The organism is Streptomyces sp. NPDC090108, assembly GCF_044747185.1.
In the GTDB taxonomy this organism is placed as follows: domain Bacteria; phylum Actinomycetota; class Actinomycetes; order Streptomycetales; family Streptomycetaceae; genus Streptomyces.
Genome location: NZ_JBIVDQ010000004.1, coordinates 666,894 through 723,467, shown reverse-complemented (window position 1 = coordinate 723,467; position 56,574 = coordinate 666,894). Strand labels below are relative to the sequence as shown.

Here is a 56,574-nt window from a genome sequence, read left to right as displayed (position 1 = left end):
TAGGGGCGCGGGGCGTGTTCGGCGGCCTTCTCGATCAGGGCGAGCGAGCGGTCGAGGCGCCGCAGCACCTTCGCGGCGTCCGTGCTGTGCGGTCCCGAGTGGTGGGCGACCTCGTCGTAGGCGACCAGGTCGGCGTAGACGGCGGTGCGGCCGGCGAGCAGGTCGCCCATCACCGCGGCGACGACGACGTCCCGTTCGACGACGGTGGCGAAGGCGCGCACGAGGGGGTAGAGCCCGCCGCGGCTCACCCGGGGGCGCTGCTTCCCGGCCCGGGCGCGGAGCGACTGGCCGAGCTCGCGGCCCACCTCGGCGACGAAGGACAGGGCGGTGCGGACGGCGTTGGCGGGGTCGGAGAAGTAGGCGAAGTAGCCGGCGCGGGACCGGTTCTCCCGGCCGCGGCGGCGGGCCGCGATGGACAGGACGAGGGCCTGTTCGCCGGCGCCGCCGCTGAACAGGTTGCCGCGGCTGGCGCCGTCCACGGTGAGCAGTCCGCCGTCACCGGTGTGCGCGGTGGCCCGGCGCTGCAGTTCGGCCGCGCTGGTCGGCCGGTTGCAGACCATCACCTCGCCCCGGTCCTTCTCGTACCAGCGGAAGGCCGGCACGTCGAAGGTGCTGCCGTGCAGGATGCCGAGCTGGCTGGCGCCGGTCTGGCTGGACCAGTCGGTGCGCCAGGGGGTGAGGCGGTGGCTGGGCAGGCCGCCGCCGGCGGTCCCGAGCAGGCGGGCGACGGTCGGCATGAGTCCCTCGCGGACGGCGGCGGTGAGCACGTCGTGCCCGACGCCGTCGAGCTGGATGCAGACCAGGCCGGGGGTGGCCGGGCAGGGCGGGGTGGACCTGCGGCGGCGGTCGGCGAGGCGGAGCAGACGCCGTCGGTAGGCGTCGTCGTCGCGGACGGCGAGGGCGGCGCCGGTGGCCGAGGCGACGGCGGACATCGCGGCGGCGACGATGACGGCGGTCTCCGGGGCCGCCTCGCCGCGGCCCGAGGGGTTCAGGCGCAGGGCGAGCAGCAGCAGGGAGCCGTTGAGGAAGAAGACCAGCAGGCCGAGGACGAGCGCCGGGACGAGCAGCAGCAGCCGGACCAGCAGCGGCCACACCACGGCGGACAGGAGGCCGAAGGCGCCGGCGCCCAGCGCGGCGGTGACGCCGATGCGGGTCGCGCTGTCGCCGTCGGCGGACTGGAGCCGGAAGTCGGGCAGCAGACCGGCGAGCACGAGCATGGTGAGCGTGGACACGGCCCACACCGTGACGCTCCGTCCGATCTGACCGGCCACCCGCCGCCACCGCAACGCTTCTCCACCTCGCGTTCCGGCCCGCACCCGCGGGCCCCGCTCCACCTTGTCATACCGGACCGCGGAGTCTTCCGGTCCGGTATGTCCGGCCACCGGTCAGGGGTGTCGGGGCGGCACGGGAAGGGAGACCGGGGCGTCGGGGCGGGACGGGAAGAGGGTTCGGGGCCGGACCGACAAGGGGCCGGGGCCGGACGGGCAGGGGATCCGGAACGGGACGGACAGGGGGTCGGAGCGAGAGGGTAGGGGGCCGGGGGCCGGGGCGCGAGAAGGCAGGGGGCCGGGGCCGGTTGTCGCGGGGCGGCGGCAGCGGGGCGTGCGTCCGTGCGCCGGTGTGCGCCCGGAACCGGGTCAGCGGCCGTCGTACCCGGCGGTCGGCATCGACAGCCTGCGATGCACCTGGGCCTTCATCTGCGCGTCGTACGACGGTTCGGCGCGCCCCACCGTCTCGACCCGCACCCCGCGCCGCGCGCACTCGGCGGTGAACTCCTCCACCGAGGACAGGGCGCGCTCCAGCACGCGGCGGCTGGGGGCGACGAACACGTCGACGCCGGGGCGGACGCCGTCCCACAGGGCGCTGTGATCGAAGCGCAGGCCGCCGACGAGGAGTTCACGGGCCACGACGTAGCCCCGCTCGGCCGCCCAGTGGGCGCACATGGCGTGCTGGCTGCGGGAGTCCACCAGGAAGGGGTCGGACTCCAGCTCCTCCAGGGGGGTCAGGCTCGCGATGGCGGTGACCCGCACCGGCACGCGTCCGCCGAAGGCACCGCGTCGCTTTCCCATGGCGTCCCCCCATCACCTCCGGGTTTCGCCGCCGACCCTACTCCTGCCCGTACCCTTCGGGGGAGTCGCACGAAGGAGGCACGGAAGGTGCCGGTGGAGATCACCTGGTGGGGTCACGCCACCTGTACGATCGTCGATTCGGACATGCGCGTGCTCACCGACCCGCTGTTCGCGCTCAGGCTGGCGCATCTGCGGCGGCGCCGGGGCGCCCTGCCGCCCGCCGGGGCCCGCCGCGCGGATCTGGCGCTCGTCTCGCACCTGCACGCCGACCATCTGCATCTGCCCTCGCTGGCCGCCCTCGCCCCGGGCACACGCCTGCTCGTGCCCCGGGGCGCACCCCGGGCGGTACCGGGGCTGCGCCGGCTGGCGGCCCTGCGCCGGCTGCGGGTGACCGAGGTGGCGCCGGGGGACGAGGTGCGCGTCGGGGAACTGCGGGTGCGCGCGGTGTCCGCGCGGCACGACGGACGGCGGCTGCCGCTGGGACCGCGCCGCTCCCCCGCGCTCGGGTACGTCGTCGAGGGCGAGGCGCGGACCTACTTCGCCGGGGACACCGGCCTGTTCGAGTCGATGGCGCGGGAGGTCGGGCCGGTGGAGGTGGCGCTGCTGCCGGTGGGGGGCTGGGGGCCGTACCTCGGCGAGGGGCATCTGGACGCGGGGCGGGCGGCGCGTGCCCTGGCCCGGCTGGCGCCGCGCGGCGCGGTCCCGGTGCACTACGGGACGTACTGGCCGATCGGCATGGACGCGGTGCGCCCGCACGAGTTCCACGCCCCGGGCGACGAGTTCGCCCGCCTGGCCGCCGTCGCCGCTCCGCAGGTGGCGGTGCACCGGCTGGGGCACGGGGAGAGCGTACGGCTGGAGGGCGCGCGGTGAGATGGCTGCCGGGTGCCGTGACGCTCGCCGCGGCGTCGGCGCGGAGTGTTCCGCCGGAGTCGACGCAGCAGGCGCTGGGTTATCCCTCGCTGTTCCTGCTGGTGCTGATCGGGGCGCTGGTGCCGGTGGTGCCGACCGGGGCGCTGGTGAGTTCGGCGGCCGTGGTGGCGTTCCATCAGACGGCGCCGTTCTCCATGGCCCTGGTGCTCGTGACCGCGTCCCTGGCCGCCTTCCTGGGCGACGCCGCGCTGTACTGGCTGGGGTGGCGCGGGATGCGGTCGCGGGGCGGATCGCGCTGGCTGGAGGCGATACGGTCACGGGCTCCCGAGGAGCGGCTCGCGGCGGCGCAGGAGCGGCTGGCCGGGCACGGGGTGGCGGTGCTGGTGCTGTCCCGGCTCATACCCGCGGGGCGTGTCCCGGTGATGCTGGCGTGCCTGATGGCCGGCTGGCCGCTCGGCCGCTTCGCCCGCGGCAACCTTCCCGCGTGCCTGGCGTGGGCGGTGACGTACCAGTTGATAGGGATCCTGGGCGGGTCGCTGTTCCGTGAGCCGTGGGAGGGGGTGGCGGCGGCCGTCGCGCTGACCGTGCTGGCCGGCGCGATACCGGGTGCCGTACGACGGCTGCGGGGCGCTGCGCGGTAGCGGGGGCCGTGCGGGGGCGGGCCCACGCGGGGCGGGCGCCGGGCAAGGGCGGCGCCGCGCGGGAGCGAGCGCCGGGCAAAGGTGGGCGCCGCGCGGAAGCAGGCGCTGTGCCGGGGCGGGCGCAGTGCTGGGGCAGGCGCCGTGCCGGGGCGGGCGCTGTGGCCGCGCGTCTCCTCCGCCGCAGCGCGCACCTGGCCGCCGGCGCCGCCGCTACACGCGTTCCTCCTCGCGCCGCAGGACGCGCGAGCCGCCGACCGGCAGGTCCCACAGGTCCTCCGGGGCGAGCCCCGCCTTCTCCCAGGCCGCCCGCACCCGGGTGAGCGGCTCCAGGACCGGCTCGGCCGACAGGACGAAGGTGCCCCAGTGCATGGGGGCCATCCGCCGCGCCCCCACGTCCCGCGCGGCCCGTACGGCCTCCTCCGGGTCGCAGTGGACGTCTCTGAGCCACCAGCGGGGGTCGTAGGCGCCGATGGGCATGAGGGCCAGGTCGATGCCGGGGTAGCGGCGGCCGATGCGGGAGAACCAGTGGCCGTAGCCGGTGTCCCCGGCGAAATAGAGGCGCTGTCCGCCGGACGCCGTCAGCACCCAGCCGCCCCACAGGCTGCGGCAGGTGTCGATGAGGGTGCGCTTGGACCAGTGGTGGGCGGGCACGAAGTCGAAGCGGACGCCGGAGAGTTCGGCCGCCTCCCACCAGTCGAGCTCGGTGACGCAGGTGAACCGGCGCCGCCGGAACCAGCGTCCGAGGCCGGCCGGGACGAACACCGGTGTGGCGCGCGGCAGCCGCCGCAGGGTGGGGGCGTCGAGGTGGTCGTAGTGGTTGTGGCTGATGACGACCGCGTCGACCGGCGGCAGACAGTCCCAGGCGACCCCGACGGGCGTGATGCGGGCCGGGGTTCCGAGGATGCGGCGGGACCAGACGGGGTCGGTGAGCACGGTCAGGCCGCCGATCCGGACCACCCAGCTGGCGTGTCCCGCCCACGTGACGGCGAGGTTGCCGGGGTCCGTGCAGGGCAGCGGGCCCGGTTCGTAGGGGAGTTGGGGGATGTCGGCCGCGCTGTCGGGTCCGGGGCGCACGGCTCCCTCGCGGGCGAAGCGAGCGAGGGCCTTGAGACCGGGCAGGGGTGCGGTGAGCCGGTCGTGGAACGGCCGTGCCCACACCCGGCGTTCACCGAGCGCACGGGGCTCCGCCAGCGGCGGGAAGGGCGGCGCGGGGGCGGCCGGGACGGGGGTCGTGGCCGGGACGGGGGTCGTGGCCTGGGTGACGGTCGCGGCCGGGGTGGCGGGAAGGTCGGGGACGGTCGAAGTGGCCCGGAAGGGCGGCGCGTTCGGGGCGGGAGAGGTGTCCGGCACGGTCGGTGCGGTCGGCGGGGCCGTTCGGGCCGGTGTGCTCGCGCCGCCCGTGAGGGCCGGGGCGGACGCGGCGGAGGTCGGGGCGGACGTGGCGGTGGATCCTGGCTCATGCGTCTGCTGCGTCATCGAGGCGGCTCCCATCGCTGAGCGTCGTCGCGGAGATCACCGAAGACCGATCTCAAGGAGGTCAACGCACGGTGCACGTGTGGCAGTTCCAACGGTTCCGGTGAGCCGAGGCATTCCGCGCGCTCCTCGTCGGTGCCGTCCAGCAGCGGCCCGGTGCCGAGCCGTACGCGCAGCGCGCCCAGGTGGTCGCCGAAGCGGTGACCGCCCGGTGCGGGCATGCCGAGCCGGGCGGTGAGGAAGTCCTCCAGTTCCTGGGCGTCCGTGACGCCGTGCTCGCCGAGCGCCTCGCGCAGCGGGCCCAGATCGGCGTAGACGTGGCGGCCGGCCCGCGGGGGACGGGCGAGCGCGCCGGAGCCGACGACCGCGGAGTGGACGGCGGCGGCCAGAGCCGCGTGCAGGCGTACGGCGGCCTCGCGGCGGGCGGTGACGGGCGCGGGTTCGTCGAGCGCGTACCGGGCCGCCGCGGCGACCGGCGTGGCGAGGCGTGCGCCGAGCGCGGTGAGGACGTCGAGCACGCGCGCGTGGACGCGCCCGCCCGCCTCGCCCGGGGGGAAGCGGGCCACGGCCGCGGGCCAGCCCGCCGGGAGCAGGGCACCGGCGAGGTCGGTGACGACGGTGACCCGGTCGGGCAGCATCTCGGCCGGGCTGAGCAGCACGCCCCGGCGGGGGTCGTGGACGGTGTCGCGCCAGGTCTCGTCGCTGATCAGGTGCAGGCCCTCGGCGGTCGCGGCCTCCACGGTCTCGTGCAGCAGTTCCGGGGACGCGACGCCCGCGGTCGGATCGTCCGCGACGGAGAGCACCAGCACGCGGGGGTCGCCGCCCTCGGCACGGACCCGGCGCACGGTCTCCAGCAGCGCGTACGGATCGGGGACGCCCCCGCTCTCCGCCGGGGTGGCCACATGGAAGACGGGTCTGCCCAGCAGTCGGGCACAGGGCTCCCACCAGGGGGCGCACGGACGGGGCACGAGCACGTCGCCGCCGTCCCCGGCGAGGGCCGCGGCCAGGGCGAGCAGCAGGGGCGGGCTGCCCGGGGCGGCGGTGACCCGGTCCGGGACGCAGGAGAGGCCGCGCCGGGTCCAGTAGCCGCAGGCCGCCTCCAGCAGGGCGGGTGCCCCGCCGACGGGCTGGGCGTCGGCACGGCTCGCGGCGGCGGCGACGAGCGCGGCGAGTTCCGGGAGGACGGGCAGCCCGTCGGACGGCAGGGGCGGTCCGTAGCGGACGGGGCCGTGGTCCCCCGGGTCCGTCCGCCGCATGTCCGCCTCCAGGCAGTCCGTGTGCCGTGTGCCGTTCCGTCCGGGCCGCCGACGGGTCGGCGGGGCCGTGCGCCCGTCCTGCCGACGGTTCCGCGGGGCCGCGCTCCCGTCCCGCCGATGGCGTCGCGGGGTCGTTCTCCCTTCCCGCCGGTGGGTTCGCGCGGCCGTTCTCCCGTCCCGCCGGTGGTCGTGGTCCGCGGCCCGTACGGTCACGGTCACGGACCCGCGCTTCAGGCGCCCGCCGGGCGCCTGCGGCCGTAGAGCCGGTACGCCGCGCCTCCGCCCGCGACGGCGATCAGCAGCCCTCCTGCGGCCAGCGCGGGAACCGAGTCGCTGAACGTGCCGCCCGCCCCGGCCTCCACCCCGTGCTGGACGCCGGCGGGTACGCAGTCGGAGTCCTCACTCTGCTCGCGGCAGCCGTCCTCGGCGGCGCAGGAGGCGTCCTTGGACTTCGCGCAGCCGGGTTCGTCGCCCTGGCCCGCGCCCTGCCCTCGGCCCTCACCTTGCTCCTGGCCCTGACCTTGACCCTGACCTTGGCCCTGGCCCTGTTGGCGGCCGGGCTGACGGCCTTCCCCCTGGCCCTGCCCCTGGCCGTCCTCGGTCCCCTGCTCCTGCCCCGGCTTCACGCCCTGACCCTGTTTCTCGCCCTGGCCCGGCTTCTGGCCCTGCCCCGTCGACAGCCCGTCGCCCGGCAGCAGGCCCTGGTCCGGCAGCAGGCCCTGGTCCGGCGCCTGACCCTCGCCCGGCACCTGCCCGTCGCCCGGCACCTGGCCCAGGCCCGGCACCCCGTCCTGGTCCGGCACGCAGCCGGCCACGTCCGCACAGGAGCCGTCGGTGTCCGCGCCCGGAACCCCGGACGCCGTGCTCCGGCCGTCGGTCCGCGTGCCCGCGCCTGTGCCCATGCCCATGCCAGTGCCGGAGCCGCAGGCGCCTCCGCCCGGCGAGGTACCGGTCGCGCCGTCCGCCGCCGGAACACGCGGCGCGTCGGCACCGGAGCGCTCGGCCGGGTCCGCGCGGACGCGGGCGGAAGCCCTTGAGACGCCGTCGTCCACGCCGGGTGCCGGAACCGCGGCTCCGGCCGGCTCGTCGCAGGCCGCGGGGGCAGCGGAGGCGGCGGGTGTGGGCCGGAGGGAGCCACGGGCGGCGCCGGTGTCGCGGCTCGCGGACACGGCGGGTCCCGACAGGACGAGCGCGGCCGCACCGGCCAGGGCGGTCACGGACAGAGCACGGGCGGTGCGGCGCATGGAACGGGCTCCTCGGCAGGACGGCGGTCGGTGACGGGCACCGGCCACGGCCCTCGGTCGAGGAACAGCGGTCGGCTGCCGGCCATCGCGCGGCGGTCGCCGGCGGACGCGCGGTCGGCCGGCGGTGGTCGGTACACCTCGGGACACGGATCTCGTGTCCTCTCCGCCATCAGAGCCCGCCGGGGGCCGTGACGCTCGCGGCCGGACCCCATTCGCGGGACACGGACGCCCTGACGGGTGACCCCGGCCCGGCACTCGCCCGCCCCCCTCCCCTACCCAGCACCCAGCACCCAGCACCCAGCACCCAGCACCCGCCGCAACGCACCCCCGTGCCCCCTGCACCCGACGCCCCGTGCTCCGCACCCCAGCCTCGCCCGCCGGTCCGGACCGCGACGCACGCCGCCCCGCGCACGCGTCGCACGAGCACACATTGCACGGCCGCCCCGTGCCACGCGTGGCACGGCCTTCTCGCGCACGCGTCGCACGGCCGCCGCAGGCCCGTGGGGGCGTGCGGCGGCCGTGCTCGCGTCAGGCGGGTACCTCTCGGGTCACCGTGGATCGGGGCTCCGTGGATCGGGGCTCCGTGGCCCGGGTCTCCGTGGCCCGGGTCTCCGTGGCCCGGGTCTCCGTGGCTCGCGGCCCGTGGCCCGGACCGGGCTCGGGCCACGGGCCGCGAGCCCGCGAGGATCGGAGGGACAGCCCCTGGGCCTCCCGGAGGCCGCCTCAGGCGGAGGCGCCGTCCGGGGTCGCCGCCTCGCCGCAGCCGCGTTCCCGGGCGCCCTCGCGGGTGCGGCCCGCGCTGACCAGGCGGCGCGGGTTGCGGCGCAGGTATTCGCCCTCCAGCTGGGCCATGCGCTCGTTGTGGGCACGGAGCGCGTCGTTCGAGCCGTACAGGAGGGTGTCGTGGCGCGTACGGTGGATCGTCTCCAGCTCCCGCATGAGCTGCTGGTCGTCCAGTCGGTCGGGATCGACTCCGGTCATGGTGGTGCCCCGCTCGTCGAGTGCGTTCCTGCCTCCACTGTACGAAGATCCCGCTCCCCGGGCCTCCGCGCGGCGACAGGGCCGCTGAGCTGCGGATCTAGCGAGCCCGCTGCACCCGGCGTTCGTCCCAGACGGGCTCCGGGGTCTCCCGCAGGCGGCCGTCGGTGCCGAAGACCAGGAAGCGGTCGAAGGAGCGGGCGAACCAGCGGTCGTGGGTGACCGCGAGCACCGTTCCCTCGAAGGCCTCCAGCCCCTCCTGGAGGGCTTCCGCGGACTCCAGGTCGAGGTTGTCGGTCGGCTCGTCGAGCAGCAGAGCGGTGGCTCCGGCCAGTTCGAGCAGCAGGATCTGGAAACGGGCCTGCTGTCCGCCGGAGAGCCGGTCGAAGGACTGCTCGGCCTGGCCGGTGAGTTCGTAGCGGCGCAGCCGGGACATGGCCGCGCCCCGGTCCTGGGCGTGCTCCTTCCAGAGGATGTCGAGCAGGCTGCGGCCGCGCAGTTCGGGGTGGGCGTGGGTCTGCGCGAAGTGGCCCGGCACGACCCGCGCGCCGAGCTTGAACTCACCCGTGTGCGCGACGTCCTCGCCGGCGAGCAGGCGGAGGAAGTGGGACTTGCCGGAGCCGTTGGAGCCGAGGACGGCGACCCGTTCGCCGTAGAAGACCTCCAGGTCGAAGGGCTTCATCAGGCCGGTCAGTTCGAGTCCCGCGCAGGTGACGGCCCGTACGCCGGTACGGCCGCCCTTCAGGCGCATCGTGATGTCCTGCTCGCGCGGCGGCTCGGGCGGCGGCCCGGCCTCCTCGAACTTGCGCAGCCGGGTCTGGGCGGCCGAGTACCGCGAGGCCATCTCGTGGCTGACGGCGGCGGCCTGACGGAGCGTCAGCACGAGCTTCTTGAGCTGGGCGTGCTTCTCGTCCCAGCGGCGGCGCAACTCCTCGAAACGGGCGAAGCGTTCGCGGCGCGCCTCGTGATAGGTGTCGAAGCCGCCGCCGTGCACCCAGGCGTCGGCGCCCGCGGGGCCGGGCTCGACGGAGACGAGCTTCTCTGCCGCGCGGGCGAGGAGTTCACGGTCGTGGGAGACGAACAGGACCGTCTTGCGGGTCTCCTTGAGCTGCTCCTCGAGCCAGCGCTTGCCGGGCACGTCGAGGTAGTTGTCCGGCTCGTCGAGCAGGAGCACCTCGTCGGTGCCGCGCAGCAGCGCCTCCAGCACGAGCCGTTTCTGCTCGCCGCCGGAGAGGGTGCTCGCCTGCCGCCACTGGGCCTGCTCGTAGGGCACGCCGAGGGCGGCGGTGGTGCACATGTCCCACAGGGTCTCGGACTCCCAGCCGCGCACCTCGGCCCAGTCGGAGAGGGCCTGGGCGTAGGCGAGCTGGGCGGCCTCGTCGTCGACGGTCATGATGGCGTGCTCGGCGGCGTCGACCGCCTCGGCGGCCTTGCGGATGTGGGGCGGGGCGACGGAGACCAGCAGGTCGCGCACGGTCGACCCGTCCCGGACGGAGCCCACGAACTGGCGCATGACGCCGAGGCCGCCGCCGACGGTGACCGTGCCGCCGTGCGGCTTCAGCTCGCCGGAGATCAGCCGCAGCAGGGTCGTCTTGCCCGCGCCGTTCGGGCCGACCAGCGCCACGACGGCGCCTTCGCCGACCCGGAAGGACACGTCGCCGAGCAGCGTCCTGCCGTCGGGGAGGTGGTACTCGAGATGCGCGGCTTCCAGGTGTCCCATGAGGACGCATTCTGTGCGGCGTGCCCGACCTGGGGCAAACCGTTATGGAACCGGGCCCGCTGCCGCGCCCTCGCCCGCCCTGCCCTGGACGGGCGCTCTCACGGCCGGTCGGCCGCCCGCACCGGCTCCCCGGCGGGCCCGCCCTCCCCCGCCGGTACGACGGTGGCGCCCGCCCAGGTCAGGACCTGGAAGCCGGTGGCCGGGGAGCCCTCCAGGACCACCACGCCGGTGTTCTCCAGCGGGTGGGCGGCGACGTGGGCCACGTCGATGTTGCGGGCGCGGGCGGCGGTCCAGACGCGGATCGCGGCACCGTGGCTGATCATCGCGACGGTGCCGGCGCCGCTCGCGGCGGCCTCGGCGATCACGGCGTCGTACCGGGCCAGGGCCTCCTCCCCGCTCTCCCCGCCGGGGACGCGCTTCCCGGTCTCCCCGGCCGCCCAGGCGAAGACGGTGCGCAGGTAGCGCTCGCCGTCCGGGGTGTCGCCGCGCCGCATCTCCAGGTCGCCCGCGGAGAGCTCGCGGAGGCCGTCCCGGACCAGGACGTCGAGACCGCGCGCGGCGGCCAGCGGGGCGGCGGTGAGGCGGGCGCGCAGGAGGGGTGAGGCGTAGAGGGCGTGGATGTCCTCGTGGGCGAGGGCCGCTGGCAGGGCATCGGCCTGCCGCCGGCCGAGCGGGGTGAGGCCGGGGCCGGGCACCGCGGTGTCCAGCAGCCCGTCCACGTTGGACGGCGTCTGGCCGTGGCGTACGAGCAGCAGGCGCATCGGGCTCCTCCCGCGTCGGTCGGGCCGCCGGCGCCCCCGGGGCCGTGGAGGACCGGCGATTCAGCGTAACCGCACCCGCCCGGACGGGGCCTTTGGGCGGCGTCGGGGCCGCTCCGCCTCCGCGCCCTGCGGTCGTGACCCCGCGCACGCATCATCTGACTCTCCATCAGTCCACATGGCAGAACGGCGGTCTCGCGATACGACACGAGGGCGTAGCGTCGGCCGTACCGCCGGACGCGGCCCTCATCGGCCGGGCGTCCGGCACGCCGACGAGGTGCGAAGGGGCACAGCCATGTCGAAAGCGCGGGAGACGGCCGTCTACACGCACGGGCACCACGAGTCGGTGCTGCGTTCGCACACCTGGCGGACCGCGGCCAACTCCGCCGCCTATCTGCTCGGTTCGCTGAGGCCCCACATGAAGATCCTGGACATCGGGTGCGGTCCGGGCACGATCACCGCCGACCTCGCGGAACTGGTGCCCGAGGGCCACGTCACCGGCGTCGATCACGCCCCGGGCATTCTGGAGCGGGCCCGGGAGACCGCCGCCGCACGCGGGCTGGCCAACGTCGGCTTCGAGGTCGCGGACGTCCACGCGCTGGACTTCCCGGACGACACGTTCTGCGTGGTCCACGCCCACCAGGTGCTCCAGCACGTAGGCGACCCCGTGCAGGCCCTGCGCGAGATGCGCCGGGTGACGAAGCCCGGCGGCTACGTCGCGGTGCGCGACGCGGACTACGGGGCGATGACCTGGTATCCGGCGGTGCCGGGCCTGGACGACTGGCTGGCGCTGTACGAGCGGGTCGCCCGCGCCAACGGCGGCGAGCCGGACGCGGGGCGCCGGCTGAAGGCGTGGGCCCTGGAGGCCGGCCTGACGGACGTGACCGCCGGCTCGGGCACCTGGACGTTCTCCACCGCCGGGGAGCGGGACTGGTGGAGCGGGCTGTGGGCGGACCGTACCCTCGCCTCCGCGTACGCCGACCGCGCCATGGAGTCGGGGCACGCCACGCCCGACGGCCTGCGCGCGGTGTCCGAGGCATGGCGGGAGTGGGGGCGCCACGAGGACGGCTGGTTCACGGTCCTGCACGGGGAGATCCTGTGCCGCAAGGATTCCTGACCGGGGGCGGGGGCGTGCGCCCGGTCGCGGCGCTCCCGCGAGCCGAGGCCCTGTGCGTGGGGGCCCTCAGCGCGACGGTCCGGCGCGCGGCGGTCGTCTGCGCGACGGTCGGGCGCGCGGCGGTCGTCTGCGCGACGGTCGGGCGCGCGGCGGTCAGGCGCGGCGGTCACGGGACACGTGCCCGGGGCCTCCTCGCTCACGCCCAGGGCTCGCCGCCCGTGAACGAGTAGGCGGCCCGGGGGCCGACGAGTTCGATCCGGACCCCTGGCCCCTCGGCCCGCGCCCGCTCGATCATCTCCACGAACTCCTCGGAGCGCGCCCGGGGCACCAGGTACGCGGCGTCTAGGACGCCGCGTTCCGCCGTCTCCGCCGGGGCGGGGCTCCGCGGAGCCCACAGCCGGGAGTCCTCGGCGAGCCAGGCGAGCGCCTGGTGCAGGGTCCGCGCGAACGCCTCGGCCGCCTCGCCGGCCTCGTCCCCCTCCGCCCCGCCACGGTCGCTGTCGCCGGCTCCGGCTCCGGATCCGTCGCCGTCGCCGTCGCCGTCGTCGTCGTCGTCGGAAGCCGCGTACAGGCGTACGCCCCACTCCACCCGCCCGTGCAGCCGGTGCAGGCGGAGCCGGAAGTCGTCCTCCCGGGCTTCGAGCATGGCGCGCACCGCGCTGTCGTCCCGGTAGAGGGTCGCGGGCGGCAGCGGGAGCGGGGTGGTGACGGTGCTGAGCGCGTCGACGACGCCCCGGTGGGCGCGGACCGTGGCGGCCAGCCAGTCGGGCAGCGCCTCGGGGCTGGGGTCGGCCTCGGGGACCGCGCTGACGACCACGACGAGGCCGTGGTGGTGCAGCAGCGCCGGCGGGGCGCCGCCGACACCCGTCAGCTGGACCTGGAGGGGTGCGTCCAGGGGGCGGCAGACGGCGTAGACGTACCGTGGACCGGTCACGGGCGCCTCCTTCGACGTGTCGGCGATGTCGGGGATGTCAGGGATGTCGGCGGTGTCGGGGATGCCAGGGTCGCGGACGCCGGGTGCGTCCGGCGCGCCCGGGGTACGGGGCACGGCCGGGGCGCCGGGGCCCTTCGGCCGGCGGGGCCGGCGGCCGTCGTCGCCGCCGGTACGGCTCACTCCTTCCCGGTCCCTCCGCTCCTCCCGGCCCCTCCGGGTACCCCGGCTCCGCCCTCGGATTCCCCGGCTTGTCCGGCTTCCCCTGCTTCCCCTGCTTCCCGTGCCTCCTGGACCAGCCGCCGTACCGTGGCCGCGATGCTCAGGGCGTCGATGCCCGCCGCGTGCAGCTGCTCGTCGGGCTCGGCCGAGCCCGGCATCGTGCGCACGGCGAGCCGGACCAGGCGCGGCACGGGGCGCCCGTCGGTGAAGGCCTCCGCGACGGCGTCGCCGAGGCCGCCCTCCTCGTGGTGGTCCTCGACGGTCACGAGGCAGCCGGTCTCCTCGCCGGCCGCGCGCAGGGTGGCGACGTCGACGGGCTTGACGGAGTACAGGTCGACGACCCGGATCGGGATGCCCTCCTGGGCGAGCCGGTCGGCGGCGGCCAGCGCCTCGTGCACGGTCACCCCGGCCGCGACCACCGTCAGCAGGTCGTCCTCGCCCGCGCGCAGCACCTTGCTGCCGCCGGCGTGGAACTCCTCGTGGGGGCCGTAGATCACGGGGGTCCCGCCGCGCGAGGTGCGCAGGTAGCGGATGCCGTCGAGGCCGGCCATCACGGCGACGAGCCGTGCCGTCTGGTTGGCGTCGCACGGGTACAGCACGGTGGAGCCGTACACGCTCCGGAACATCGCCAGGTCCTCCAGGCCCATCTGCGAGGGGCCGTCCTGCCCGATCGCGACACCGGCGTGCGAGCCCACCAGGTTGATCCCGGAGCCGCTGATGGAGGCCATGCGCACGAAGTCGAAGGCGCGGGTCAGGAAGGCCGCGAACGTGGAGGCGTACGGCAGCCAGCCGCGCGCCGCCATGCCGACCGCCGAGGCCACCATCTGCTGTTCGGCGATGTAGCACTCGAAGAAGCGCTCGGGGTGTTCCTTGGCGAACTGCTCGGTGCGCGTGGAGTCGCCCACCTCCCCGTCCAGGGCCACGATGTCGGCGCGGGCCGAACCGAGCGCGGCGAGGGCCGCGCCGAAGGCGTCCCGGGTGGCGACCTCGTCCCCCTCGTCGTAGCGCGGGAGCCGGACGACCTCGCCCCTGACCGGGCGCTGCGCGGCCGCGGCGGGCGGCTCGCTCACCCGCACCCGCACGTCGCGCTGTCCGCCGAGTTCGGCGATGGCCTCCTCCGGATCCGGCAGGGGTTTGCCGTGCAGGCCCTCCCGGTCCTCCACCGAGGCGACACCCCTGCCCTTGAGGGTGCGGGCGAGGATCGCGGTCGGCACGCCGTTGGTCGCCAGCGCCTCCGTGTACGCCCGGTCGATCGCCTCCACGTCATGGCCGTCGACCTCGACGGTGTGCCAGCCGAAGGCCTGGAAGCGGCGGGCGTAGGCGTCCAGGTCGTGGCCGTGCCGGGTGGGGCCGCGCTGGCCGAGCCGGTTGACGTCGACGATCGCGATGAGGTTGTCCAGGTTCTCGTGGGACGCCGCCTCGGCCGCCTCCCACACCGAGCCCTCGGCCATCTCGCTGTCACCGCAGAGCACCCACACCCGGTGGTCGTCGTGCTCCAGGCGTTTTCCGGCGAGGGCGATGCCGACGGCGACGGGCAGGCCCTGGCCGAGCGATCCGGTGGCCGTCTCCACCCAGGGCAGCCTGCGCGGGGTCGGGTGCCCCTCCAGGCGGCTGCCGAGCCTGCGGAAGGTGAGCAGCTCGCCGTCGTCGAGGACACCGGCCGCCTTGTACGACGCGTACAGCAGGGGCGAGGCGTGGCCCTTGGAGAGGACGAAGCGGTCGTTCGCGGGATGCTCGGGGCGCTCGAAGTCGTACCGCAGGTGGTGCGCCAGCAGGACGGCGACCAGGTCGGCGGCGGACATCGAGGAGGTGGGGTGCCCGGACCCCGCGGCGGCGGCCGCCCGCACGCTGTCCACTCGCAACTGCTGTCCCAGTTCGGTGAGTTCATCGGTGTTCATGAATCTCCTTGTGCGTGGTCTCCGCGCGGTGCGAGGGCCGGACGCTCCCCGGCGCCGACTCGTCCGAGACTTTCCGCGTAACCGGCCCCGGGGCACCCAAACGCCGGGCACGTCACCCGGACGCCGGTCGCCCGCGCGTTCCGGCCACGGGGGCAGGGGTGTACCGGAGTGGGCCCGGAGCAGAAGCGCCCACGGGGCCCGCGCGGCTCATCGCCACCGCCGCGGCCACGGCCTGTTGCGGTCCGGGACACCCCAACTAGGCTCCCCCGCATGGAGATTCTGGGCGCCACACTGCGCATCTGCGTCGACGACCTCGACACCGCGGTCCCGTTCTACGAGAGCCTGGCGGGCGGCACGGCGCTGCGCTTCGAGCGCGGGGGCGTGCGGGTCGCCGCGGTCGGCTCCTTCCTGCTGATGAGCGGGCCCGAGGCCGAGCTGGAGGTGCTGCGCAAGGTGACGGCGACGATCGCCGTGAAGGACGTCACCGAGGCCCACCGCCTGCTCACGGACCTGGGTGCCCACGTCATCGCCGGGCCGGTGCCGACCCCGGCGGGCCGGAACCTGATCGCGATGCACCCGGACGGTTCGATCTTCGAGTACGTCGACCAGACCGGCTGACCCGACCCCCGCACCCGGCCGGCCGAGCCCCGCGTGCGGGGACCGGTCACCGGAGCGGGGGCGGCGGTCCGTTCAGGCGAGGTCGGGCCGCATCCGGAAGTCGTGGCGGGGCGGCAGCGGCTCGTCGGTGAGGCGGGACCAGAGCCGGTCGACGGCGTCCGCGCCCTCGCGCAGGTCGGCCACCTCGAAACCCTCGTCGAAGACGGCGCGCGCGTCCGCGCGCCGCCCCTCGGCGAGCAGCAGCTCGGCCTCCAGCAGCCGGAACCGGCCGCGCCGGCGCACGGCGGGCAGCAGCCGTTCCCACACCGCGCGGGCGTCGGCCGTGCGTCGCACGCGCAGCAGGGCCGGGAGGGCCTCGCCGGCCAGCGCGGCCTGGGCGGCGGTCCATGCCTCGCCGTCGTCCCGACGCTCGCGGCACAGGTCGTCGAAGGCGTCGGTGTAGCGGTCGGCGGCGCGCTCGTGGTGCCCGCTCTCCTGGTCGGCGACGGCCAGACAGCGCAGCGGCGGCCACAGCGACGGGGCGAGCGGGAGGGCCCGTTCCCAGCTGCGGACGGCCTGGGCGCGGTCCCCGGCGTGCCACTGGGCGACACCGAGGTGGTACTCGGTGTGCGGGGTGGCGGGCGCGGTCTCCAGCATGTCCCGCCAGTGCGGGGCGACGAGGGTCCCGTCGGGCGGCCGTACCCGGCGCGGCCGGGGCAGCGAGCCCGTGCGCAGCAGTTCCCGCCAGGGTGCCTGTGCCTCGCCGAGCGTGGACTCGGGGAACGGCGTGCCGGGCAGCTTGAGGCCGGCGCGCAGCACCTCCAGGGCGCCCCAGCCGGAACCGGTGGCCAGTCGCTCGCCGGGTTCGGTGTCGGCGCAGGCCCGCCAGGCCGCGTACGCCTCGTCGACGCGGGCGCGCGGCAGCGCCGTCTCCAGGCGGGCCTCCGCCTCGCGCAGGACGTCCGGCCACGCGCCGTCGCGGGGGGCCGTGAGCGGGCCGTACGCCTCCAGCCACGAGAGCTCGCTCTCCGGTTCCATCCGGACGTGCTCCAGCTGGGTGCGGGCGAGTCCGGCCTGGATCTCGCAGTAGCCGCCGGTGCCGGGTTCGGTGAGCCAGTCCTGCCAGCGCCGGCCGCCGGGTCCGCTGCCCCACACGAACAGCTTGCGGCCGCGCAGCACGTCGGTGGAGGTCTGTGCCAGTCCGGCGCCGTCCGCGTCCAGGGCGGCGATCCAGCGGCGCCGGCCGTCGGCGATCTCGTAGAAGTAGTCGGCCGCGTAAGGGCTGTTGAGAGGGTGGGTGCGGTCGATGCCGTCGTACGACGGGACGGGCACCCGGGTCAGGCGGCGCTCATAGCCGAACTGCCACGCCTCCTCGGCCGGGGCGAGGACGCGGCAGTCCTCGGGCACGGCGATGTTGGACCACCAGTAGACGGGCGCCGGCCGCTCGTGCGGGTTGCGGACACGGACGCCGACATGGAGGAAGTCGGAGCCGTCGGGGAGCCACAGGTCGACCTGGAAGGGGAGGTCCCGCAGCCGCTCCCACTCCCACAGGCGCAGCATGTCGCCGCCGTCGGGGGCGGGGACGAGGGCCGCGTGCACGGGTGCGCAGGACAGGGTGGTGTGGCCGGTGGCGCCGATGTTCCACTCGATGCCGCCGGAGTACCAGGCGCCGTTGAGGGCGAAGTTGGCGGGCTGGAACACCGGGTTGCGGTAGAGGAGTTCGCGTCCGGTGGGGAGGTGGAGCAGGGAGACGATCCGGCCGCCGAGGCCGGGCAGCACGGTGGCGCGCAGCCGGTCGTTCTCGATCACCAGGGCGTCGAGGGAGCGGAGTTCGCGGTCTCTGCCGTAGCCGTCCCGCACGGGAGCCGGAAGCAGGCTGTGCAGGGGCGCGTGTCCGAGCTGGCGTGCCATGTCGCGGGGCATGCCCTCGCGGTCGCGGTCGTCGATGCGGTGGACCTCGTCGAGGGGGCGCAGCGGGGGCAGCGGGTTGTCGGGGCCCAACAGCGCGGCGGGCAGGGTCAGTACCTCACGTCGGATCCTCGTCACGACGACCATGCAACCCCCCGGCCGGTGAGTCGGCCAGGGGAGCTGCCGGTCAGGATTGCGCAAAGGCCGCCCGCTGGATCCGGACGGCGTGCGGCGGGCGCGGGAGGTCTCCCCGGCCGGTCAGCGGGCGCCGCCGCCCGTGCCGCGGGCCTCGCCGTCCGCCGCGCCGGCGGTCCGCATCTCGCTGGTGAGCGCCCAGCGTTCGTGGTCGCGCCACTCGCCGTCGATGCGGATCATGGCGGGCGAGAAGCCCTCCAGACGGAACCCGGCACCGCGGGCGAGCGCGATCGAAGCGGTGTTGCCGGGCTGCACGTTGATCTCCAGCCGGTGCAGCCCCAGCGGGCCGAAGGCGTACCCGATCACCAACTCCAGGCCCTCGCGCATCAGTCCGCGCCCGGCCGCGTGCGCGAAGGCGCCGTAGCCGAGGGCGCCGCACTGGAAGCCGCCCCGGACGATGTTGTTGATGTTGATGAAGCCCGCGATGTCCCCGGAGTCCTTCTCGCACACCAGGAACCCGGCCCTGGCCTGGTCGCCGGTCAGCGAGGCGGCGTAACCGGCGTAGGCCTCCTCACTGTCGGGCGGGAAGAGCCAGGGCCGGTGCAGGTCCTTGCTCTCCCTGGCCCTGGCCGTGAACTCGGGCCCGTCGTCGGGGGTGAAGGACCGTACGGCCACGCGTGGGCCCACGGCGAGATAGTGGGGTTCGGTCTGCGGCATCGGGTCAGCCTACGCCTCAGCGGCTCCCGCGCCTCACGAGATACGCCCCGCCCAGCGCACCGAGGACGCCGCTCGCGAGCAGCGCCGTCCACAGCGGCATCGTCACCGCGGAGCCGAGGATCCGGATCCGCGTGGCCCCGGTGTTCTCGGAGACGAAGACCATGACGAGGGCGGCCAGGGCCAGCACCGAGGCCCGGGCGGTCTTCATCAGCCCGCCCTTGGCTCCCTCGGCGGCAGCGCTGTCCGGGGTCTTCGGACTCATGGACCCACTGTGGCGCCGGAGGCGGGCGGCCGCACCCCGGACGGCCCCCTCCGGGTGACCGGCCCGCGGGCCGCGGGCCGGGCCCTGGCTCCCTCGGCCACGGTGCGCCGGACATGTCACGGGCCGGACCGGGCCGAGGACGGGCGGGGCCGGACCGAGGACAGGCGAGGCCGGACCGAGGACAGGCGGGCACGGCCAGGAACAGGCGAGGCCGGGGCCGAGCCGGACCGGGCCGGGCCGGGGACAGGCAAGGCCGGGCCGGGGCCGGGGTCAGCGGCATCCACGCGTCCCCGCCCCCGGCGGCCGCCCTCACCGCAGCGCCGGTTCCTCCAGCGTCAGCGTGCCCGCTTCCGCGTCGAGTTCGGCCCTCACACCGAAGGGCACCGTCAGCGCTCCGGGACAGTGGCCGAAGCCGAACTCCTCGGCGACGGGCACACCGAGAGGAGCGAGGCGGTCGGCGAGGAGCGGGCGGAGCCGTTCGTAGGGGTCGCACTTGTCCCAGGAGCCGAGGAGCACCCCGCGGACCCCTTCGAACCAGCCCGCGCGCAGGAGTTGGGTGAGATAGCGGTCCACCCGGTACGTCTCCTCGCCCACGTCCTCCAGGCAGAGCAGGCCCCCGGCCGCCGAGGGCCTGGCGTGCGGGGTGCCCAGGTCGGCGGCGAGGAGGGACAGGCAGCCGCCGAGGGTGACGCCGCGCGCCCGGCCCGGGACGAGCGCCCGGCCGCCGGAGGCCAGGGTGCGCACGGTCTCCGGGGCGAAGAGGGTGGCCCGGAGGTGGTCCTGGGCGCGCTGGTTCTTGACGAAGTCGATGCCCGCGGCCATCGGCCCGTGCAGGGTGACCAGGCCGAGGCGGGTGGCGATGGCCTCGTGCAGGGCGGTGATGTCGCTGAAGCCGACGAACACCTTCGGTCCGGCGGCCCGCAGCGCGTCCCAGTCGAGGAGACCGGTCATCCGCTGCACGCCGTAACCGCCGCGCGCGCACAGGACGGCGTCCACCGTCGGATCGCACCAGGCGTTCTGGAAGTCGGCGGCACGTTCGGCGTCGGTGCCCGCGAGGTAGTCGAACTCGCCGTGCCTGGCCAGGACATGGGGTGCCACGACCGGGTCCAGATCCCAGCCGCGCAGCACGTCCAGGCCGGCCTGGAGCCGTTCCTCGGGCACCGGCCCGCTGGGGGCGACCACGGCCACGCGGGCACCGGCGGCCAGCCGGGGCGGCCGCACCAGGCCGGCCGCCTCCGCGGTTCCTGTGTGTCTCACGTGCGCAGCTCCAGTTCCGGGATGCCGGGCACGTCCAGCCCGAACACCTGGGCGTACAAGGACAGTTCCGCCTCCAGCGCGCGCACCAGCGTGCCGGCCCGGCGGAAGCCGTGCCCCTCGCCCTCGAACGCGAGGTAGGCGTGCGGGACGCCGCGGCCCTCGATGCCGGCCAGCAGGCGTTCGCACTGGGCGGGCGGGCAGATGACGTCGTCCAGGCCCTGGAGCAGCAGGAAGGGGGCGGTGATGCGGTCGGCGTGGCTGGTGGGCGAGCGGTCCGTGTACCGGGCGGGCACCTCGTCGAGCGGGCCGACCAGCGACTCCAGGTAGCGGGACTCGAAGTCGTGGGTCTCGCCCGAGGCCCAGGCGGTGAGGTCCAGGACGGGGTAGACGATGGTGCCGCAGGCGTAGACGTCGGTGCCGGCCAGGGAGACGGCGGTGGTCCAGCCGCCGGCGCTGCCGCCCCGGATCGCCAGCCGGTCGCGGTCGGCGGTGCCCTCCTCCGCGAGGGCGAGGGCGACCGCGGCGCAGTCCTCGACGTCGACCACGCCCCACTGCTCGCGCAGCCGCTCGCGGTAGGCGCGGCCGTATCCGGTGGATCCGCCGTAGTTGACCTCGACGACTCCGATGCCGCGCGAGGTGAAGTAGGCGATCTCCAGGTCCAGCACGAGCGGGACGCGTCCGGTGGGGCCGCCGTGGGCCCAGACGACGTACGGCGGCCCTTCGCCGTCGGGGGCGGTGTGCAGCGGGTGGTGCGGCGGATAGACGTAGGCGTGCACCTCGCGGCCCGCGGGACCGGTGAACACGCGGATCAGCGGTTCCGGGTAGTACGCCGGGTCGACGGGATCGTGGTGGCGGGAGCCGATCGCGCGGGCCCGGCCGCTGCGGGTGTCGAGCTCGACGACCTCGTGCCCGGTGCGGGGGCTCGCGCCGACGGAGACGACCCGGGAGCCGTGGACGGCGACGGTGGAGGCGAACTCGGTCCAGGGCCCGGCCACGTCGACGACCTCGCCGGACTCGGGATCCAGGATGCCGAGCACCGCCGCCCCGCGGCCGTGCACGACCGCGATCAGCCCGTTGTCCAGGGGCGCGAACCAGCGGGAGCCGAGCTTCCACAGCGGCCCGGCGAACTCCTCCTCGCGGGGGCAGAGCGGACGGCCGTCCCGGTAGAGGTTCCACCAGCCGCTGCGGTCGCTCGCGTACAGGAGCCGGCCGTCCGCGGACCACTCGACCTGGGCGACGGACTCCTCGGGGCCGCCCGCGACGGGACGCACGCCGTGCAGGACACCGTCGTCGCCCACCTCGCCGACCAGCAGCTCGGTGCCCTCCCAGGGCATCCGCGGGTGGTCCCAGGCGAGCCAGGCGGCCCGCCGGCCGTCGGGCGCGAGCCGGGGCCCGGTGACGAACCGGCGGCTGTCGTCGGTGAGTTCGCGCACGGCCGTCCGGTCCTCGGCGGCCGAGCCGTCCAGCGGTACGGCGGCCAGGACACGCCGCACGTCGCCGGGGCCGTCGCCGGTGAACTCCTCCAGCACGCACCACACCTCCCCGCGTCCGGGGAGGATCTGCGGCTCGGCCCAGCGCAGTCCGCCGCCGACCGCCGACACCGGGGTCAGCGGACGCGGTTCGCCGCCGGGTTCGCAGCGGTAGAGGCGCTGGTCGGCGAAGTGTGTGAACACCACCAGGGGTCCGTCGTCGCCGGGCACCGCCGCCCAGGGGCGGCCGCCGTACTCGATGACTCGGCTGCGCACGTTCCACGGTCCTGGCAGCACGGGCTGCTCGACACCGTCGGCCGTGCGCCGCACCAGGGCCCGGCGGCCGCCCTCGGCGGGCCGGGGCTCGGTCCACCAGACCTCGTCGCCGACGAAGCCGACCCATTCGGGCTGCCCGTCGTGCGCGGCGGCCAGCGCCGCGTCGATGGGCGACGGCCATGATCCGTACGCCGTGGTCCGCATCTCGTCCCCCCTCTCCTCGGACATCCCCTCGTCCTGAGGCTTCCCCTCGCCCTGGGACATCCCCTCGTCCCGGGACATCTCCTCGGACATCGCCCCGGACTTCCCGTCCCCGTTCGCCCCGCGCACCGCTTCTCCCCCGCTCCCCGGCGCCGGGCCCGCGGGCGTCCGGCCCGCCGGAACCTCCCCGGCCGGCACCCCGTCCACCGTCACCGTGCCCGCCGGGCCACGGCCCGGCGGCAGCCCGCCCGTCGCCGTCTCCTCCCCCATGGTCTACGCCGTCCGCAGGAACCGGTCGAGGACGCGGACACCGAAGTGCAGCGCCTCGACGGGAACACGTTCGTCGACACCGTGGAAGAGCGCCTGGTAGTCGAAGCCCTCGGGGAGCTTCAGCGGCGCGAAGCCGTAGCCGGTGATGCCGAGCCGGGAGAACTGCTTGGCGTCGGTGCCCCCGGACATGCAGTACGGCACCACGTGCCCCTCGGGCGCGAACTCCTCGACGGCGGCCCGCATCCCGGCGAAGAGCGGCGCGTCGACCGGAGCCTGGAGCGCGACCTCCCGGTGGGCGAACTCCCAGTCCACGTACGGCCCGGTGAGCCGGTCCATGGTGGCGACGAACTCCTCCTCGCCGCCGGGCAGGCAGCGGCCGTCGACATAGGCGACGGCCTCGCCGGGGATCACGTTGACCTTGTAACCGGCTTCCAGCATCGTCGGGTTGGCGCTGTTGCGGACGGTCGCCTCGACCAGCTTGGCGGCCGGACCCAGCTTCTCCAGCAGCCGGTCGACGTCCCCGAAGTCCGGCTCCAGGCCGTAGAGCGCGGCGAGTTCGGTGAGGGCCGCCCGCACGGTCGGCGTGATCCTCAGCGGCCACTCGTGCTCGCCGATGCGGGTGACCGCGGCGGCCAGGCGGGTGACCGCGTTCTCGCCGTTCACCTTGGAGCCGTGTCCGGCCCGGCCGCGCGCGGTCAGCTTGAGCCAGCAGGTCCCGCGCTCGCCCGCCGCGATCGGGTAGATCCGGCGCCCGGAGCCGTCGTGGAAGGTGAAGGCACCGGACTCGCTGATGCCCTCGGTGCAGCCCTCGAAAAGCTCGGGGTGGGTGTCGGCGAGGAACCCGGAGCCGTCGACGGCGCTGTCCTCCTCGTCGGCGGTGAAGGCGACGACGATGTCACGGCGGGGCCGGACGCTCTGCCGGGCCCAGCCGCGGGCGACCGCGAGGATCATCGCGTCCATGTTCTTCATGTCGACGGCCCCGCGACCCCACACGACACCGTCGCGGACCTCGCCGGAGAACGGGTCCACGCTCCAGTCGGCGGCCTCGGCGGGCACCACGTCGAGATGGCCGTGGACCAGCAGCGCGTCGGCGCCCGGGTCGCTGCCCTCGATGCGGGCGACCACGTTGGTCCGCCCGGGGGTGCGCTCCAGCAGCAGGGGCTCCAGGCCCGCGCCCGCCAGGCGTTCGGCCGCGTACTCGGCGGCCGGCCGCTCCTGGCAGTCGCCGCCGCCGCGGTTGGTGGTGTCGATCCGGATCAGGCCGGAGGTGAACTCCACGACCTCGTCCAGGGCCTGCTGGTCAGCCATACTGCTCCTCCACGGCGGCCGAGACGATCGTGGTGACCGCCTTGAACGTACGGATCCCCTCGTACATGGTGTCGCTGGTGTACGCCACCTTGCGCTCCCCGATGCGGGCGACGCCCGGGACGACGGTGGCCGACATCGCCAGATGCTCGGCGTCGAACTCCAGCGCGATGGTGAACGGGCCGCCCCGCACGGGCTCCCGGCGGCCGGCGAGGGCGGCGCCCTGCTCGGCGGCGGCGCGGATGTCGGCGGCGGTGCGGGCCGGGGTGCGGCACACCGCGGCGTACCGGGACACATGGTCCTTGACCGCGACCTTCGGCGCCTCGGGCGCGTACCCGAGGGCGTCCTCGCAGGCCAGGTCGTCACCGGTGACGAGCACGACGGGCACGCCGTACTCGGCGACGACGTGGGCGTTCAGCAGCCCCTCGCTCGCGCGGACGTCGTTCAGCCAGACCCCGGTGATCTGGTTGGCGAGGTAGGTGTGGGCGAGGACGCCCTCCATGCCGGCGCCGGCGTGGTAGCCGATGAAGGCGACACCGTCGACGTCACCGTGCTGGACGCCCTCGACCATGGACAGGGTCTTGTGCCGGCCGGTGATCATCTCGACCCGCTCGTCGAGCTGTTCGAGCAGCAGGTTGCGCATGCTCCAGTGGGCCTCGTTGACGAGGACCTCGTCGGCTCCGCCGTCGAGGAAGCCCAGCGCGGCCGCGTTCACGTCCGAGGTGAACATCGACCGGCAGCGCTCCCACTGGGGCGTCCCCGGGAGCACGTCGGCCGGCCAGGTGACGCCGGTGGCCCCCTCCATGTCCGCACTGATGAGGATCTTCATGCCGCGCACGTTACGCGTTGCGCGGCACGGCGGCTACGACCCCGGTCACCCCGGCGCCCGGAGTGGGGGTGCCGGCGCCGGAGCGGGACTCCGGCGCCGGGACCTGCTCAGGCGCCCGCGAGCACGAACCAGCGGGCCGGCAGGTCGATGCGGGTGCCGTCCGCGTGGTCCTCGGTCTGCGGCAGCACCGTCTCCCCGGTGGCGAGGACCTTCAGCCCCGCCTCGGCGAGCAGGCGCGGGATCTCGTCGTCGGCGGCGTCGGCGGGCTTGAGGTTGTGCTGGAAGACCCGGCGCAGCTTGGGTCCGGGGCCGTCGGGTCCCCCGGCCGCGCGCTGGAGCACCTCTCGGGAGGCGGAGGTCAGCTCGACGACGAAGGCACGCCCCGCACTGCCGATGATCTCGGCGACGGCGGTGGCGACGCGCGGGCGGGCGTCCGGTTCGCTCTGGTGGATGACGGCACGCATGTACACGTTGCTGTCGCCGAGCCGGGCGTGCAGGGCCCGGACGGCGTCGGTGTCGGTCAGGTCGAGCTGCTGGAACTCGACGAGGCCGGCGGCGGAGTCCGGCCCGGCCTCGGCGGCCGCGGCACGGCGGGCGTGCTCGACGGCGGCGTGGGTGAGGTCGACGCCGACGGCGCGGGCGAAGCGGGTGGCGAGGTAACGGGTCTGCGTGCCGTTGCCGCAGCCGAGGTCGACGATGGTGCGGGTGGTGTCGGCATGGGGCAGCAGCAGTTCGGAGTGCGGCTGCGCGCTCAGCGAGGGGTCGGCGTCCCAGATGGCCTCACCTCGCGCACCGGAGGTCTCGCTCCAGTAACTCTCCCAGGAATGGCGGTAGTTGTCCGAGACGTTCATCGCGATCTCCCCACGGTCGGTTGCGTGACGGGGATATCGCGGCCGGAGCGTCCCGGGCAAGAGGCGGACGCCCGCCGTGACCGGATGTACGGGCGGGATCACCCCGAGAGACGTCCGGCGGGAAGCCGGTGCCGGACCGCCCCGCGAAGGACCGGGCCCGCCAGGCGACTTCGGACCGCCCGGCGGACAGCGGGTGGCCCGGCAGGCAGCGAGCGGCCTAGCCGGGCCCCTGCCTTTCAGTGCCCGGTGACGGCCTGCTCGAACCAGACCGTCTTGCGGTGTCCGGTCGCGTTCGCGCCCCATTCGCGGGCCAGCCGGCTGACGACACGCATGCCGCGTCCCGACTCGTCCCCGGGGCCGGCGCCGACCATGGCGGGCAGGGCGGGCTCGTCGTCGGTGACCTCGAAGAGCAGCGCGTCGGTGCGGATCAGGCGCAGCCCCACCGGGCCGGCCCCGCCGTGCCGTACGGCGTTGGTGACGACCTCGCTGACCAGCAGTCGCGCGGTCTCCACGGTCTGCGGGGGCATGCGCCACTCGGTCAGCAGATCTGCCACCAGGCCGCGGGCGCGGCCCACTTCACGCGGGTCGGCGTCGAACCGCCACTCGGCCACGTGGTCGCCGGGGATGCCGTTGAGGCGGGCCATGAGCAGGGCGACGTCGTCCTTGCGGCCGCCGCGGGTGTTGAGGGCGCGGATGATGGTGTCGCAGGCCGCGTCCATGGAGGCGGCGGGGTGCGCGGCGGACTCGCAGAGCGCGGCGAGTCCCTCGCCGATGTCGGAGCCGCGCACCTCGACCAGGCCGTCGGTGCACAGCACCAGCCGGTCGCCGGGCGCGACGCGGATCACGGTGGCCTCGAAGGGCACTCCGCCCACGCCGATCGGCGCGCCGGTGGGCAGGTCGAGCAGTTCGCTGCTGCCGTCCTCGGCGCGGACCAGCACGGGCGGGATGTGCCCCGCGTTGGCGAGGTGGACCTCGCCGCGGATCGGGTCGTAGACGGCGTACAGGCAGGTGGCGAGGTAGTTCTCACCGAGTCTGCGGGCCAGGTCGTCGAGGTTGCGCAGGAGTTGGGCGGGCGGGGTCTCCATGGTGGCCATGGTCTGCACGGCGGTCCGCAACTGGCCCATCATCGCTGCCGAGTTGAGCCCGTGGCCCATGACGTCGCCGACGACGAGGGCGGTGCGGGAGCCGGGCAGTTTGACGGTGTCGAACCAGTCGCCGCCGATCCGGCCGAGCCGGGTCCCCGGGAGGTAGCGGGTGGCCACGTCGCAGCCCGCCATGCGCGGGGTGACCTGCGGCAGCATGCTGTCCTGGAGGGTGTCGGCGACGTTCTCCTGGTAGGTGTACATGCGGGCGTTGTCGAGCACCAGCCCGGCGCGGGCGGCGAGTTCGGCGCCCGTGGTGCGGTCCATGTCGTCGAACGCGGGGCGGTCCGGGCGGCGCATGAGGACCATGAAGCCGAGGACGACGTTGCGTGCCTTGAGCGGGACGATCAGCAGGGAGCGGCCGCCGATGAGGGGCCTGAGGTCGCGCTTCTCGAACTCGCCGGAGATGCGGTCGGACAGTTCCTCGGTGACCCGCGGGATCAGGACCGGTTCACCGGTGACCATGCACCGGTAGAACGGGGTGTGTTCGGGGAAGGCGAAGGACTCGCCGACGGGGGTGGTGTCGTCCCAGCGGCCGGGCTCGTCGTTGTGCTCGACCCAGACGCGGTGCATGACGGTGGTGGCGTCGGGCGGGCCGTCGGGGAAGCCCTCGCCGGCCAGGACCGCCGCGCGCAGATGGGTGCCGGCGAAGTCGGCGAAGCGGGGCACCGCGGCGCTGGTGACCTCGCGGATGGTCTCGCCGAGGTCGAGGGAGGTGCCGATGGCGGAGCTGACCTCGTTGAGGAACTCCAGCCGCTCGCGGACGGCGGCGTACTCCAGCTCCTGTCCGGCGCCGGCGACGACGGGCGGGGCGGAGCGCTGCCGCGGCAGGACGGCCTCGGCGCGGACGCGGCCCGCGCGCCGGGGCACGCCCCAGTACGGCGTGACGGGCACCCGGTCGAACTGGCTGAACTCCAGGACGGGATAGCCGAGTTCGAGGACCTGGGAGGCGATGCGGCCGCTGAGGTCCGGCCCCATGTTGGGCAGGATCTCGGGCAGTCGCCGCTCCAGGTCCTCGGAGGCGGGCAGTTCGGTGTGGCGGGCGAATCCGGGCGAGATGCGTTCGGCGCTCTCGTCGTCGTGGCCGCGCTCCTCGCGCAGCCGGGTGGCGTCGGCGGCGAGGACCAGCAGCCGGGACGGCCCGGGGCCGATCAGCGGGTACGCCCACCACAGCACGTCGATCCGCTCGCCGCCGGACGCCCCGGGACGCGGGGCCGCGGCGTCGGACGTCCCGCCGGACGGGGGCTCCTCGCCGGCGGGCCCGGTGTGCGGGGCCACGCGGGCGCGGCCCGCGGTCGGGTAGGCGCTGTGCCCGCCGAGGGAGGCGACCAGGTCGGGACCGAAGTCGCCGTCACCGCCGTACGGATCGCGCCCGGCATCGTTGTCGGGGTCCTCGGTGAGCGGCCCGGAGACGGGCAGCAGATCCACGGCCGACTGCCCGACCGCGTCCTGCCGGCTCGCGCCGAAGAGCCGGCGTGCGCCGCTGCTCCAGTGGGAGACGAGGCCGTCGCGGTCGACGACGACCACGGCCAGCGGGATCCGGCCCGCCGCGGCTTCACCGGCGCCGCGGCCGGGAGGTGTGTCCCGCTCGCTGCCACGGTCCATGGCCCAGGCCCTCTCTCCCCCACGGCTGTTCGCAAACGATCTGTGTCGCCAGGTCACTACCGTACGGCGGCGGCCGGTCGCGATGTGTGGCAATCCTGGAATTGACCCCACGCGCCGGTGCCGCCGTCCGTCCGACGGACCGTCAGTCCTCGTGGCCCAGCTGCAGGTCACGCTCGGTGCGGCCGCCGCCGGCGACCTGGAGCACGGTGGCGACCGGCGGGTAACCGGCGGCGATGACGGTGTACTCGCCGGAGGACAGGTCGACGAACCGGAACGTTCCGTCGGGTCCGGTGGTGAGAGTGTCGACGACGTTCCCGGCGGCGTCGAGGAGGGTCACCCGCGCGTCCTCCACGGGGCGGCCGCCGCCGGCCCTGACGGTGCCCTTCAGCACGGCCCCGCCCGCGAGTTCGACGTCCTGGCGGGTCTCCCGGGCGGCCTGGACGCTCACCGGGAGCGCCGCGGGGCGGAAGGCGGGGGCGCTGGCGGCGAGGGTGTACTCGCCGGCGACGAGTTCGGTGATGACGTAGCCGCCCTCACGGCCGCTGCGGGTGGTGGAGACGACTTCGCCGTGCACGTTGGTGAGGGTGACGATGGCCTCCCGCACGGGGCTGCCGTCGGCGGTGAGCACGCTGCCCGCGAGGCGCCCGGCGCCGCCCAGGACGACGTCGAGTTCGACGGGCCGCTCGCCGACGGTGACGGAGACGGCCTGCGGCTGGTGGCCGCCCGCGGCCGCGATGAGGACGTACGACCCGGAGCCGGGCGTGGCGAGGGCGTAGCGGCCGTCGTCGCCGCTCGCGCCCCTGCCGATCTGCTGCCCGGCGACGTCGATGAGGGTGAGGGCCGCGCGGGGCACGACGGTTCCGTCGGGGTGCTGGACGGTACCGCAGACCGGGATACCGGCGGTGTGGGGCAGGCGGTGCGCGGCGGGGGTCCCCGCGGCCGGCGGCTGGGGGCGGGCCTGCGGGATGGAGGCGTTCACGGTGGCGGGTTCCGTCTCGGTGGCGTGGTGGGACACCAGCGGTTTCTCCTTGAGGAAGAAGGCGATGAGCAGGCCGAGGGCGAGCACCGGGACGAGGTAGAGGAAGATCCGGGGCATCGCGTCGGCGTAGGCGCGGATGTAGGCGTCGCGCAGGGCCGGGGGCAGCGCGTGGACGAGCTGCGGGGTGATCGATTCGGCGTCCGGCAGCCGGGCGCCCGCGCGCGGGGGCAGTTCCTCGCCCAGGGCGTCGGTGAGCCGGCCGGCGAAGAGGGTGCCGAAGACGGCGGCGCCGACGCTGCCGCCGATCTGCCGGAAGTAGTTGTTGGCGCTGGTGGCGGTGCCGAGGTCGGCGGGGGGCACGGAGTTCTGCACGGCGAGCACCAGGACGGGCATGACCAGGCCGATGCCGGCGCCGAGGACGGCCATCCAGATGCTGTAGTTCAGGCGGGAGGTGTCGGCGTCGAGCCGGGACAGCAGCCACATGCCGAGGACGGAGAGGGCGCCGCCGGCGAGGGGGAAGACCTTGTAGCGGCCGGTGTGGCTGATGAGCTGGCCGCCGATGATCGAGGCGCCGACGATGCCGGCCATCATGGGCAGCATCAGCAGCCCGGAGCCGGTGGCGCTCGCCCCGTCGACCATCTGCAGGAAGGTGGGCAGATAGCTGGCGGCGCCGAACAGGGCGACGCCGATCACCAGGCCCACCAGGGCGCTGACGTTGAACACCGAGTCCCTGAACAGCCGCAGCGGGATGAGGGGTTCGGAGGCGTGGTGCTCGGCCACGACGAAGAGGGCGGCGGCGACGAGGGCGCCGGCGCCGAGTCCGAGGATCTGCCGGGAGTCCCAGGCGTACTCGGTTCCGCCCCAACTGGTCAGCAGCACCAGGCAGGTGGAGGCGGCGGCGAGCAGCAGGGCGCCGATGACGTCGAGCCGGGCCCGGGTGCGCGGCCGGGGCAGTTTCAGGACCGCGGTGACCACGGCGAGGGTGACCAGGCCGAAGGGCACGTTGATGTAGAAGCACCAGCGCCAGGAGAGGTGGTCGGTGAAGTAGCCGCCGAGCAGGGGGCCCGCGACCGAGGCGAGGCCGAACGCGGCGCCGATCAGGCCCATGTAGCGGCCGCGTTCGCGGGGCGGCACGATGTCGGCGATGATCGCCTGCACACCGATCATGAGGCCGCCCGCGCCGATGCCCTGGACCGCGCGGAAGGCGATCATCTGGTCCATGCTCTGGGCCCGGCCGGCCAGCGCGGAGCCGACGACGAAGACCAGGATCGCGAACTGGAAGACGCCCTTGCGGCCGAAGAGGTCGCCGACCTTGCCGTACAGGGGCAGGCCGATGGTGGAGGTGAGCAGGTAGGCGGTGATCGCCCAGGACATCCGGTCCAGGCCGTGCAGTTCGCCGACGATCTTCGGCAGCGCGGTGGCGACGATCATCTGGTCGAGCGCGGCGAGGAGCAGCGCGAGCATGAGCCCGAGGAAGACCAGCCGGACACGGCGCGGACCGAGTCCGGTGTCCGCGGCGGGTGGTGGGGCCGCCGGTTTCTCCGCCGGGACCGGTTCCGGCGCCGTCGGCGGTGCCGGGTCGGCCTCGGCGGCCGTCTCGTGCCGCGCCAGAGTCGTCCCGCCCACGTCTCGCTCCCCTCGTCGTATGCCGTCGCGCGAATGCCGCGCTAGGCGACAACTGCGAACAAGTACGGCGAGTTACGGCGTGGCCCCGGGAGGCGGGGAGATCCACTCGAACCGGTGAGGGGTGCAACACCCCTTCACCGGACGGTGTTTGGGCTCAGGGGCTACTTCTCGACCTCGGTGGCGAGGTTGGCGAGGACGGCGTCGTAGATCCGGCCGAGGCCCTTGGGGGCGAAGGTCCGTTCGAAGAAGCCGCCGATGCCGCCGGCGCCCTTCCAGGTGGTGGTGACGGTGACCCGGGAGGAGCCCTCGCCGGCCGGGGTGACGCGCCAGGTGGTCACCATGGTGGAGTTGCGGTCCTTCTCGACGAGCTCGCCGTCGGTGGGCTCGCTGACCTCCAGCAGGCAGTCGCGCACCCGCTTACTGGTGGCCTGGAGCTTCCAGTGGACGAGAGTGCCCTCGCCGTCGCCGCCCTCGCGCACCTCGTACTCGCTGAAGTGCTCGGGCAGCAGCTTGCGCCGGGTGCCGTCGTAGTCGGCGAGGGCGTCGAACACCTTCTCCGCGTCCGCCGCGACGACCCGCTCCGTAGTGGCCTCGACCTGCGCCATTGCATTCCTCCAGGACCTGTTTTCTCGGGTGGGGACAAGCCAACCACCCCGGCGCCCGGCCGCTCAAATCGGGGTCCGCACGATCATGGGAACAGATGTTCTATTCTGGCGGCGAGCCACCGAGGAGGTGTCATGCGCTGGGAGAACCTCACCGCGGAGTCCGGTGCGCCCGACGGACACGGGCGGGCGGCCGACTCCGCCCTGTTCGGCGCGGACGCGGTCACGGTCCGTACCGTCGACACGCCCGAATTCCGCGGGATCACGTTCCACGAGGTGCGGGCCCGCTCGGTGCTGAACCGGGTGCCGGGCGCCTCGCGCATGCCGTTCGAATGGACGGTGAACCCGTACCGCGGCTGCTCTCACGCCTGCGTCTACTGCTTCGCCAGGAAGACGCACAGTTACCTGGACCTCGACACGGGCCTTGGCTTCGACACCCAGATCGTGGTGAAGGTGAACGCCCCCGAGGTGCTGCGCCGCCAGCTGGCCTCGCCCCGCTGGCACGGCGAGCACGTCGCGATGGGCACCAACGTCGACTGCTACCAGCGCGCGGAGGGCAGGTACCGGCTGATGCCGGGCATCATCACGGCCCTCACCGAGCGCGCCAACCCGTTCTCGATCCTGACCAAGGGCACCCTGATCCTGCGCGATCTGGACCTGCTGGTCCGGGCGTCCGAGGTGACCGACGTGGGGATCTCCGTCTCGGTCGGCTTCACCGACACCGAGCTGTGGCGCACGGTGGAACCGGGCACTCCGGCACCCGAGCGCCGTCTGGACGTCGTCCGCACCCTCACCGAGCACGGCATCGGCGTCTCGGTGCTGATGGCGCCGGTGATCCCGTTCCTCGGCGACGACCCGGCACAACTGCGCGCCACCGTGCGGGCGATCGCGGCGGCCGGGGCCACCTCGGTCACCCCGCTGGTGCTGCACCTGCGGCCGGGCGCCCGGGAGTGGTTCATGGAGTGGCTGGAGAAGCACCACCCGCACCTGGTGCCGCGCTACCGGCGGCTGTACGCGGAGGGCGCCTACGCGCCGAAGTGGTACCAGCGCCGGATCACGCGTCAGGTGCACGAGCTGGCCGAGGAGTACGGCATCGGGCCGAGGCGCGCGCGGGACACCCGGGGGATCCGCCCGGCGCGGTCACCGGAGCGGCCGGCCCCGCCCGGACCGACACAGCTGACCCTCATCTGAGAATCCGGGAGCGTTCGAGGGCATCCGGCGACCCAATTGGGTCAACTCTGGACAGAATCGGTTCTTCAGGGGCCCCGCCCCGGGACGATGCGGCGAGAGCCGTGGACCTCGCGGTTCGCGTCACCCTCCGTCCCGGGAGGACCACATGAGAACACGCGCAGCCGTGCTGTGCGCGACCGCCGCCGTCCTGGCGGGCACGGTCACCGCGGTGCCGACCGCCGAGGCGGCACCGGCACAGCCCGCCTGGAAGAACTGCGGCACCAGCGACCACCCCACCCTCCAGTGCGGGTCCCTGAAGGTGCCGCTGGACCACACCGACCCGTCCGGACGGCAGATCACGCTCGCCCTGACCCGTGTCCCGCACACCGCGGCGACCTCCCAGGGACCGCTGCTGGTCAACCCCGGCGGCCCCGGCGGCAGCGGCCTGTCCCTGGCCGGGTTCGTCGCCTCCACGCTGCCCCGCGAGGTGGCCGCGCAGTACGACGTCATCGGCTTCGACCCGCGCGGCGTCGGCAAGAGCACGCCGGCGCTGAACTGCTCGCCCGGCTGGTTCCGGCACGTGCGCCCGGACACCGTGCCGGACACGGCAGCCGCCGAGGAGGCCGGGCTGAAGCGCGCCCGGTCCTTCGCCGAGGCCTGCGCCCGCGCCCACGCGGACGTGCTGCCGTACATGGACACCCTCAGCGCGGTCCAGGACATGGAGGCGATCCGGCAGTCCCTCGGCGCGCCGCGGATCAGCTACTTCGGCTACTCCTACGGCACCTACCTCGGCGCGGTGTACGCGAAGACGTACCCCGCGCGCGTGCACCGCCTGGTGCTGGACTCGGTCGTGGATCCGACGGGCGTCTGGTACGAGGACAACATCGGGCAGGAGTACGCGTTCGACAGCCGCCACCGTGCGCTGATGGCGTGGATCGCGGGGCACGACGCCGCGTACGGCCTCGGCACCGACCCGGCCCGGGTCGAGGCCGAGTGGTACGCGATGCGGGCCGCGCTGGCGAAGAAGCCGGCGGAGGGCAGGGTCGGCGCCTCCGAACTGGAGGACACCTTCATCCCCGGCGGCTACTACAACGGCTACTGGCCCTATCTCGCCGAGGCGTTCGCGGCGTACGTGCGGACCGGGAAGACCGGCCCGCTGGTGGAGGCGTACGACAACTTCGGCGCGGTGGACGCCTCGGGCGAGAACGGGTACAGCGTGTACTCGGCGGTGCAGTGCCGGGACGCGGGCTGGCCGCGCGACTGGGACCGCTGGCGGCGGGACGCCCGGGAGGTGTACGGCAAGGCGCCCTTCATGGCCTGGAACAACACCTGGTACAACGCGCCGTGCGCGTTCTGGCCGGGCGGCACCCGCACGCCGGTGAACATCGCCAACGGCAAGCTGCCGCCCGTGCTGCTCTTCCAGGCCACGGACGACGCGGCGACGCCGTACCGCGGCGGGGTGACGGCGCACCGGCTGCTCGCCCGCTCCAGCCTGGTGGTCGAGGAGGGCGGCGGCAACCACGGGGTGACGCTGAGCGGCAACGCGTGCCTGGACCGGTATCTCGCCGCCTATCTGACCGACGGCACGGTGCCGCGCGGCAAGGGTCTCGGCGACGCGGACGCGGTGTGCGAGAAGACCCCGGACCCCGAGCCTCTGAAGGCGAAGGCGGCTGCGGCGTCCTCCCGCGGCTCGACACTGCACGGGCTGCTGGGCTTCCGGAGGTAGCACTCCCCCGGTCCGCCGGGCTCCGGGCTCCGGTCCGCCGAGGCCGTCCACAGGACGGTCCCGGCGGACCGGGGTACCCGAGTACCCGAGTACCCGAATACCGGGATACCGGGGCGCCGGGATAGCGGGGTTATTCGCGGGCGGGCGGCGCGGCCGGTCCCTAGGGTTCCGGCATGGACGACCTCAGCGAAGACCTCACCGAGGACCTCACCGGAGACCGCGCCTCCGCCCGCACCGGCGGCCCCGCCACCCTCCCCCTCCTCGTCCGCCCGATGACCCTCGCCGACTGCGAACGCGTCTCGGAGATCCGTGTGCGCGGCTGGCAGCACGCGTACCGGGGGCTCATGCCGCAGCCCTACCTGGACGCGCTCAGCGTGGCGCGGGACGCCGAGCGGCGGCGGGAGCGGTTCGGCACGGGGGACGGTCCGGTGGTGAACCTGGTCGCCGAGCGGGCGGGCGGGACGGTCGGCTGGGCGGCGGTAGGGCCGTACCGTGACGACGAGGGCGGTACGACCGCCGACGCCGAGCTGTACGCCATCTACGTGGACCCCGCGCACCTGGGCAGCGGGGTGGGGCGCGCGCTGCTGGCCGAGTCCCTCGGACGGTGTTCCGGAGCCTCGCGGCTGCTCCTGTGGGTCCTGCGGGAGAACACGCGCGCCCGCCGCTTTTACGAACGCGCCGGTTTCCGCCCGGACGGCGCCGAGGAACCCTTCGACGTGGACGGTGTGGAGGTGCCCGAAGTGCGTTACGCCAGACAGTTGTGAGCGGGGGTCAGCTCTGCTGCTGCGGGATCCGCGCCAGCGCGTGCACCGCGGCCTCGGCGAGCGCGGGATGGGCGAGGGCCTCGCTGAGGACCCGGCGGGCGCGCTGGTCGCCGAGGGCGCCCAGGCCCTCCACGCAGGCCAGGGCGACCCGGCGGTAGGGGTCGTGCGGACGCAGCCGGCGTTCCAGGGTGGTGACGAGCGCGGGCACGGACTCGGGGGCGCGCAGCTGCACCAGGAGCCGTACCGGGTACAGGGCGTAGGCGACCCGGAGTTCGTTGGTGGCGAGGGCGGCGGCCGCGCGGGCCGTGCGCGGGTCGCCGAGGCGGGCCAGCGCGTGCGCGGCGGAGGCGCAGCGGGGCGGGTCGCGGTGGTTCAGCAGGAGCACCAGGGACTCGAACGCGCGCCGGTCGCCGGCCAGGCCGAGCCGGTAGGCGGCGAGTTCCCTGGCCCACAGCGGCTGTCCGGGCGCGGTGAGGACATCCGCGAGTTCGCCGTGGTCCCGGGTCTCCAGCAGCCGGTCGTAGGCCGCCGTGCCGCGCGACTCCTGTCTCAGGCGCTCCGTGAGCGAGCGTGACTCTTCGTCCACGCGGACCAGCGTAGGCGGGTGGCACGGGCGGGGGGAGGCAGATCACGAAGTCGAGTTGAGCCCCAGGCCTGGCGCGCTCGTTACTGGCCGGTTAAGCTCATACGAGCGAGTTACCCACTCGCGGATCCAGCTCACGGCGGTTTGGTGACGCAGCCGTCGTGCGCGCTTGTCGGTTCGGTACTTCTGTACCGCGGTACGACCCGGCTCCGGGACAGGGCCGGTCGGCAGTCAGCCGCGCGCGGGCGTGTGCACGCCCCCGACGACGGCACCGGGCGTGTGCGCTCGCAGCCCGGCAACACCCGCACCTCTTCCCACTCCGGCGCGCGCCCCCGGCGCGCCCGGCGTGTTCCTCGTCGTCACTTTCCTTCCTGGAGTTCCGCGATGGCCACTCCCCTGTCCCCCTCTTCCCCTTCCTCCCCGGCGTCCCCGGCGTCCCCGGCGCCCCTGCGGACGATCGCCGTCGTCGGCCTCGGCACGATGGGCACCGGTATCACCGAGGTCCTCGCCAGGGCCGGCCGCCAGGTGATCGGCATCGACGTCGGCGAGGCCCAGGCCGCGCGGTCCGTCGCCGCGCTGGAGGCCGCCACCGCCCGCGCCGTGGAGCGCGGCCGGCTGACCGAGCGGGAGCGCGCCGAGACGCTGGCCCGGGTCCGCACCTCCACCGACCTGCGCGCGGCGGCCGACGCCGACCTCGTCATCGAGGTGGTCCCGGAGTCGTACGAGATCAAGCAGCAGATCTTCCGGGAGCTGGACGGGATCGTGCGGCCGGAGGCGATCCTCGCGACCGGCACCAACGCCCTGTCGGTGACGCGCCTGGCCGCCGACTCGGCCCGTCCGGAGCGGGTGCTCGGACTGCACTTCTTCAACCCGGCGCCCGCGATGAAGCTGGTCGAGGTCGTCTCGTCGGTGCTGACCGCGCCGCAGGCCGTCGCCGCGGTCACCGACCTCGCGATCGAGCTGGGCAAGGAGCCCGTCGCGGTCGGCGACCGCCCCGGATTCGTCGCGGACGGGCTGCTGTTCGGCTACCTCAACCAGGCCGCCGCGATGTACGAGGCCAAGTACGCCTCCCGCGAGGACATCGACGCGGCGATGCGGCTCGGCTGCGGTCTGCCGATGGGCCCGCTCGCCCTGCTGGACCTGATCGGCGTCGACACGGCGCGCACGGTGCTGGAGGCCATGTACGCCGAGTCCCACGACCGGCTGCACGCTCCCGCCCCCATCCTCAAGCAGCTCAGCGAGGCGGGCCTGACCGGCCGCAAGTCCGGCCGCGGCTTCTACCGTTACGCGGCTCCGGGCAGCGCCACCGTCGTGCCCGACGACCTCACCCCGGCCGACGCCGCGGCCGGGGCCGCGGGCCGCACGGTGCGTTCGGTCGGCGTCGCCGGTTCCGGCACCATGGCCTCGGGCATCGCCGAGGTGTTCGCCAAGGCCGGGTACACGGTCGTGCTCGCCGCCCGCAGCGCCGAGAAGGCCGAGGCCGCCAAGGCCCGGATCGGCAAGTCGCTGGCCCGGTCGGTCGACAAGGGCCGGATGACCGCCGAGGCGGCCGCCGAGACCCTGGGCCGGATCACCCCGGCCGGCTCCTACGACGCCTTCGCCGACGTCGACCTGGCCGTCGAGGCGGTCGCGGAGGACCTGGAGGTCAAGCGGCAGCTGTTCGGGACGCTGGACAAGGTGTGCAAGCCGGGCGCGGTCCTGGCCACCACCACCTCCTCGCTGCCCGTCGTCGCCTGCGCCCGCGCCACCTCGCGCCCGCAGGACGTCATCGGCATGCACTTCTTCAACCCGGCCCCGGCGATGAAGCTGGTCGAGGTGGTGCGCACGGTCCTGACCGCCGACGACACGCACGCCACGGTCCGCGAGGTCTGCGGCCGGATCAGGAAGCACGCCGTCGACTGCGGCGACCGCGCCGGCTTCATCGTGAACGCGCTGCTGTTCCCGTACCTGAACAACGCGATCAAGATGGTGCAGGAGCACTACGCGACGCTGGACGACATCGACGCGGCGATGCGGCTGGGCGGCGGCTACCCGATGGGACCGTTCGAACTGCTCGACGTGGTCGGCCTGGACGTCTCGCTGGCCATCGAGAAGGTGCTGCACCGCGAGTTCCGCGACCCGGGCCTCGCCCCGGCGCCGCTGCTGGAGCACCTGGTCGCCGCGGGCTGCCTCGGCCGCAAGACCGGGCGGGGCTTCCGCGAGTATGCCCGCCGCTGACGGCGGCGGCGACCGGGCCCGCGCGGAGCAGGACTGGGGCGGGCTGCTCGACCCGGGCGGGTTCCTCCCGCCCGGCCGCCCCGGTCCTCCCCCGCCCCCCGCGGGCGGGGGAAACCCGGCACCCGCGCACCGAACTGCGTACATGCAGTACGTTCGGGTCATGTCCCAGCCCGCCAGGTCCTCCCGTACACCCGCCACGTCCGAAGCGCCGGAGAGCGCCGCAGGCGGTCGCGCGGCCGCCCAGCGGCTCAAGATGCGCCGGGAACTGGCGGCCGCCGCGATGGAACTCTTCGCGACGAAGGGGTACGAGGCGACCACCGTCGACGAGATCGCGGCCGCGGCCGGGGTCGCCCGCCGCACCTTCTTCCGCCACTTCCGCTCCAAGGAAGAGGCGATCTTCCCGGACCACGACGACACCCTGGTCCGCGCCGAGGCGGTCCTCAACGCCGCGCCCGCGCACGAGCATCCGCTCGACACCGTGTGCCGCGGCATCAAGGAAGTCATGAAGATGTACGCGGGCCGGCCGGAGATCTCGGTCGCCCGCTACAAGCTGACGCGCGAGGTGCCCACCCTGCGCGAGGCCGAGATCGCCTCGGTGGCCCGGTACGAGCGCCTGTTCACCCGTTATCTGCTGGGCCACTTCGACGAGCACGCGCACGCCGACGACGCCAACGACGACCCGCTGCTCGCGGAGGTCGCCGCCTCCGCGGTCGTCACCGCCCACAACCACGTCCTCAGGCGCTGGCTGCGGGCCGGCGGCCAGGGCGATGTGGAGGCCCAGCTCGACCACGCCTTCGCGATCGTCCGCAAGACCTTCGGCAACGGCATCGGGGCCGGCCGCGGCCCGGCCGCCCAGGCGGCCCCCGGAGCCCCTGTCACGGCCTCGGCGCACGGCGAGGTGCTGGTGACGGTCGCCCGCACCGACGCGCCGCTGGAAGAGGTCATGCGGACCATCGAGGAGGCACTGAAGGAGCGCTGAGCGCCACCGCCGCGCACAGCCCCACCCGCGGCGCACAGCTCCACCCGCGCGCGCAGCTCACCGGCACACAGCTCCACCGCACGGAACCGCACGGACGGCCACCCCACCGGGGTGGCCGTTTTGGCATGTCAGGGAGCGTTTTCCGGCGTTTTCCAGGGCCCGTTCGATCGATCATCGCTCATTTGTTACGTAAAGATTTCATCTGAGATGAAGTCCTGGCACTCAGTGCCTTGCCACCTGACACGCGGTGTCATACGTTGAAGGTGTCCGGGCGGCCGGCGCGCAGAGACCGATCGTGCGCCGGCTGTCCCAGCAAGCCGATGGCTCGCCCGCCCGGACGCCTGCGTCACAGGCAACCTTCCGCGCCACAAAGCGCCGCCGAAGCACCACCCGCCGAACCGACGGCACCACTCTCACGCAAGACCTCGAGCTCCCAGCAGCACCGACGAACCGCCAGCACCCCTCCCTCAGGGTGCTCACCGCCGGAGGCAACACCGTGACCGTGAAGGACATCCTCGACGCGATCCAGTCGCCCGACTCCACGTCGGCCGACTTCGCCGCCCTGCCGCTCCCCGAGTCCTACCGTGCCATCACCGTGCACAAGGACGAGACCGAGATGTTCGCGGGCCTCGAGACCCGCGACAAGGACCCGCGCAAGTCGATCCACCTGGACGACGTGCCCCTGCCCGAGCTCGGCCCGGGCGAGGCCCTGGTGGCCGTCATGGCCTCCTCGGTCAACTACAACTCGGTCTGGACCTCGATCTTCGAGCCGCTCTCCACCTTCGGCTTCCTGGAGCGCTACGGCAGGCTCAGCGAGCTGACGAAGCGGCACGACCTGCCGTACCACATCATCGGATCCGACCTCGCGGGCGTCGTCCTGCGCACCGGACCCGGTGTCAACGCCTGGAAGCCCGGCGACGAGGTCGTGGCGCACTGCCTGTCCGTCGAGATGGAGTCCTCGGACGGCCACAACGACACGATGCTCGACCCCGAGCAGCGCATCTGGGGCTTCGAGACCAACTTCGGCGGCCTCGCCGAGATAGCGCTCGTCAAGTCCAACCAGCTGATGCCCAAGCCCGGCCACCTCAGCTGGGAGGAGGCCGCCGCCCCGGGCCTGGTCAACTCCACCGCCTACCGCCAGCTGGTCTCCCGCAACGGCGCCGGCATGAAGCAGGGCGACAACGTCCTGATCTGGGGCGCGAGCGGCGGACTCGGCTCGTACGCCACGCAGTTCGCCCTCGCCGGCGGCGCCAACCCGATCTGTGTCGTCTCCAGCGACCAGAAGGCGGAGATCTGCCGCTCGATGGGCGCCGACGCGATCATCGACCGCAACGCCGAGGGCTACCGGTTCTGGAAGGACGAGCAGACCCAGGACCCCAAGGAGTGGAAGCGCTTCGGCAAGCGCATCCGCGAACTCACCGGCGGCGAGGACATCGACATCGTCTTCGAGCACCCCGGCCGCGAGACCTTCGGCGCGAGCGTCTTCGTCACCCGCAAGGGCGGCACGATCACCACCTGCGCCTCGACCTCGGGCTACATGCACGAGTACGACAACCGCTACCTGTGGATGTCGCTGAAGCGGATCATCGGTTCGCACTTCGCCAACTACCGCGAGGCCTGGGAGGCCAACCGGCTCATCGCGAAGGGCAAGATCCACCCGACCCTGTCGAAGACGTACTCCCTGGAGGACACCGGCCAGGCGGCCTACGACGTCCACCGCAACCTCCACCAGGGCAAGGTCGGCGTGCTGTGCCTCGCCCCCGAGGAGGGCCTGGGTGTGCGCGACGAGGAGATGCGCGCCCAGCACATCGACGCCATCAACCGCTTCCGCAACATCTGAGCACCCCGAGGTCATAGATGACTGAGCGTCAGACTGCCGACGGGCGGCGCGAGAAGGACCGGCCGTGGCTCATGCGCACGTACGCCGGCCACTCCACGGCCGAGGCGTCCAACGAGCTGTACCGGCGCAATCTCGCCAAGGGCCAGACCGGCCTGTCGGTGGCGTTCGACCTGCCGACGCAGACGGGCTACGACCCCGACCACATCCTCGCCCGCGGCGAGGTCGGCCGGGTCGGCGTGCCCGTCTCGCACCTCGGTGACATGCGCCGGCTGTTCCAGGACATCCCCCTGGAGCAGATGAACACCTCGATGACGATCAACGCCACCGCCATGTGGCTGCTGGCGCTCTACCAGGTCGTCGCCGAGGAGCAGGGTGCGGACATCACCCGGCTCCAGGGCACGACCCAGAACGACATCGTCAAGGAGTACCTGTCCCGGGGCACGCACGTGTTCCCGCCGGGGCCCTCGCTCCGCCTGACGACGGACATGATCGCGTACACGGTCTCCCACATCCCGAAGTGGAACCCGATCAACATCTGCAGCTACCACCTGCAGGAGGCCGGGGCCACGCCGGTGCAGGAGATCGCGTACGCGATGTCCACCGCGATCGCCGTCCTCGACGCCGTGCGCGACTCCGGCCAGGTGCCGGCCGAGCGCATGGGCGACGTGGTGGCCCGTATCTCCTTCTTCGTCAACGCGGGCGTCCGCTTCGTCGAGGAGATGTGCAAGATGCGGGCGTTCGGCCGCATCTGGGACAAGGTCACCCGCGAGCGGTACGACATCGAGAACCCCAAGCAGCGCCGGTTCCGCTACGGCGTCCAGGTCAACTCCCTCGGTCTGACCGAGGCGCAGCCGGAGAACAACGTCCAGCGGATCGTGCTGGAGATGCTCGCCGTGACCCTCTCCAAGGACGCCCGCGCCCGCGCCGTGCAGCTCCCCGCGTGGAACGAGGCCCTCGGCCTGCCGCGCCCCTGGGACCAGCAGTGGAGCCTGCGCATCCAGCAGGTGCTGGCGCACGAGAGCGACCTGCTGGAGTACGAGGACATCTTCGCCGGCTCGCACGTGATCGAGGCCGAGGTCGAGGCCCTCGTCGGGAAGTGCCTCGCCGAGATGGACCGGATCGAGGAGATGGGCGGCGCGATGGCCGCCGTCGAGTCGGGCTACCTCAAGGCCCAGCTCGTGTCCTCGCACGCGGAGCGGCGCGCCCGGATCGAGTCCGGGCGGGAGAAGATCGTCGGCGTCAACATCTTCGAGACGACCGAGCCCAACCCGCTCACCGCCGACCTGGACACCGCGATCCAGACGGTCGACCCGGCGGTGGAGGCCCGTGTCGTCGAGGCGATCGGCGCCTGGCGGGACACGCGCTACCAGCCGCCGTTCAACCACCCGCGTCCCTGCAAGGCGCTGCAGCGGCTGAAGGAGGCCGCCAAGGGCACCGGCAACCTGATGGAGGCCACGCTGGAGTGCGCCCGCGCCGGGGTGACCACCGGCGAGTGGGCGGGCGCGCTGCGCGAGGTGTTCGGCGAGTACCGGGCGCCCACCGGGGTCTCCTCCGCGCCGGTGGGCGTGCCGGCCGAACAGGGCTCGGCCATGGCCGACGTGCGCGCCCGGGTGGACGCCACGGCCCGGGACCTGGGCGTGGGCAAGCTGCGCTTCCTGGTCGGCAAGCCGGGTCTGGACGGGCACTCCAACGGCGCCGAGCAGATCGCCGTGCGGGCCCGGGACGCCGGTTTCGAGGTGGTCTACCAGGGCATCCGGCTGACGCCGGAACAGATCGTGGACGCGGCGCTGGCCGAGGACGTCCACGCGGTGGGCCTGTCGATCCTGTCCGGGTCGCACGCCCAACTGGTGCCCGATGTGCTCCAGCGGCTGCGTGTGGCCGGTGCCACAGACATTCCGGTGATCGCGGGTGGCATCATCCCGAACGGGGACGCCGAACTGCTCCGTGCCGAGGGAGTGGCCGCGGTGTTCACCCCGAAGGACTTCGACATCACCGGGATCATCGGCCGCATCGTCGACGAGATCCGGAAAGCGAACAAGCTCGACCCCCTGGAGGTCCCCGCATGACCGTCAACCGTCTCCGCCCGCGGCGCTCCTGTCTGGCTGTGCCGGGCTCGAACCCCCGCTTCCTGGAGAAGGCGCAGGGCCTCCCGGCCGACCAGGTCTTCCTCGACCTGGAGGACGCGTGCGCGCCGCTGGCCAAGCCCGAGGCGCGGCACACCATCGTGAAGTTCCTCAACGAGGGCGACTGGACGGGCAAGACGCGGGTCGTGCGCGTCAACGACTGGACGACCGAGTGGACGTACCGCGACGTCGTGACGGTGGTCGAGGGAGCCGGCCAGAACCTCGACTGCATCATGCTGCCGAAGGTGCAGAGCGCCCAGCAGGTTGTCGCGCTGGACCTGCTGCTGACCCAGATCGAGAAGACCATGGGCTTCGAGGTCGGCCGGATCGGCATCGAGGCGCAGATCGAGAACGCCCAGGGTCTGAACAACGTCAACGAGATCGCCCAGGCCTCCCCGCGCGTCGAGACCATCATCTTCGGCCCGGCCGACTTCATGGCGTCCATCAACATGAAGTCGCTCGTCGTGGGCGAGCAGCCGCCCGGCTACCCGGCGGACGCCTACCACTACATCCTGATGAAGATCCTGATGGCCGCACGCGCCAACGACCTCCAGGCGATCGACGGCCCCTACCTGCAGATCCGCAACGTCGACGGCTACCGCGAGGTCGCCCGGCGCGCCGCCGCGCTCGGCTTCGACGGCAAGTGGGTGCTGCACCCGGGCCAGGTCGAGGCGTCCAACGAGATCTTCTCGCCCTCCCAGGAGGACTTCGACCACGCCGAGATGATCCTGGACGCGTACGACTACTGCACGTCCGAGGCCGGCGGCAAGAAGGGCTCCGCGATGCTCGGCGACGAGATGATCGACGAGGCCAGCCGCAAGATGGCGCTGGTCATCTCGGGCAAGGGCCGCGCGGCCGGCATGCGGCGCACCACCAAGTTCGAGATTCCGGAGGCGTGAGCATGCAGTTCGGGCGCACCTACGAGGAGTTCGAGGTCGGGGCGGTGTACAAGCACTGGCCCGGCAAGACGGTCACGGAGTACGACGACCACCTGTTCTGCCTCCTCACCATGAACCACCACCCGCTCCACATGGACACCAACTACGCCGAGAAGACGACGGACTTCGGCAAGAACGTGGTGGTCGGGAACTACATCTACTCCCTGCTGCTCGGCATGTCCGTGCCGGACGTCTCGGGCAAGGCGATCGCCAACCTGGAGATCGAGTCGCTGAAGCACGTGGCACCCACGTTCCACGGCGACACGATCTACGGGCAGACGACCGTGCTGGACAAGTGGCCGTCGAAGTCGAAGAACGACCGCGGGATCGTCCACGTCGAGACCAAGGGCTACAAGCAGGACGGCACCCTGGTGTGCGTCTTCCGCCGCAAGGTGATGGTGCCCACCGAGACGTACATCAAGGAGCGCGGCGGCGAGCAGCCGGGCCGCCCGGAGCTGACGGAGCAGGAGAAGTAATGGCGCGCCTCGCCCAGACCGCCGGTCTGACCGACGTCCAGCAGGAGATCCTCTCCACCGTCCGCGACTTCGTGGACAAGGAGATCATCCCGGTCGCGACCGGGCTCGAGCACCGTGACGAGTACCCGCAGGAGATCGTCGACGGTCTCAAGGAGCTCGGCCTCTTCGGCCTGATGATCCCCGAGGAGTACGGCGGCCTGGGCGAGTCGCTCCTCACCTACGCGCTGTGCGTGGAGGAGATCGCCCGCGGCTGGATGTCGGTGTCCGGCATCATCAACACGCACTTCATCGTGGCGTACATGCTCAAGCAGCACGGCACGCAGGAGCAGAAGGACCACTTCCTGCCGCGCATGGCGGCCGGCGACATCCGGGGCGCCTTCTCGATGTCGGAGCCGGGCCTCGGCTCCGATGTGTCGGCCATCACGTCCAAGGCGGTGAAGGACGGCGACGAGTACGTCCTGAACGGCCAGAAGATGTGGCTGACGAACGGCGGGACCTCGTCTCTGGTGGCCGTTCTCGTCAGAAGTGACGAAGGACACCCCGAGGGTACGGCGCCCCACAAGTCGATGACGACCTTCCTGGTGGAGAAGGAGCCCGGTTTCGGCGAGGTGCGCCCCGGCCTCACCATCCCCGGCAAGATCGACAAGATGGGCTACAAGGGCGTCGACACCACCGAGTTGATCATGGACGGCCTGCGGATTCCGGCCGACCGGGTGCTCGGCGGGGTCACCGGCCGAGGTTTTTACCAAATGATGGACGGAGTCGAGGTCGGACGCGTGAATGTCGCGGCACGTGGCTGCGGCGTCGCGCAGCGTGCGTTCGAACTGGGCGTCCAGTACGCCCAGCAGCGCCACACCTTCGGCAAGGCGATCGCCCAGCACCAGGCGATCCAGTTCAAACTGGCCGAAATGGCCACCAAGGTCGAGGCCGCGCATGCGATGATGGTCAACGCTGCACGCAAAAAGGACTCCGGGGAGCGAAACGACCTCGAAGCAGGGATGGCGAAGTACCTCGCCTCCGAATACTGCAAGGAGGTCGTGGAGGATGCCTTCCGGATCCACGGCGGCTACGGCTTCTCGAAGGAGTACGAGATCGAACGCCTTTACCGGGAAGCACCGATGCTGCTCATCGGTGAAGGTACCGCCGAGATCCAGAAAATGATCATCGGGCGCAGGTTGCTCGAAGAATATCGATTCCAGGGCTGATTGTCCGGAAACGGGGTGTTTTCTTCGAGAAGAAGATCACACCCCGTGGAAGGTCTGCCGATAGTCTTCAGCCGTCGACTCGGCTTCCTGGCTTGCCCAGTTGTAACCCGCTCCCGGTACGATCCCGGAAAAGCCGCCGTCCCCGTTCACCGCGCGGCATCATCCGCTACGAAGGTCATCCATGCCCCACAGCCAAACCTCTGCACCTCGCGACAGCCGAGCCGGCGTACGCCTCGCGCGCGGAGCATCGCCGTGGCTTCTCCCGACCGTCGCCACCGCAGCCCTCAGCCTGGCCCGCGCCCGCCGCTCGGGCGCCGCCAAGGCCGTCGCCGTGCCCGCCACCGCTCTGGCGGCGGGCATGCTGTGGTTCTTCCGCGACCCCGAGCGGGAGATCACCCAGGGCCGGGTCATCTCTCCCGCCGACGGTGTGGTGCAGAGCATCATGCCGTGGAAGGACGGCCGCACCCGCGTCGCGATCTTCATGAGCCCGCTCAACGTCCACGTCAACCGCGCGCCGCTCTCCGGCACGGTGACGTCGGTCGAGCACATTCCCGGCGGCTTTGTTCCGGCTTTCAACAAGGAGAGCGAGAACAACGAGCGCGTGGTCTGGCACTTCGACACCGAACTCGGCGACATCGAGATGATCCAGATCGCCGGCGCGGTGGCACGCCGCATCGTCCCCTACATCCCCGAGGGCACGAAGGTCGAGCAGGGCGAGCGGGTCGGACTGATCCGCTTCGGCTCCCGCGTCGACCTCTACCTGCCGGAGGGCGTGGAGGTGGCCGTCGAGGTCGGCCAGAAGACCGTGGCGGGGGTGACTCGCATTGACCGTGATTGATCCGGAGACACAGGCCGGCTGGGTGCCCGAGGCCGACGAGGCCGACGACGAGGAGGAGATGCCGCTCTCTCTCCGTCTGTCGATAGCGGACACCCTGACGCTCGGCAACGCGACGTGCGGCTTCATGGCGGTGTACTTCACCACCACCGGCATCCTGATCCCGCACCTCACGGGGAGCCAGGAGTCCGGCATGGCCCGCCACAGCGCGGCCACGGCGGTCATCCTCATGCTCTGCGCGGCCGTCTTCGACCTGTTCGACGGACTGGTCGCCCGCAAGCTGCGGTCCTCCCCGATGGGTGCGGAGCTGGACAACCTCTCCGACCTCATCAGCTTCGGCCTGGCGCCCGCCTACTTCGTGCTCGTCTACGGCATGGTCGCCGACGACGCGCACCAGAGGGTGGCCGCGCTGGGCGCGATCGTGGTGCTGCTGGCCGTCGTGCTGCGCCTCGCGCGCTTCTCGTGCGTGACGGTGAAGAACGGCATGTTCCAGGGCATGCCGTCGCCGTTCGGGGCGCTCACGGTCGTCTCCATCGTGCTGCTGGAGCTGCCGTTCCCGGCGACGCTCATGGCGATCCTCGGCACGGCCTGGCTGATGGTGAGCCGGGTCGAGTACCCGAAGCCGCGCGGCCGCCTCGCCGGCGCGGTGCTCGGCTGGATCGTGCTCTCCATGGGCCTGCTGGCCGCGTGGGCCTTCGAGGCCCCCGGCGGTCAGCTGCTCCTCCAGACGGGCTGCGCCCTGCAGCTGGTCATGGGCGCGGTGATCCCGCTGTTCGCCACGGCCCGCCGGGTGAACAACTTCCGCGACAACCGGCGCGAGGCGCGGGCGGCCCAGCTGCCGTGACGCTCCGCGCTCCGCTGTGAGGGCCCCGAACCCGCCGCTTGGGTTCGGGGCCCTCTGCCGTACCGGCACCCGGTGACGATGTGCCCCCGGGGTGGCCTCAGCGCAGGTGGGCCTCGGCGATCCGGCCAGCGAGGCGTTCCAGCAGCGGCCCCGCGTCCGCGATGCAGCGGGAGACGTCGGGCTCGACGGAGGTCAGCGGGTAGGCCGCGCGGATCCCGGCTCGCCGAAGCACCCCGGACTCCAGCGAGAGCGCCCCGCACACCGCCACGACCTCCTTGCCCGCCGCCCGGGCCGCCGCCGCGACCCCCGCCGGCGCCTTCCCGTGCAGCGTCTGCTCGTCCAGCGACCCCTCCCCGGTGATCACCAGGTCGGCCCGCTCCAGCGCCGCCGCGAACCCGAGGACGTCGAGCATCACCTCGATCCCGGGCCGGAACCGCGCCCCCAGCAGCAGCGCGCCGTACCCGACACCGCCCGCCGCCCCCGCCCCGGGCGCCACCGCGCACTCCGCGGCCTTCGGGCCCGCCTCGGCCTCCAGGACGGCCACGAAGCGGCCCAGCGCGGCGTCCAGCGCGGCCACCTCGCCGGTCGAGGCCCCCTTCTGCGGTCCGTACACCGCGGGCGCCCCCTTCGGCCCGGTCAGCGGGTTGTCGACGTCACTCGCGAGCACCAGCTCCACCGAGGACAGCCGCGGGTCGAGTCCGGACAGGTCGGCGCGGGCCAGCCGCGCGAGACCGCCGCCGCCCGGCGGCACCGGCTCCCCGTCCGCGTCCAGGAACCGCGCGCCCAGCGCCGCCAGCATCCCGGCGCCGCCGTCGGTCGTGGCGCTCCCGCCGACCCCGAACACGATCCTGCGCGCCCCGGCGTCCAGCGCGGCCCGCAGCAGCTCCCCGGAGCCGTACGTCGACGCCGTGAGCGGCGCGAGCACGCCCGCGGGCAGCCGCTGCAGCCCGCTCGCCTCCGCCATCTCCACCACCGCGGTGTCACCGCGCAGCGCGAACGCGGCCGTGACCTCCTGCCCGAGCGGACCGGCCACCCGTACCTCACGGCGCCCGAAACCGGCCGCGACCGCGGCGTCCACGGTCCCGTCGCCGCCATCGGCCACCGGCAGCGCCTCGACCACGGCCGAGGGCACGACCCGGCGCAGCCCGGCCGCCACCCGCTCGGCGACCTGCGCGGCCGTCAGCGACCCCTTGAACTTGTCCGCGGCGATGAGTACCCGAGGGGTCCCGTTCCCGCTTGCGTCCGCCACTTCGTCTTCCCTTGCTCTCGCGAGCCCCGCGGCCGGGGCCGGTCACGCCGCTGCGACCCTAACGCCGTACCGGCACCGCGGTCATGCCCGCCCGGCCACGGAGAATCCCCAGCTCATCCATGGTGCGGACCCTTGGAATGGGCGTGCCGGGGCAGACGGCGGGCATGAGCCGTCCGCACCCCGTGCCCGGCGGCCTGGACACCGACTCCAACGGGGCGACGGCGGGCTCGTTCGCCGGGGTGCGCACCGGGGCGGCCGCCTGCCCGCCCAGTGGAAGGACCCGCTCCAGGACACCGTCCGCAGCGCGGTGTCGGGTGACGACGGCGCGCGGATCAGTGCGCCGGCCGCACGCACCCTGCGCCTGGTGACGAGCCCGCCATGACCCCGCGCGGGCTGGTTACCCTTCCTGGATGACCACGACCCAAGACTTCGCCGCGTACATCGCGAGCCTGCCGCGCATCCTCGCCGGCTCCGCCGCCCTCTTCCGGGACGCCGGGGGCCGGGTGCTGCTGGTCGAGCCCAACTACCGGGAGGGCTGGGCGCTTCCGGGCGGCACCATCGAGTCCGACGACGGCGAGACGCCCCGCCAGGGGGCGCGCCGCGAGACGCTGGAGGAGATCGGCCTGGACCGGGAGCTCGGCCGGCTGCTGGCGGTCGACTGGGTGCCCGGCACGTCCCGCCCGCCGCTGGTCGCGTACGTGTACGACGGCGGGGTCCTGACCGACGACGACCTCAAGGGGATCCGCCTCCAGGAGGAGGAGCTCCTGTCCTGGCGCCTCGTGCCCCGTGAGGAGATCGCCGCCCACCTGCCCGGCTCCCTGGGCCGGCGCGTCCTGGTCGCCCTGGAGGTCCTGGACGACGGCTCGGACACCGCGGAGCTGGAGAACGGCCACCGGGCGCTCTGAGGGGCAGCGGGCCGCACGCGCCGCCCGGAGCGCGCCGGGGGCGGGCGGGAAGCCACCGGGGACGGGCGGTGGCCGTCGGGGACGGGCGGGAAGCTACCGGGGACGGGCGATGGCCGCCGGGGGCGCGCGGAAGACCGCCGGGAGCGGGCGGGAAGCTGCCGGAGACCGGCGGGGAAAGCTGTATCAGGCGTGAAGAGGGCGTGTCGCCGGTGATCTTCAAGAGCCGGCCGGTCACATCTCTGTCCCAGCGCGCGCCGGCCCCGGTGACCCGGGGGTGAGCGCCGGATCCCGTCGGCCGCGGGTACGGGGAACACCCCGGGAACGGGCGCGGGACAAGGGCTTCAGGCCTGTTCACAGGCCCGGCGGCGGCGAGCGGCAACGGTGCGGGCCGCGGTCCCCGCGTGCGCGCCCGGCCGTGGTTCCGCCGCGCCCGTGCGGCCGGTTGTCACAGGCGTGTACGGGCGGGCGCCCAGGGGGAACGCTTCGCGGGCCGGACGGGTCTTGGTGATCAGTAACCCCCGCTCGTGCCGGGCGAACGGCACAGACAGCAAAGGACGTACACAGACGATGCGCGCCAAGCACCTCACCCTCACCGTCGTGGCCCTCGCCGCGGGACTCTCGCTCACCGCCTGCCAGGGAAGCGACGACTCCGCAGCGCCGGCGGACGGCTCCGGGTCCGCCGCGTCCACGTCCTCGCCCTCGCCCGCCTCGTCCACCGGCGGCAGCGGCACCTCCGGGGGAAGCGGCACCTCCGGCGGCAACGCCACCACGGGCGGCAGCGGCGGCTCGACGGGTGCGACGGACCCCGCCCCGGGCAGCGGCGGCGGCCAGATCACCACCGGCCTGTGCAAGACGGCCGACCTGGAGTTCGGCATCGCCCACGGGATGGGCGAGGGCGAGTTCATGGTCAGCTTCAAGAACACCGGCGGCGACGCCTGCTCGCTCAAGGGCTTCCCCGGCGTCGATCTCAAGTCCAGCTCCGGTGCCCTCAGCGCCGGGCGCAGCAAGCTCGCCGCGCCGGCCGTCGCCGTCCGTCCGGGCGAGTCGACCCGCTTCACCCTCCACTACCCGCCGAACAACTCCGGTGGCAGCGGCGTGGCCGTGAACGCCCTCGTCGTCACCCCGCCCGGCGAGACCCACTCCAAGACCCTGCCGGTCAGCTTCAGCCTCCCGGTCGGCACCGACGCCTCCGGCGGTGTCACGGTGGACCCCGTCGGCACCGGCAAGCAGTAGGCCCCCGGGGGCGCGCCGGATATCCGTTCGCCCCGGACGGGTGCGCGTCCTACCCTCGGCCCATGGACAGGCCTCTCATCGCGATCCTCAGCGGCGCGGGTGTCTCCACCGATTCCGGGATCCCCGACTACCGCGGCCCGAACGGACTGTGGCGGACGGACCCCGAGGCCGAGAAGCTCGTGACGTACGAGTACTACATGAACGATCCGGAGATCCGGCGCAGGTCGTGGCAGCTGCGCCGGAAGAACCGGGCCCTGCTGGCCGAGCCGAACGCGGCGCACCGGGCGGTCGCCGAGCTGGAGAGGTCCGGGATCCCGGTGCGGGTGCTGACGCAGAACGTGGACGGCCTGCACCAGCTGGCCGGGATGCCGGCCCGCAAGGTGCTGGAGCTGCACGGCACCGCGCGCCGGTTCGTGTGCACGCGGTGCCACGTCCGGGGCCCGATGGAGGACGCGCTGGCCCGCGTCGAGGCCGGTGAGACGGACCCGCCCTGCCTGGAGTGCGGCGGCGTCCTGAAGTCGGCGACCGTCATGTTCGGCCAGCGGCTCGATCCGGCCGTCCTCGGTGAGGCCCTCGCCATCACCAAGGCCTGCACGGTCTTCATCGCCGTCGGCACCAGCCTCCAGGTCCAGCCCGCCGCCGGCCTCGCGGGCGTCGCCGCCGACAACGGCGCCCGCCTCGTCATCGTCAACGCGGATCCGACCCCGTACGACGAACTCGCCGACGAGGTCATCCGCGAACCCATCGGCACGGCCCTGCCCGACCTGCTCGGCAGGCTGCGCACCGAGGCCGGCGGATGAAGTCAAGCGTGCACAGGTACTGAGATTTTCGCGCAACGAAACCCGTTCGCACGGCGTGGCGACGTTCCCGTGCTCATGTCATCACTGACATGCTCGACCGTTCGTTCGACATGACGACTTGAGGGGGGAGCAGTTTGTCATTCGAAGAGGAATGGGCTCAGTTGAAATCCGACGCCCTCGCGCGTCAGGGGACCGGCATGCGGATCGACCACGTGGAGGCGGACGGAGGCGGAGGAGGCGCGGTCGCCGGATCCTCCGGTTCCCTGGTGGCCAAGGCCGAGTCGATCAACGGGAACGCGAACCTGCTGATCGAGATAGCCGGTTTTCTGCACGAAGGCAGGCCCGATGCGGAGTTGACGACCCTGGCCCGGGAGCCCCGTTCCCCGGAGGACGTCGCCAAGCAGGTGGCGCGGTTCGCCGGTTTCGCCGACGATCAGTACCTGGACGCCGTGGCTCTGTTCGCCGCGCTCTCCACTCGGCTGAGGACGACCGGCAGTGACTTCGTGAAGATCGATGACGACACGGCCCGGCACTTCCTCGACGAGGTTCTGGACAGCGGTCAGTACGTCGCTCCGGAGGCACGATGAGCAGCGGAACAACTCACCGCAAGGACGTCGAGTTCCTTGAGGACTGCAACCCGCCTCTGATCGAGCGCAATGCGGACGAGTTCAAGCGTCTGCACAAAATGCTCCTGGCAGCCACCCCGTCCGCCGAGCGCGCCGAGAAGCACACGCAGTGGAAGAGCGAAGGAAGCCGGCATTACGAGGCGCGGCTCGCCGAGGGGCGCAAACTCGTCTCTCAGCTTGCGGAAGGCTACGACAAGGCCGCCGGCGCACTGTACGCCTATGCGTCCGCGCTGACGGCCGCCAAGACCCACTACGCCAACGGCAGGGCGAACGAGCAGGCCCTCGCCGAACTCATCCACACCAAGGGCACCGCGGTCACTCGTGAGGCCCAGGAAGCCGAACCCATGCGCCAGTGGGAGGACATGCGCGCGACCACGGGCGTCATGGACTTCCTCGCCGAGCTGACCATGGATGTCGACGACATCCGTGACGACGCCGACCGGCTCCACGACGCTGCGGGCGGGGACTTCCACCTTGCGAAGACCACCGAGCACGAGGCGCGCGAGATCTGCCTGCACGCGCTCGGCATCGCGTACGACCTGCTGCCGGACTTCCGCATGGGATTCGTCGGGCGCGTCGACGTGGTGTCCGCGATCGCCGATCTGCGGCGAGAAGCGGCCGAGGCGAGCACGAACCCGCTGACTCGCCTGCCCGGGAGCGGCCCCAAACAGGACTACTTCCCCATCGCCGGTGACGCCATCGTCTCCCCCACCTTGCGTGACATCCGCCTGCGGGTGGCGAACCTCCCCGGAGCAAGGGACAGTTACTGGGATCCGCCGTCCACCGCAGGGGAACGGGCCGACTGGATCTCGGCGAACAAGGAGATCATCAAGGCAGCGGCACAGAACTCGGGACTGCCGCCGGCCATGGTCGCCGGTATCGCGTGGCAGGAGATCGGCGGACAGCCCGGCATCCTGGACGACATGACCGACACCATCCGCGAACAGGCCGACTCGCCTCTGAGCCCGATCGCTCCCGAGAGCCTGCCGTGGCGCCTCGCCGGTGATCCTGACAACACGTCCATGGGCCCCATCGCCATCCAGGTGAGGCGCGGAGCCGAAGTCCTCGGCTACGATCCCGAGCATCTCACCGAACAGCAGCGCAACATGGTGGAATCTGCCCTGCAGGACCCCGCGCAGAACATCTTCATCGCCTCGGAGTACCTGGCCCAGCTCAAGGCGGAGAGCGAGTTCGCCGATGTGCCGGCCGAGGAGATGACATCGGCCCAGTACCAGGAACTCGCGGCCCGCTACAACGGTGGCCCGTACTGGCGGACCGACGACGCCCAGGCATACGGACGTGGGTTCACGAACAATCTGGACGAGGCAAGGAACGCCCTGCGCTGATGACCACTCCTTCCCACGCGGATGACGAACGCGGCTGCCTCCGGGTGGTGCTCGCCGTGCCGCTCGTCCTGCTCACGCTCATGGCCGGCTACTTCTGCTGGACGGCGCTGACCATCACGCCGTCCGGGACGTGGGACGACGACGCCTATGCCGGGATCGTCCTGTCGTGTGTGGTCACCCTCGCGGCGGCCGGCGCGGCGGGGGCGTTGTGGCTGGTCCCCTCGGTACGGAGAGCTGTGCCGTGGTGGTGGGTGTTCCCCGCTGTGCTGCTGGGCGCCGTCGCGGGGGTGCGCTGGGCCGTGGGCGGCTGAGGCCGGGGCCGCGCCGGCCGTTCCGGTCCGCCGGTTGGGATTCATCGGATTCGGTCCGCCGGCTGGGGTGCGGCCGTTCCGGTCCGCCGGTTGGGGTTCGGCGGTTGCGGTTCGGGCGGGCGTGGCCGGCGGCCGTCGCGGCAGCGCGTCTCGTGGTGCGTCAGAACAGGCCGGCGCCGCGTTCGAAGTCCAGCAGGCGCTGCTTGCGGTGCAGGCCGCCGCCGTAGCCGGTCAGGCTGCCGGTGGAGCCGACGACGCGGTGGCAGGGGACGATGATGCCGACCGGGTTGCGGCCGTTGGCGAGACCGACCGCGCGGGAGGCGCCGGGATTGCCGAGGGCGTCGGCGAGCTGGCCGTAGGAACGGGTCTCGCCGTAGGGGATCAGGGTGAGCTGGTGCCAGACCTTGCGCTGGAAGTCCGTTCCTCCGAGGGAGAGTTCGAGGGTGAACTCGGTCAACTCACCGGCGTAGTAGGCCTGGAGCTGCTCCTCGGCCGCGGCGAACGCGGGCAGGGAGTCGTCGCGCGGGCCGAAGGTCTCCTCGGCGGGCCGGTGTCGCTGGTCGGTCATGTACAGGCCGCACAGCACCTCGTCCTCGGCGACGAGGGTGAGCGGGCCGTACGGGCTGTCGGTCACGGTGTGGTGTCTCACTGGTTTTCCTTGCACGGGCCTTGTCCGGGGAGGAAGTTGACCGGGTGGCTGTCGGTCGCCCACAGGTACTGCACCGCGTAGGCGCGCCAGGGGCGCCAGCTCTCGGCGCGGGCGGTGAGCGCGGCCGGGGTGGCGGGCAGGCCCAGTTCCCGGGCGGCGCGGCGGATGCCGAGGTCGGTGGGGAGGAAGGCGTCGGGGTCGCCGAGGGCGCGCATGGCGATGACGTCGACCGTCCACGGTCCGAAGCCGGGCAGCGCGAGGAGGCGGGCCCGGGACTCGGCCCAGTCCGACTCGGGGCCCAGGTGGAGCGTTCCGTCGGCGAGCGCGGTGACGAGGGTCGCGAAGGTGGTGCGCCGGGTGCGGGGCATCGCCAGGGTCCCGGGGTCCACCGCGGCCAGCGCCTCGGGGGACGGGAACAGGTGGGTGAGGCCGCCCTCGGGGTCGTCCAGCGGCTTGCCGTGCGCGGTGACCAGACGGGCCGCGTGGGTGCGGGCGGCCGCCGTGGACACCTGCTGTCCGAGCACGGCCCGTACGGCGAACTCCGCCTCGTCGACCGTGCGCGGCACCCGTCGTCCCGGGGCGCTGTCCACCAGCGGGGAGAGCAGCGGGTCGGCGCGCAGCCGGTCGTCGACGGCGACCGGGTCGGCGTCCAGGTCGAGCAGCCGGCGGCAGCGGCTGATGGCCACGGTCAGGTCGCGCAGGTCGCTGAGGGTGAGGCGGCAGGCGATGTGGTCGGGGCGCGGGCTGAGCGCGACGATGCCGTGGCCGTACGGCAGGGCGAGCGTGCGCCGGTAGGCGCCGTCGCGCCACTCCTCCACGCCGGGGACGGCGGTGGCGGCCAGGTGTCCGAAGAGGTTGCTGGGGTCGAGCGGCGCGCGGAAGGGCAGCCGCAGCACGAGGGTGCCGGGGGCCGCGGGGGCGCTGCTGCGCGGCAGGCGTGCGCGCAGTTCGCTCGGAGTGAGGGCGAAGATCTCGCGGACGGTGTCGTTGAAGGTGCGGATGGAGGAGAAGCCGGCCGCGAAGGCGATCTCCGCCATGGGCAGGGCCGTCGTCTCGATCAGCAGCCGTGCGGTCTGGGCGCGCTGGGCGCGGGCCAGGGCGAGGGGGCCGGCGCCCAGTTCGGCGAGCAGCTGGCGTTCCACCTGCCGGGTGGAGTAGCCGAGGCGGGTGGCGAGTCCGGGCACGCCCTCGCGGTCCACGACCCCGTCGGCGATCAGCCGGGTGGCGCGGGCGACCAGGTCGGCGCGCTGGTTCCACTCCGGGGAGCCGGGGCTGGTGTCCGGGCGGCAGCGCTTGCAGGCCCGGAATCCGGCCTGCTGGCAGGCGGCCGCGCTGGGGTAGAACGTCATGTTCTCCGGCTTGGGCGGCACGACCGGGCAGCTGGGACGGCAGTAGATGCGGGTGGTCAGGACCGCCGTGAAGAACCAGCCGTCGAACCGGGCGTCCTTGGACTGGACGGCGTGGACGCAGTGCTCGCGGTCGAAGCGGGTGCCGTGCTCGGCGGGGGCACGTCCCCCGTCCGCCCGGGCGGTGCTCCCGCTCACGGTCCGCCGGGCGGTGCTCCCTCCCGCGGCCCGCCGGGCGGTCCCGCCGTTCCCGCTCCCCGCCGGACGTCCCGCCGGCCCCGTCTGCGCTGTCTCCATGGGTCAAGGATGGGTCACCGGGCGGGTGCCGCGCTGGCGAAAATCCGACACGTAGGTGGAGTCGCGGGGCGGTCCCCGGCGGCCGGGCGGGAGAGACGGGACGGGAGAGGCGGGGCGGGGCTCAGCCTCGTGCGCGGAATCCGGTGACCCACTCGGAGGTCGCGCGCAGGCCGCCGAAGGTGTAGAAGTGCACCTTCACCACGCCGTGCCGTGCGGGGTCGTACCGCTCGGCGAGGGCGTCGAGGAAGCGGTCCGGGCCCGTCGTACCCATGAGGTTGGTCAGCGAGAAACCGTACTTGCGGGCGACGGAGGCGCTGGTGGCGACGCCGAAGCGGGTCGCGTAGCCGAGCAGGCGGCGCACGCCTGCCGGGCCGGGGACGCCGATGCGGACCGGCAGGTCCACCCCGCGGGCGCGGGCGGCCTCGATCCAGCCGAGGACCGGGTCGACGTCGAAGCCGAACTGGGTGATCACGTCGCCGGACAGCCGGCCCGCGCCGAGGGCCGCCGCCTTGTCGGTGAGCGCGGACCACAGCGTGCCGTCGGCGATGGCCGGGTGGCCCTCCGGGTAGCCGCTGACGCCGGTGTGCCGGACGCCGTACTCCTGGAGGAGACCGGTGCGGATGACGGAGAGGGCGTCCTCGTAGGGGCCCTCGGGGCGTGCCGGGTCGCCGCCGACCACGAACACGTTCTCGGCGGTGTCGTCCCGCGCGAGCCCGGCGAGGAACTCCTCCAGGTGGGCCCGGGAGGGCAGGCGGCGGGCGGAGATGTGCGGCACGGGCACGAACCCGAGCCGCTTGACCGCGCGGGCCGCGGCCAGCCGCGTGCCGAGGTCCTCGCCCGCGAGGAAGGTGACGTTGATCCGCGTCCCCGCGGGGATGCTGTCGTACGCCTCTTCGAGCTTCGG

47 protein-coding genes and 2 pseudogenes (1 of these 49 cut by a window edge) are annotated in these 56,574 nt (G+C 73.6%); 23 read left to right on the top strand and 26 right to left on the bottom strand.

Going from position 1 to position 56,574, the window contains the following annotated elements; genetic code table 11:
* A protein-coding gene (locus ACIPRD_RS17995; protein WP_401564063.1) for a phage holin family protein crosses the window boundary here: on the bottom strand, positions 1-1,286 show its 5' portion. The gene continues 811 nt to the left of window position 1, outside the view; the window shows 1,286 of its 2,097 coding nt (coding positions 1-1,286); the start codon lies at positions 1,284-1,286; its stop codon lies off the left edge, out of view.
* Positions 1,287-1,637: 351 nt separating this feature from the next.
* Complete coding sequence (locus ACIPRD_RS17990; RefSeq protein WP_356399389.1) at positions 1,638-2,069, bottom strand: hypothetical protein; 432 nt, start codon at positions 2,067-2,069, stop codon at positions 1,638-1,640.
* An 87-nt stretch (positions 2,070-2,156) separates the two neighbouring features.
* On the opposite strand from ACIPRD_RS17990, the gene ACIPRD_RS17985 reads away from it, so the two are divergent.
* Positions 2,157-2,939 carry an MBL fold metallo-hydrolase gene (locus ACIPRD_RS17985; RefSeq protein ID WP_401564060.1) on the top strand — a complete coding sequence of 261 codons (783 nt, stop codon included), beginning with the start codon at positions 2,157-2,159 and terminating at the stop codon, positions 2,937-2,939.
* Positions 2,936-3,580, top strand: a complete 645-nt coding sequence (locus ACIPRD_RS17980; protein WP_401564057.1) for a DedA family protein — start codon at positions 2,936-2,938, stop codon at positions 3,578-3,580. The genes ACIPRD_RS17985 and ACIPRD_RS17980 overlap by 4 nt, the downstream gene beginning before the upstream one ends.
* 210 nt (positions 3,581-3,790) lie before the next feature.
* Here the strand turns inward: ACIPRD_RS17980 and ACIPRD_RS17975 are convergent, their stop codons facing one another.
* The 6 genes from ACIPRD_RS17975 to ACIPRD_RS17950 all read right to left on the bottom strand — a co-directional run bounded on the left by ACIPRD_RS17975 (position 3,791) and on the right by ACIPRD_RS17950 (position 11,012).
* Positions 3,791-5,056, bottom strand: coding sequence for an MBL fold metallo-hydrolase (locus tag ACIPRD_RS17975; protein WP_401564054.1), 1,266 nt, complete (start codon positions 5,054-5,056; stop codon positions 3,791-3,793).
* Positions 5,053-6,309, bottom strand: a complete 1,257-nt coding sequence (locus tag ACIPRD_RS17970) for an aminotransferase class I/II-fold pyridoxal phosphate-dependent enzyme (RefSeq protein WP_401564052.1) — start codon at positions 6,307-6,309, stop codon at positions 5,053-5,055. Before ACIPRD_RS17970 ends, ACIPRD_RS17975 begins: the two co-directional genes overlap by 4 nt.
* A 230-nt stretch (positions 6,310-6,539) precedes the next feature.
* A complete protein-coding gene (locus tag ACIPRD_RS17965) occupies positions 6,540-7,553 on the bottom strand; it encodes a hypothetical protein (protein ID WP_401564050.1) in 1,014 nt (337 codons plus the stop codon).
* 723 nt (positions 7,554-8,276) lie between these two features.
* Positions 8,277-8,534 (bottom strand): DUF6158 family protein, encoded by a 258-nt coding sequence (locus tag ACIPRD_RS17960; RefSeq protein ID WP_356399401.1) that lies wholly within the window; start codon positions 8,532-8,534, stop codon positions 8,277-8,279.
* Positions 8,535-8,631: 97 nt separating this feature from the next.
* On the bottom strand, positions 8,632-10,251 hold the full coding sequence (locus tag ACIPRD_RS17955; RefSeq protein ID WP_356399403.1) for an ATP-binding cassette domain-containing protein: 1,620 nt from the start codon (positions 10,249-10,251) through the stop codon (positions 8,632-8,634).
* Positions 10,252-10,349: 98 nt separating this feature from the next.
* Positions 10,350-11,012, bottom strand: a complete 663-nt coding sequence (locus tag ACIPRD_RS17950; RefSeq protein WP_356399405.1) for a histidine phosphatase family protein — start codon at positions 11,010-11,012, stop codon at positions 10,350-10,352.
* Positions 11,013-11,304: 292 nt separating this feature from the next.
* Here ACIPRD_RS17950 and ACIPRD_RS17945 point away from each other — a divergent pair, with 292 nt between their 5' ends.
* Positions 11,305-12,126 (top strand): class I SAM-dependent methyltransferase, encoded by an 822-nt coding sequence (locus ACIPRD_RS17945; RefSeq protein WP_401564047.1) that lies wholly within the window; start codon positions 11,305-11,307, stop codon positions 12,124-12,126.
* 196 nt (positions 12,127-12,322) lie between these two features.
* On the opposite strand, the gene ACIPRD_RS17940 is transcribed toward ACIPRD_RS17945, so the two are convergent.
* Together ACIPRD_RS17940 and ACIPRD_RS17935 are read right to left on the bottom strand one after the other, a co-directional pair.
* Positions 12,323-13,060 carry a GvpL/GvpF family gas vesicle protein gene (locus tag ACIPRD_RS17940; RefSeq protein WP_401564217.1) on the bottom strand — a complete coding sequence of 246 codons (738 nt, stop codon included), beginning with the start codon at positions 13,058-13,060 and terminating at the stop codon, positions 12,323-12,325.
* Positions 13,061-13,341: 281 nt separating this feature from the next.
* Positions 13,342-15,273: pseudogene (locus ACIPRD_RS17935) on the bottom strand (transketolase); the annotation flags it as partial.
* Between the two features lie 174 nt (positions 15,274-15,447).
* Between ACIPRD_RS17935 and ACIPRD_RS17930 the strand changes: the two are divergent.
* Entirely contained in the window at positions 15,448-15,795 is a 348-nt protein-coding gene (locus ACIPRD_RS17930; protein WP_356399409.1) for a VOC family protein, read from the top strand.
* A 72-nt stretch (positions 15,796-15,867) separates the two neighbouring features.
* Here the strand turns inward: ACIPRD_RS17930 and ACIPRD_RS17925 are convergent, their stop codons facing one another.
* From ACIPRD_RS17925 to ACIPRD_RS17875, 11 genes are all read right to left on the bottom strand, one after another.
* Positions 15,868-17,829, bottom strand: a complete 1,962-nt coding sequence (locus ACIPRD_RS17925) for a DUF5107 domain-containing protein (protein ID WP_401564044.1) — start codon at positions 17,827-17,829, stop codon at positions 15,868-15,870.
* Between the two features lie 111 nt (positions 17,830-17,940).
* Positions 17,941-18,534, bottom strand: a complete 594-nt coding sequence (locus ACIPRD_RS17920; protein ID WP_356399413.1) for a GNAT family protein — start codon at positions 18,532-18,534, stop codon at positions 17,941-17,943.
* A gap of 16 nt (positions 18,535-18,550) precedes the next feature.
* Complete coding sequence (locus tag ACIPRD_RS17915) at positions 18,551-18,796, bottom strand: DUF1049 domain-containing protein (RefSeq protein ID WP_356399415.1); 246 nt, start codon at positions 18,794-18,796, stop codon at positions 18,551-18,553.
* Between the two features lie 309 nt (positions 18,797-19,105).
* Positions 19,106-20,053: an LD-carboxypeptidase gene (locus ACIPRD_RS17910; protein ID WP_356399417.1), complete on the bottom strand. Its 948-nt coding sequence runs from the start codon at positions 20,051-20,053 to the stop codon at positions 19,106-19,108.
* Complete coding sequence (locus ACIPRD_RS17905; protein ID WP_401564216.1) at positions 20,050-22,002, bottom strand: prolyl oligopeptidase family serine peptidase; 1,953 nt, start codon at positions 22,000-22,002, stop codon at positions 20,050-20,052. Before ACIPRD_RS17905 ends, ACIPRD_RS17910 begins: the two co-directional genes overlap by 4 nt.
* A 270-nt stretch (positions 22,003-22,272) precedes the next feature.
* Positions 22,273-23,577 (bottom strand): M20/M25/M40 family metallo-hydrolase, encoded by a 1,305-nt coding sequence (locus ACIPRD_RS17900; RefSeq protein WP_401564040.1) that lies wholly within the window; start codon positions 23,575-23,577, stop codon positions 22,273-22,275.
* Positions 23,570-24,403, bottom strand: a complete 834-nt coding sequence (locus tag ACIPRD_RS17895) for a M55 family metallopeptidase (protein ID WP_356399421.1) — start codon at positions 24,401-24,403, stop codon at positions 23,570-23,572. The genes ACIPRD_RS17900 and ACIPRD_RS17895 overlap by 8 nt, the downstream gene beginning before the upstream one ends.
* Before the next feature lie 107 nt (positions 24,404-24,510).
* Complete coding sequence (locus ACIPRD_RS17890) at positions 24,511-25,254, bottom strand: class I SAM-dependent methyltransferase (RefSeq protein WP_401564036.1); 744 nt, start codon at positions 25,252-25,254, stop codon at positions 24,511-24,513.
* Positions 25,255-25,490: 236 nt separating this feature from the next.
* Positions 25,491-28,001, bottom strand: coding sequence for a SpoIIE family protein phosphatase (locus tag ACIPRD_RS17885; RefSeq protein WP_401564034.1), 2,511 nt, complete (start codon positions 27,999-28,001; stop codon positions 25,491-25,493).
* Positions 28,002-28,143: 142 nt separating this feature from the next.
* Positions 28,144-30,606 carry an MFS transporter gene (locus tag ACIPRD_RS17880; RefSeq protein WP_401564031.1) on the bottom strand — a complete coding sequence of 821 codons (2,463 nt, stop codon included), beginning with the start codon at positions 30,604-30,606 and terminating at the stop codon, positions 28,144-28,146.
* A gap of 161 nt (positions 30,607-30,767) precedes the next feature.
* Complete coding sequence (locus tag ACIPRD_RS17875; RefSeq protein ID WP_356399429.1) at positions 30,768-31,211, bottom strand: SRPBCC family protein; 444 nt, start codon at positions 31,209-31,211, stop codon at positions 30,768-30,770.
* 132 nt (positions 31,212-31,343) lie between these two features.
* On the opposite strand from ACIPRD_RS17875, the gene ACIPRD_RS17870 reads away from it, so the two are divergent.
* The 3 genes from ACIPRD_RS17870 to ACIPRD_RS17860 all read left to right on the top strand — a co-directional run bounded on the left by ACIPRD_RS17870 (position 31,344) and on the right by ACIPRD_RS17860 (position 34,868).
* Positions 31,344-32,399: an Rv2578c family radical SAM protein gene (locus ACIPRD_RS17870; RefSeq protein ID WP_401564029.1), complete on the top strand. Its 1,056-nt coding sequence runs from the start codon at positions 31,344-31,346 to the stop codon at positions 32,397-32,399.
* Between the two features lie 145 nt (positions 32,400-32,544).
* Positions 32,545-34,104, top strand: a complete 1,560-nt coding sequence (locus tag ACIPRD_RS17865) for an alpha/beta hydrolase (protein WP_356399433.1) — start codon at positions 32,545-32,547, stop codon at positions 34,102-34,104.
* 173 nt (positions 34,105-34,277) lie between these two features.
* Entirely contained in the window at positions 34,278-34,868 is a 591-nt protein-coding gene (locus ACIPRD_RS17860; protein WP_401564027.1) for a GNAT family N-acetyltransferase, read from the top strand.
* A 7-nt stretch (positions 34,869-34,875) separates the two neighbouring features.
* Here the strand turns inward: ACIPRD_RS17860 and ACIPRD_RS17855 are convergent, their stop codons facing one another.
* Positions 34,876-35,454 (bottom strand): adenylosuccinate lyase, encoded by a 579-nt coding sequence (locus ACIPRD_RS17855; protein WP_356399437.1) that lies wholly within the window; start codon positions 35,452-35,454, stop codon positions 34,876-34,878.
* A 381-nt stretch (positions 35,455-35,835) separates the two neighbouring features.
* Here ACIPRD_RS17855 and ACIPRD_RS17850 point away from each other — a divergent pair, with 381 nt between their 5' ends.
* The 9 genes from ACIPRD_RS17850 to pssA all read left to right on the top strand — a co-directional run bounded on the left by ACIPRD_RS17850 (position 35,836) and on the right by pssA (position 46,908).
* Positions 35,836-37,668: a 3-hydroxyacyl-CoA dehydrogenase family protein gene (locus tag ACIPRD_RS17850; RefSeq protein ID WP_401564023.1), complete on the top strand. Its 1,833-nt coding sequence runs from the start codon at positions 35,836-35,838 to the stop codon at positions 37,666-37,668.
* Positions 37,669-37,828: 160 nt separating this feature from the next.
* The gene (locus tag ACIPRD_RS17845) at positions 37,829-38,647 is read left to right on the top strand and encodes a TetR family transcriptional regulator (RefSeq protein ID WP_356399441.1); all 819 of its coding nucleotides are present in this window, start codon (positions 37,829-37,831) and stop codon (positions 38,645-38,647) included.
* Positions 38,648-39,149: 502 nt separating this feature from the next.
* A complete protein-coding gene (ccrA, locus tag ACIPRD_RS17840; RefSeq protein ID WP_356399807.1) occupies positions 39,150-40,487 on the top strand; it encodes a crotonyl-CoA carboxylase/reductase in 1,338 nt (445 codons plus the stop codon).
* A 17-nt stretch (positions 40,488-40,504) separates the two neighbouring features.
* The gene (locus tag ACIPRD_RS17835) at positions 40,505-42,553 is read left to right on the top strand and encodes a protein meaA (protein ID WP_401564021.1); all 2,049 of its coding nucleotides are present in this window, start codon (positions 40,505-40,507) and stop codon (positions 42,551-42,553) included.
* The gene (locus ACIPRD_RS17830; protein WP_356399445.1) at positions 42,550-43,509 is read left to right on the top strand and encodes a CoA ester lyase; all 960 of its coding nucleotides are present in this window, start codon (positions 42,550-42,552) and stop codon (positions 43,507-43,509) included. The genes ACIPRD_RS17835 and ACIPRD_RS17830 overlap by 4 nt, the downstream gene beginning before the upstream one ends.
* Positions 43,510-43,511: 2 nt before the next feature.
* Complete coding sequence (locus tag ACIPRD_RS17825; RefSeq protein WP_356399809.1) at positions 43,512-44,024, top strand: MaoC family dehydratase; 513 nt, start codon at positions 43,512-43,514, stop codon at positions 44,022-44,024.
* Entirely contained in the window at positions 44,024-45,229 is a 1,206-nt protein-coding gene (locus tag ACIPRD_RS17820; RefSeq protein ID WP_356399450.1) for an acyl-CoA dehydrogenase family protein, read from the top strand. The genes ACIPRD_RS17825 and ACIPRD_RS17820 overlap by 1 nt, the downstream gene beginning before the upstream one ends.
* Positions 45,230-45,410: 181 nt before the next feature.
* Positions 45,411-46,067, top strand: a complete 657-nt coding sequence (locus tag ACIPRD_RS17815) for a phosphatidylserine decarboxylase (protein ID WP_356399452.1) — start codon at positions 45,411-45,413, stop codon at positions 46,065-46,067.
* A 22-nt stretch (positions 46,068-46,089) separates the two neighbouring features.
* Positions 46,090-46,908 (top strand): CDP-diacylglycerol--serine O-phosphatidyltransferase, encoded by an 819-nt coding sequence (gene pssA / locus ACIPRD_RS17810; RefSeq protein WP_356399811.1) that lies wholly within the window; start codon positions 46,090-46,092, stop codon positions 46,906-46,908.
* Positions 46,909-47,005: 97 nt separating this feature from the next.
* Here the strand turns inward: pssA and ACIPRD_RS17805 are convergent, their stop codons facing one another.
* A complete protein-coding gene (locus ACIPRD_RS17805) occupies positions 47,006-48,157 on the bottom strand; it encodes a glycerate kinase (RefSeq protein ID WP_401564018.1) in 1,152 nt (383 codons plus the stop codon).
* A 182-nt stretch (positions 48,158-48,339) separates the two neighbouring features.
* Here ACIPRD_RS17805 and ACIPRD_RS17800 point away from each other — a divergent pair.
* From ACIPRD_RS17800 to ACIPRD_RS17770, 7 genes and pseudogenes are all read left to right on the top strand, one after another.
* Positions 48,340-48,539, top strand: a pseudogene (locus tag ACIPRD_RS17800) (ADP-ribosylglycohydrolase family protein); the annotation flags it as partial.
* Between the two features lie 28 nt (positions 48,540-48,567).
* Positions 48,568-49,062, top strand: a complete 495-nt coding sequence (locus ACIPRD_RS17795; protein WP_356399456.1) for an NUDIX hydrolase — start codon at positions 48,568-48,570, stop codon at positions 49,060-49,062.
* A 567-nt stretch (positions 49,063-49,629) separates the two neighbouring features.
* Complete coding sequence (locus ACIPRD_RS17790; protein WP_401564017.1) at positions 49,630-50,295, top strand: DUF4232 domain-containing protein; 666 nt, start codon at positions 49,630-49,632, stop codon at positions 50,293-50,295.
* A 62-nt stretch (positions 50,296-50,357) separates the two neighbouring features.
* Complete coding sequence (locus ACIPRD_RS17785; protein WP_401564014.1) at positions 50,358-51,095, top strand: SIR2 family NAD-dependent protein deacylase; 738 nt, start codon at positions 50,358-50,360, stop codon at positions 51,093-51,095.
* Between the two features lie 197 nt (positions 51,096-51,292).
* Entirely contained in the window at positions 51,293-51,682 is a 390-nt protein-coding gene (locus ACIPRD_RS17780) for a hypothetical protein (protein WP_401564013.1), read from the top strand.
* Entirely contained in the window at positions 51,679-53,067 is a 1,389-nt protein-coding gene (locus ACIPRD_RS17775) for a hypothetical protein (RefSeq protein WP_356399464.1), read from the top strand. The genes ACIPRD_RS17780 and ACIPRD_RS17775 overlap by 4 nt, the downstream gene beginning before the upstream one ends.
* On the top strand, positions 53,067-53,378 hold the full coding sequence (locus ACIPRD_RS17770) for a hypothetical protein (protein ID WP_356399466.1): 312 nt from the start codon (positions 53,067-53,069) through the stop codon (positions 53,376-53,378). The genes ACIPRD_RS17775 and ACIPRD_RS17770 overlap by 1 nt, the downstream gene beginning before the upstream one ends.
* A 160-nt stretch (positions 53,379-53,538) precedes the next feature.
* Here ACIPRD_RS17770 and ACIPRD_RS17765 read toward each other — a convergent pair whose 3' ends face one another.
* From ACIPRD_RS17765 to ACIPRD_RS17755, 3 genes are all read right to left on the bottom strand, one after another.
* Positions 53,539-54,027 carry a methylated-DNA--[protein]-cysteine S-methyltransferase gene (locus ACIPRD_RS17765; RefSeq protein WP_356399468.1) on the bottom strand — a complete coding sequence of 163 codons (489 nt, stop codon included), beginning with the start codon at positions 54,025-54,027 and terminating at the stop codon, positions 53,539-53,541.
* Complete coding sequence (locus ACIPRD_RS17760) at positions 54,024-55,571, bottom strand: AlkA N-terminal domain-containing protein (RefSeq protein WP_401564009.1); 1,548 nt, start codon at positions 55,569-55,571, stop codon at positions 54,024-54,026. Before ACIPRD_RS17760 ends, ACIPRD_RS17765 begins: the two co-directional genes overlap by 4 nt.
* Before the next feature lie 220 nt (positions 55,572-55,791).
* Positions 55,792-56,574: methylenetetrahydrofolate reductase (locus ACIPRD_RS17755; protein WP_401564006.1), on the bottom strand; the 783-nt coding region annotated here is incomplete at its 5' end.

What these genes read in the sequence shown, in the direction of transcription:
- ACIPRD_RS17945 (WP_401564047.1), top strand. Translation starts at nt 11,305, where the DNA reads ATGTCGAAAGCGCGGGAGACGGCCGTCTACACGCACGGGCACCACGAG.
- ACIPRD_RS17775 (WP_356399464.1), top strand. Translation starts at nt 51,679, where the DNA reads ATGAGCAGCGGAACAACTCACCGCAAGGACGTCGAGTTCCTTGAGGAC.
- ACIPRD_RS17955 (WP_356399403.1), bottom strand. Translation starts at nt 10,251, where the DNA reads ATGGGACACCTGGAAGCCGCGCATCTCGAGTACCACCTCCCCGACGGC.
- ACIPRD_RS17960 (WP_356399401.1), bottom strand. Translation starts at nt 8,534, where the DNA reads ATGACCGGAGTCGATCCCGACCGACTGGACGACCAGCAGCTCATGCGG.
- ACIPRD_RS17875 (WP_356399429.1), bottom strand. Translation starts at nt 31,211, where the DNA reads ATGGCGCAGGTCGAGGCCACTACGGAGCGGGTCGTCGCGGCGGACGCG.
- ACIPRD_RS17950 (WP_356399405.1), bottom strand. Translation starts at nt 11,012, where the DNA reads ATGCGCCTGCTGCTCGTACGCCACGGCCAGACGCCGTCCAACGTGGAC.
- ACIPRD_RS17785 (WP_401564014.1), top strand. Translation starts at nt 50,358, where the DNA reads ATGGACAGGCCTCTCATCGCGATCCTCAGCGGCGCGGGTGTCTCCACC.
- ACIPRD_RS17825 (WP_356399809.1), top strand. Translation starts at nt 43,512, where the DNA reads ATGCAGTTCGGGCGCACCTACGAGGAGTTCGAGGTCGGGGCGGTGTAC.
- ACIPRD_RS17815 (WP_356399452.1), top strand. Translation starts at nt 45,411, where the DNA reads ATGCCCCACAGCCAAACCTCTGCACCTCGCGACAGCCGAGCCGGCGTA.
- ACIPRD_RS17845 (WP_356399441.1), top strand. Translation starts at nt 37,829, where the DNA reads ATGTCCCAGCCCGCCAGGTCCTCCCGTACACCCGCCACGTCCGAAGCG.
- ACIPRD_RS17920 (WP_356399413.1), bottom strand. Translation starts at nt 18,534, where the DNA reads ATGCCGCAGACCGAACCCCACTATCTCGCCGTGGGCCCACGCGTGGCC.
- ACIPRD_RS17990 (WP_356399389.1), bottom strand. Translation starts at nt 2,069, where the DNA reads ATGGGAAAGCGACGCGGTGCCTTCGGCGGACGCGTGCCGGTGCGGGTC.
- ACIPRD_RS17895 (WP_356399421.1), bottom strand. Translation starts at nt 24,403, where the DNA reads ATGAAGATCCTCATCAGTGCGGACATGGAGGGGGCCACCGGCGTCACC.
- ACIPRD_RS17820 (WP_356399450.1), top strand. Translation starts at nt 44,024, where the DNA reads ATGGCGCGCCTCGCCCAGACCGCCGGTCTGACCGACGTCCAGCAGGAG.
- ACIPRD_RS17870 (WP_401564029.1), top strand. Translation starts at nt 31,344, where the DNA reads ATGCGCTGGGAGAACCTCACCGCGGAGTCCGGTGCGCCCGACGGACAC.
- ACIPRD_RS17930 (WP_356399409.1), top strand. Translation starts at nt 15,448, where the DNA reads ATGGAGATTCTGGGCGCCACACTGCGCATCTGCGTCGACGACCTCGAC.
- ACIPRD_RS17865 (WP_356399433.1), top strand. Translation starts at nt 32,545, where the DNA reads ATGAGAACACGCGCAGCCGTGCTGTGCGCGACCGCCGCCGTCCTGGCG.
- ACIPRD_RS17970 (WP_401564052.1), bottom strand. Translation starts at nt 6,309, where the DNA reads ATGCGGCGGACGGACCCGGGGGACCACGGCCCCGTCCGCTACGGACCG.
- ACIPRD_RS17860 (WP_401564027.1), top strand. Translation starts at nt 34,278, where the DNA reads ATGGACGACCTCAGCGAAGACCTCACCGAGGACCTCACCGGAGACCGC.
- ACIPRD_RS17885 (WP_401564034.1), bottom strand. Translation starts at nt 28,001, where the DNA reads ATGGACCGTGGCAGCGAGCGGGACACACCTCCCGGCCGCGGCGCCGGT.
- ACIPRD_RS17905 (WP_401564216.1), bottom strand. Translation starts at nt 22,002, where the DNA reads ATGCGGACCACGGCGTACGGATCATGGCCGTCGCCCATCGACGCGGCG.
- ACIPRD_RS17925 (WP_401564044.1), bottom strand. Translation starts at nt 17,829, where the DNA reads ATGGTCGTCGTGACGAGGATCCGACGTGAGGTACTGACCCTGCCCGCC.
- ACIPRD_RS17975 (WP_401564054.1), bottom strand. Translation starts at nt 5,056, where the DNA reads ATGACGCAGCAGACGCATGAGCCAGGATCCACCGCCACGTCCGCCCCG.
- ACIPRD_RS17780 (WP_401564013.1), top strand. Translation starts at nt 51,293, where the DNA reads ATGCGGATCGACCACGTGGAGGCGGACGGAGGCGGAGGAGGCGCGGTC.
- ACIPRD_RS17850 (WP_401564023.1), top strand. Translation starts at nt 35,836, where the DNA reads ATGGCCACTCCCCTGTCCCCCTCTTCCCCTTCCTCCCCGGCGTCCCCG.
- ACIPRD_RS17915 (WP_356399415.1), bottom strand. Translation starts at nt 18,796, where the DNA reads ATGAGTCCGAAGACCCCGGACAGCGCTGCCGCCGAGGGAGCCAAGGGC.
- ACIPRD_RS17830 (WP_356399445.1), top strand. Translation starts at nt 42,550, where the DNA reads ATGACCGTCAACCGTCTCCGCCCGCGGCGCTCCTGTCTGGCTGTGCCG.
- ACIPRD_RS17770 (WP_356399466.1), top strand. Translation starts at nt 53,067, where the DNA reads ATGACCACTCCTTCCCACGCGGATGACGAACGCGGCTGCCTCCGGGTG.
- ACIPRD_RS17890 (WP_401564036.1), bottom strand. Translation starts at nt 25,254, where the DNA reads ATGAACGTCTCGGACAACTACCGCCATTCCTGGGAGAGTTACTGGAGC.
- ACIPRD_RS17790 (WP_401564017.1), top strand. Translation starts at nt 49,630, where the DNA reads ATGCGCGCCAAGCACCTCACCCTCACCGTCGTGGCCCTCGCCGCGGGA.
- ACIPRD_RS17795 (WP_356399456.1), top strand. Translation starts at nt 48,568, where the DNA reads ATGACCACGACCCAAGACTTCGCCGCGTACATCGCGAGCCTGCCGCGC.
- ACIPRD_RS17965 (WP_401564050.1), bottom strand. Translation starts at nt 7,553, where the DNA reads ATGCGCCGCACCGCCCGTGCTCTGTCCGTGACCGCCCTGGCCGGTGCG.
- ACIPRD_RS17900 (WP_401564040.1), bottom strand. Translation starts at nt 23,577, where the DNA reads ATGGCTGACCAGCAGGCCCTGGACGAGGTCGTGGAGTTCACCTCCGGC.
- ACIPRD_RS17835 (WP_401564021.1), top strand. Translation starts at nt 40,505, where the DNA reads ATGACTGAGCGTCAGACTGCCGACGGGCGGCGCGAGAAGGACCGGCCG.